At 64.5% G+C, this 52,762-nt stretch carries 53 protein-coding genes and 1 riboswitch (1 of these 54 running past the window's edge); of the genes, 35 read left to right on the top strand and 18 right to left on the bottom strand.

Going from position 1 to position 52,762, the window contains the following annotated elements; all coding sequences use genetic code 11:
* Window positions 1-605: 605 nt before the first annotated feature.
* Window positions 606-932: a rhodanese-like domain-containing protein gene (locus ACYVKQ_RS16050; protein ID WP_460676373.1), complete on the bottom strand. Its 327-nt coding sequence runs from the start codon at window positions 930-932 to the stop codon at window positions 606-608.
* 204 nt (window positions 933-1,136) lie between these two features.
* Between ACYVKQ_RS16050 and pnuC the strand changes: the two genes are divergently transcribed.
* The 4 genes from pnuC to ACYVKQ_RS16030 are packed head-to-tail and all read left to right on the top strand — an operon-like array spanning window position 1,137 to window position 3,722.
* The gene (gene pnuC / locus ACYVKQ_RS16045; RefSeq protein ID WP_460676372.1) at window positions 1,137-1,808 is read left to right on the top strand and encodes a nicotinamide riboside transporter PnuC; all 672 of its coding nucleotides are present in this window, start codon (window positions 1,137-1,139) and stop codon (window positions 1,806-1,808) included.
* 32 nt (window positions 1,809-1,840) lie between these two features.
* Complete coding sequence (locus ACYVKQ_RS16040; RefSeq protein ID WP_460676371.1) at window positions 1,841-2,419, top strand: AAA family ATPase; 579 nt, start codon at window positions 1,841-1,843, stop codon at window positions 2,417-2,419.
* Window positions 2,416-3,297, top strand: a complete 882-nt coding sequence (locus ACYVKQ_RS16035; protein WP_460676370.1) for an aldose 1-epimerase family protein — start codon at window positions 2,416-2,418, stop codon at window positions 3,295-3,297. The genes ACYVKQ_RS16040 and ACYVKQ_RS16035 overlap by 4 nt, the downstream gene beginning before the upstream one ends.
* Window positions 3,298-3,299: 2 nt before the next feature.
* Complete coding sequence (locus tag ACYVKQ_RS16030) at window positions 3,300-3,722, top strand: GNAT family N-acetyltransferase (RefSeq protein ID WP_460676369.1); 423 nt, start codon at window positions 3,300-3,302, stop codon at window positions 3,720-3,722.
* 4 nt (window positions 3,723-3,726) lie between these two features.
* Here the strand turns inward: ACYVKQ_RS16030 and ACYVKQ_RS16025 are convergent, their stop codons facing one another.
* Together ACYVKQ_RS16025 and ACYVKQ_RS16020 are read right to left on the bottom strand one after the other, a co-directional pair.
* The gene (locus tag ACYVKQ_RS16025; protein WP_460676368.1) at window positions 3,727-3,963 is read right to left on the bottom strand and encodes a hypothetical protein; all 237 of its coding nucleotides are present in this window, start codon (window positions 3,961-3,963) and stop codon (window positions 3,727-3,729) included.
* A 277-nt stretch (window positions 3,964-4,240) separates the two neighbouring features.
* Window positions 4,241-5,290 (bottom strand): hypothetical protein, encoded by a 1,050-nt coding sequence (locus ACYVKQ_RS16020; RefSeq protein ID WP_460676367.1) that lies wholly within the window; start codon window positions 5,288-5,290, stop codon window positions 4,241-4,243.
* Between the two features lie 150 nt (window positions 5,291-5,440).
* Window positions 5,441-5,544, top strand: a riboswitch (TPP riboswitch).
* A 58-nt stretch (window positions 5,545-5,602) separates the two neighbouring features.
* On the opposite strand from ACYVKQ_RS16020, the gene ACYVKQ_RS16015 reads away from it, so the two are divergent.
* The 8 genes from ACYVKQ_RS16015 to ACYVKQ_RS15980 all read left to right on the top strand — a co-directional run bounded on the left by ACYVKQ_RS16015 (window position 5,603) and on the right by ACYVKQ_RS15980 (window position 16,410).
* A complete protein-coding gene (locus ACYVKQ_RS16015; protein WP_460676366.1) occupies window positions 5,603-8,104 on the top strand; it encodes a TonB-dependent receptor in 2,502 nt (833 codons plus the stop codon).
* Window positions 8,105-8,272: 168 nt separating this feature from the next.
* On the top strand, window positions 8,273-8,641 hold the full coding sequence (locus ACYVKQ_RS16010) for a hypothetical protein (protein ID WP_460676365.1): 369 nt from the start codon (window positions 8,273-8,275) through the stop codon (window positions 8,639-8,641).
* 167 nt (window positions 8,642-8,808) lie between these two features.
* Window positions 8,809-11,811, top strand: a complete 3,003-nt coding sequence (gene secDF / locus ACYVKQ_RS16005; RefSeq protein ID WP_460676364.1) for a protein translocase subunit SecDF — start codon at window positions 8,809-8,811, stop codon at window positions 11,809-11,811.
* Between the two features lie 465 nt (window positions 11,812-12,276).
* Complete coding sequence (locus ACYVKQ_RS16000) at window positions 12,277-12,885, top strand: RNA polymerase sigma factor (protein ID WP_460676363.1); 609 nt, start codon at window positions 12,277-12,279, stop codon at window positions 12,883-12,885.
* Between the two features lie 928 nt (window positions 12,886-13,813).
* Complete coding sequence (locus tag ACYVKQ_RS15995) at window positions 13,814-14,437, top strand: hypothetical protein (RefSeq protein ID WP_460676362.1); 624 nt, start codon at window positions 13,814-13,816, stop codon at window positions 14,435-14,437.
* Window positions 14,438-14,487: 50 nt separating this feature from the next.
* On the top strand, window positions 14,488-14,889 hold the full coding sequence (locus tag ACYVKQ_RS15990) for a c-type cytochrome (protein ID WP_460676361.1): 402 nt from the start codon (window positions 14,488-14,490) through the stop codon (window positions 14,887-14,889).
* An 8-nt stretch (window positions 14,890-14,897) separates the two neighbouring features.
* Window positions 14,898-15,485: a YceI family protein gene (locus tag ACYVKQ_RS15985; RefSeq protein WP_460676360.1), complete on the top strand. Its 588-nt coding sequence runs from the start codon at window positions 14,898-14,900 to the stop codon at window positions 15,483-15,485.
* A gap of 19 nt (window positions 15,486-15,504) precedes the next feature.
* Window positions 15,505-16,410, top strand: coding sequence for a DUF5777 family beta-barrel protein (locus tag ACYVKQ_RS15980; protein WP_460676359.1), 906 nt, complete (start codon window positions 15,505-15,507; stop codon window positions 16,408-16,410).
* A 114-nt stretch (window positions 16,411-16,524) separates the two neighbouring features.
* On the opposite strand, the gene ACYVKQ_RS15975 is transcribed toward ACYVKQ_RS15980, so the two are convergent.
* Complete coding sequence (locus ACYVKQ_RS15975) at window positions 16,525-17,148, bottom strand: NifU family protein (protein WP_460676358.1); 624 nt, start codon at window positions 17,146-17,148, stop codon at window positions 16,525-16,527.
* A 203-nt stretch (window positions 17,149-17,351) separates the two neighbouring features.
* Here ACYVKQ_RS15975 and ACYVKQ_RS15970 point away from each other — a divergent pair, with 203 nt between their 5' ends.
* Complete coding sequence (locus ACYVKQ_RS15970) at window positions 17,352-18,716, top strand: HTTM domain-containing protein (RefSeq protein ID WP_460676357.1); 1,365 nt, start codon at window positions 17,352-17,354, stop codon at window positions 18,714-18,716.
* 15 nt (window positions 18,717-18,731) lie between these two features.
* Here the strand turns inward: ACYVKQ_RS15970 and aroC are convergent, their stop codons facing one another.
* A complete protein-coding gene (aroC, locus tag ACYVKQ_RS15965; RefSeq protein WP_460676356.1) occupies window positions 18,732-19,811 on the bottom strand; it encodes a chorismate synthase in 1,080 nt (359 codons plus the stop codon).
* A gap of 158 nt (window positions 19,812-19,969) precedes the next feature.
* Window positions 19,970-21,706 carry an APC family permease gene (locus ACYVKQ_RS15960; RefSeq protein ID WP_460676355.1) on the bottom strand — a complete coding sequence of 579 codons (1,737 nt, stop codon included), beginning with the start codon at window positions 21,704-21,706 and terminating at the stop codon, window positions 19,970-19,972.
* Window positions 21,707-22,088: 382 nt separating this feature from the next.
* Here ACYVKQ_RS15960 and ACYVKQ_RS15955 point away from each other — a divergent pair, with 382 nt between their 5' ends.
* On the top strand, window positions 22,089-23,321 hold the full coding sequence (locus ACYVKQ_RS15955) for an acyl-CoA dehydrogenase family protein (RefSeq protein WP_460676354.1): 1,233 nt from the start codon (window positions 22,089-22,091) through the stop codon (window positions 23,319-23,321).
* Between the two features lie 158 nt (window positions 23,322-23,479).
* Here ACYVKQ_RS15955 and ACYVKQ_RS15950 read toward each other — a convergent pair whose 3' ends face one another.
* Window positions 23,480-23,617 (bottom strand): hypothetical protein, encoded by a 138-nt coding sequence (locus tag ACYVKQ_RS15950; protein ID WP_460676353.1) that lies wholly within the window; start codon window positions 23,615-23,617, stop codon window positions 23,480-23,482.
* A 266-nt stretch (window positions 23,618-23,883) separates the two neighbouring features.
* Here ACYVKQ_RS15950 and ACYVKQ_RS15945 point away from each other — a divergent pair, with 266 nt between their 5' ends.
* Window positions 23,884-24,537: a hypothetical protein gene (locus ACYVKQ_RS15945; RefSeq protein ID WP_460676352.1), complete on the top strand. Its 654-nt coding sequence runs from the start codon at window positions 23,884-23,886 to the stop codon at window positions 24,535-24,537.
* An 18-nt stretch (window positions 24,538-24,555) separates the two neighbouring features.
* On the opposite strand, the gene ACYVKQ_RS15940 is transcribed toward ACYVKQ_RS15945, so the two are convergent.
* A complete protein-coding gene (locus tag ACYVKQ_RS15940) occupies window positions 24,556-25,017 on the bottom strand; it encodes a DUF4268 domain-containing protein (RefSeq protein WP_460676351.1) in 462 nt (153 codons plus the stop codon).
* A gap of 255 nt (window positions 25,018-25,272) precedes the next feature.
* Between ACYVKQ_RS15940 and ACYVKQ_RS15935 the strand changes: the two genes are divergently transcribed.
* The 8 genes from ACYVKQ_RS15935 to queG all read left to right on the top strand — a co-directional run bounded on the left by ACYVKQ_RS15935 (window position 25,273) and on the right by queG (window position 31,348).
* Window positions 25,273-25,614 carry an HIRAN domain-containing protein gene (locus ACYVKQ_RS15935; RefSeq protein ID WP_460676350.1) on the top strand — a complete coding sequence of 114 codons (342 nt, stop codon included), beginning with the start codon at window positions 25,273-25,275 and terminating at the stop codon, window positions 25,612-25,614.
* A gap of 116 nt (window positions 25,615-25,730) precedes the next feature.
* On the top strand, window positions 25,731-26,636 hold the full coding sequence (locus tag ACYVKQ_RS15930; RefSeq protein WP_460676349.1) for a helix-turn-helix domain-containing protein: 906 nt from the start codon (window positions 25,731-25,733) through the stop codon (window positions 26,634-26,636).
* 72 nt (window positions 26,637-26,708) lie between these two features.
* Window positions 26,709-27,491: a hypothetical protein gene (locus tag ACYVKQ_RS15925; protein WP_460676348.1), complete on the top strand. Its 783-nt coding sequence runs from the start codon at window positions 26,709-26,711 to the stop codon at window positions 27,489-27,491.
* 68 nt (window positions 27,492-27,559) lie between these two features.
* On the top strand, window positions 27,560-27,979 hold the full coding sequence (locus tag ACYVKQ_RS15920; RefSeq protein WP_460676347.1) for a hypothetical protein: 420 nt from the start codon (window positions 27,560-27,562) through the stop codon (window positions 27,977-27,979).
* A gap of 259 nt (window positions 27,980-28,238) precedes the next feature.
* The gene (gene ruvB / locus ACYVKQ_RS15915) at window positions 28,239-29,288 is read left to right on the top strand and encodes a Holliday junction branch migration DNA helicase RuvB (protein WP_460676376.1); all 1,050 of its coding nucleotides are present in this window, start codon (window positions 28,239-28,241) and stop codon (window positions 29,286-29,288) included.
* 250 nt (window positions 29,289-29,538) lie between these two features.
* Window positions 29,539-30,066: a DUF2975 domain-containing protein gene (locus tag ACYVKQ_RS15910; protein WP_460676346.1), complete on the top strand. Its 528-nt coding sequence runs from the start codon at window positions 29,539-29,541 to the stop codon at window positions 30,064-30,066.
* Between the two features lie 3 nt (window positions 30,067-30,069).
* Window positions 30,070-30,270: a helix-turn-helix domain-containing protein gene (locus ACYVKQ_RS15905; RefSeq protein WP_460676345.1), complete on the top strand. Its 201-nt coding sequence runs from the start codon at window positions 30,070-30,072 to the stop codon at window positions 30,268-30,270.
* 109 nt (window positions 30,271-30,379) lie between these two features.
* On the top strand, window positions 30,380-31,348 hold the full coding sequence (gene queG / locus ACYVKQ_RS15900; protein WP_460676344.1) for a tRNA epoxyqueuosine(34) reductase QueG: 969 nt from the start codon (window positions 30,380-30,382) through the stop codon (window positions 31,346-31,348).
* Here the strand turns inward: queG and ACYVKQ_RS15895 are convergent.
* The 5 genes from ACYVKQ_RS15895 to ACYVKQ_RS15875 form a co-directional block, all read right to left on the bottom strand.
* Window positions 31,345-31,539: a hypothetical protein gene (locus ACYVKQ_RS15895; RefSeq protein ID WP_460676343.1), complete on the bottom strand. Its 195-nt coding sequence runs from the start codon at window positions 31,537-31,539 to the stop codon at window positions 31,345-31,347. The genes queG and ACYVKQ_RS15895 overlap by 4 nt on opposite strands.
* A 218-nt stretch (window positions 31,540-31,757) precedes the next feature.
* Entirely contained in the window at window positions 31,758-32,636 is an 879-nt protein-coding gene (locus tag ACYVKQ_RS15890; protein WP_460676342.1) for a ferritin-like domain-containing protein, read from the bottom strand.
* Between the two features lie 18 nt (window positions 32,637-32,654).
* Entirely contained in the window at window positions 32,655-33,371 is a 717-nt protein-coding gene (locus tag ACYVKQ_RS15885) for a ferritin-like domain-containing protein (RefSeq protein ID WP_460676341.1), read from the bottom strand.
* Between the two features lie 208 nt (window positions 33,372-33,579).
* The gene (locus ACYVKQ_RS15880; RefSeq protein ID WP_460676340.1) at window positions 33,580-34,596 is read right to left on the bottom strand and encodes a ferritin-like domain-containing protein; all 1,017 of its coding nucleotides are present in this window, start codon (window positions 34,594-34,596) and stop codon (window positions 33,580-33,582) included.
* 42 nt (window positions 34,597-34,638) lie between these two features.
* On the bottom strand, window positions 34,639-35,379 hold the full coding sequence (locus tag ACYVKQ_RS15875; protein ID WP_460676339.1) for a ferritin-like domain-containing protein: 741 nt from the start codon (window positions 35,377-35,379) through the stop codon (window positions 34,639-34,641).
* Window positions 35,380-35,643: 264 nt separating this feature from the next.
* Between ACYVKQ_RS15875 and ACYVKQ_RS15870 the strand changes: the two genes are divergently transcribed.
* Window positions 35,644-37,221: a BatD family protein gene (locus ACYVKQ_RS15870; protein ID WP_460676338.1), complete on the top strand. Its 1,578-nt coding sequence runs from the start codon at window positions 35,644-35,646 to the stop codon at window positions 37,219-37,221.
* Between the two features lie 66 nt (window positions 37,222-37,287).
* Here the strand turns inward: ACYVKQ_RS15870 and ACYVKQ_RS15865 are convergent, their stop codons facing one another.
* The 3 genes from ACYVKQ_RS15865 to ACYVKQ_RS15855 all read right to left on the bottom strand — a co-directional run bounded on the left by ACYVKQ_RS15865 (window position 37,288) and on the right by ACYVKQ_RS15855 (window position 39,199).
* Window positions 37,288-37,917: a uridine kinase family protein gene (locus ACYVKQ_RS15865; RefSeq protein WP_460676337.1), complete on the bottom strand. Its 630-nt coding sequence runs from the start codon at window positions 37,915-37,917 to the stop codon at window positions 37,288-37,290.
* A gap of 110 nt (window positions 37,918-38,027) precedes the next feature.
* Window positions 38,028-38,618: an RdgB/HAM1 family non-canonical purine NTP pyrophosphatase gene (rdgB, locus tag ACYVKQ_RS15860; protein WP_460676336.1), complete on the bottom strand. Its 591-nt coding sequence runs from the start codon at window positions 38,616-38,618 to the stop codon at window positions 38,028-38,030.
* A gap of 161 nt (window positions 38,619-38,779) precedes the next feature.
* Window positions 38,780-39,199, bottom strand: coding sequence for a hypothetical protein (locus ACYVKQ_RS15855; protein ID WP_460676335.1), 420 nt, complete (start codon window positions 39,197-39,199; stop codon window positions 38,780-38,782).
* Window positions 39,200-39,407: 208 nt separating this feature from the next.
* Here ACYVKQ_RS15855 and ACYVKQ_RS15850 point away from each other — a divergent pair, with 208 nt between their 5' ends.
* From ACYVKQ_RS15850 to ACYVKQ_RS15825, 6 genes are all read left to right on the top strand, one after another.
* On the top strand, window positions 39,408-39,653 hold the full coding sequence (locus ACYVKQ_RS15850; RefSeq protein WP_227768232.1) for a type B 50S ribosomal protein L31: 246 nt from the start codon (window positions 39,408-39,410) through the stop codon (window positions 39,651-39,653).
* Window positions 39,654-39,853: 200 nt separating this feature from the next.
* A complete protein-coding gene (locus ACYVKQ_RS15845) occupies window positions 39,854-41,101 on the top strand; it encodes a GlmU family protein (RefSeq protein WP_460676334.1) in 1,248 nt (415 codons plus the stop codon).
* A gap of 12 nt (window positions 41,102-41,113) precedes the next feature.
* Window positions 41,114-41,389 carry a hypothetical protein gene (locus ACYVKQ_RS15840; RefSeq protein WP_460676333.1) on the top strand — a complete coding sequence of 92 codons (276 nt, stop codon included), beginning with the start codon at window positions 41,114-41,116 and terminating at the stop codon, window positions 41,387-41,389.
* Between the two features lie 23 nt (window positions 41,390-41,412).
* Window positions 41,413-42,558 (top strand): DNA polymerase III subunit, encoded by a 1,146-nt coding sequence (locus tag ACYVKQ_RS15835; protein WP_460676332.1) that lies wholly within the window; start codon window positions 41,413-41,415, stop codon window positions 42,556-42,558.
* Between the two features lie 113 nt (window positions 42,559-42,671).
* On the top strand, window positions 42,672-43,625 hold the full coding sequence (gene hemC, locus ACYVKQ_RS15830) for a hydroxymethylbilane synthase (protein WP_460676331.1): 954 nt from the start codon (window positions 42,672-42,674) through the stop codon (window positions 43,623-43,625).
* Window positions 43,626-43,861: 236 nt separating this feature from the next.
* Complete coding sequence (locus ACYVKQ_RS15825; protein ID WP_460676330.1) at window positions 43,862-44,605, top strand: L,D-transpeptidase family protein; 744 nt, start codon at window positions 43,862-43,864, stop codon at window positions 44,603-44,605.
* Between the two features lie 13 nt (window positions 44,606-44,618).
* Here ACYVKQ_RS15825 and ACYVKQ_RS15820 read toward each other — a convergent pair whose 3' ends face one another.
* Window positions 44,619-45,257 (bottom strand): DUF2238 domain-containing protein, encoded by a 639-nt coding sequence (locus tag ACYVKQ_RS15820; RefSeq protein ID WP_460676329.1) that lies wholly within the window; start codon window positions 45,255-45,257, stop codon window positions 44,619-44,621.
* 97 nt (window positions 45,258-45,354) lie between these two features.
* Here ACYVKQ_RS15820 and ACYVKQ_RS15815 point away from each other — a divergent pair, with 97 nt between their 5' ends.
* The 5 genes from ACYVKQ_RS15815 to ACYVKQ_RS15795 all read left to right on the top strand — a co-directional run bounded on the left by ACYVKQ_RS15815 (window position 45,355) and on the right by ACYVKQ_RS15795 (window position 51,920).
* Window positions 45,355-45,948, top strand: a complete 594-nt coding sequence (locus tag ACYVKQ_RS15815; RefSeq protein WP_460676328.1) for a GNAT family N-acetyltransferase — start codon at window positions 45,355-45,357, stop codon at window positions 45,946-45,948.
* 53 nt (window positions 45,949-46,001) lie between these two features.
* Window positions 46,002-46,685 carry a peptidylprolyl isomerase gene (locus ACYVKQ_RS15810; protein WP_460676327.1) on the top strand — a complete coding sequence of 228 codons (684 nt, stop codon included), beginning with the start codon at window positions 46,002-46,004 and terminating at the stop codon, window positions 46,683-46,685.
* A gap of 101 nt (window positions 46,686-46,786) precedes the next feature.
* On the top strand, window positions 46,787-47,686 hold the full coding sequence (locus ACYVKQ_RS15805; protein WP_460676326.1) for an SDR family oxidoreductase: 900 nt from the start codon (window positions 46,787-46,789) through the stop codon (window positions 47,684-47,686).
* Between the two features lie 193 nt (window positions 47,687-47,879).
* The gene (locus tag ACYVKQ_RS15800) at window positions 47,880-49,043 is read left to right on the top strand and encodes a zinc-dependent alcohol dehydrogenase (RefSeq protein WP_460676325.1); all 1,164 of its coding nucleotides are present in this window, start codon (window positions 47,880-47,882) and stop codon (window positions 49,041-49,043) included.
* Between the two features lie 339 nt (window positions 49,044-49,382).
* The gene (locus ACYVKQ_RS15795) at window positions 49,383-51,920 is read left to right on the top strand and encodes a S8 family peptidase (protein WP_460676324.1); all 2,538 of its coding nucleotides are present in this window, start codon (window positions 49,383-49,385) and stop codon (window positions 51,918-51,920) included.
* Between the two features lie 128 nt (window positions 51,921-52,048).
* Here the strand turns inward: ACYVKQ_RS15795 and ACYVKQ_RS15790 are convergent, their stop codons facing one another.
* On the bottom strand, window positions 52,049-52,762 hold the 3' portion of the coding sequence (locus ACYVKQ_RS15790; RefSeq protein WP_460676323.1) for a M57 family metalloprotease. 87 nt of this gene lie beyond the right edge of the window; only the last 714 of its 801 coding nucleotides appear in the window; its start codon lies beyond the right edge, outside the window; the stop codon is at window positions 52,049-52,051.

Below are 52,762 nucleotides of genomic sequence, written 5' to 3'. Positions count from 1 at the left end.
GTCCAGGGCCAGGGCCGTCACGGTGCTGTTGCCGTTGCCGGCGGGGGCGGCGCCCACCACCTGGGCGCGGTCGAACGCCGGGGCCTGGGCCTGGGCGGTTCCTGGGCTTAGCCCGAGCAGCAGGGCAGCGGCGAGTAAGCCCGCCACTTGCCCCAATCGACGAAAAAAGGAAGCCATAAACACGCGTTATACATGAGAGGCGGAATATAGCTTGTTTGCGTGGGCCGGGCAGTTTTCCTTTCCCGGTTCATATACCGAAGCATAAAATAAGCATACGCAAAGGCCGTCCTGCTGAGCGCAGTCGAAGCATCCCTGCCGCTTCGTCCGATGGTACGCAACGAAGCGGTAGAGATGCTTCGACTGCGCTCAGCAGGACGTGCCAAGCATTGAAGCTGTTTAGAAAGTTGTCGAAATTTGTGAGAACGTCATGCTGAGCTTGTCGAAGCATCTCTACCGCTTCGTTGAACGGCCCTGACGAAGCGGTAGAGATGCTTCGACAAGCTCAGCATGACGTTCAATGTACTTTCTAAACAGCCTCATTACAACGAGGTGATAGAGATGCTTCGCGGGGCTCGGCAGGCCGCGCCAAAGATTAAGCTCGCTGTTTAGTACACCGGCACCTGCGGGTCCACTCGCACCGACCAGGCGTGGATGCCGCCGCGCAGGTTCAGCAGGTTCGGCAGGCCGTGGCGGTGCTGCAGGTAGGCCAGGGCCTGCATGGAGCGCACGCCGTGGTGGCAGATGAGCACCACCGGCTGGTCGTCGCGGATTTCGTCGGCGCGGCGGGCCAGCTCGCCCAGCGGAATCAGCTGGCTGCCCTCGATGCGGCAGTAGGCAAATTCTTCGGGCTGGCGCACGTCCACCAGCTGCAGCGTTTCGCCGGCGGCCAGCCGGTCGCGGAGTTGTTCGGGGGTGAGTTCGGGCACAGACATGCGGCGGAATGGGGAGGCGGCGAGACGGGGAGTTTGACGGTGGGGAAGTCGGGGCCCCGCAGTGCCCGCGCGCAGAACGGACGCGTGCCGGTGCACCGCCTCCCCTTACACCCGCAAAAGTAGCCTGCGAGTCGCTAGCTTTGGCCGCGGCGTCGGTACCGGCCGGCCCGCCTGGCCATCGTACTTCCGGTTTCTTCGCGCTTCTTGGCAGCATTCTGGTCTGAACTCTGGGCGGCGGTGCTGGCCAGTTCCGCCCTCGAAATCTGGGGCTTCGTCACGGGGCTGGCCTGCGTGTGGCTGGTGGCCCGCTCGTCGGTGTGGAACTTTCCCGTGGCCATCGTGGCCTGCGCCCTGGCGGCCGTGGTGTACGTGCGGGCCCGCCTGTATTCCGATGCCGGCCTGCAGGGCGTGTTCATCGTGCTGGGCGCCTACGGCTGGTGGGTGTGGGTGCGCCGCCGCCCGGGCGAGGCAGTACCCGAGCTGCCCGTCACGCGCACCGGCCTGCGGCTCTGGCTGCTGATCGGAGCCTTTGTGGTGGCTTTTACCGCCGTTTTCGGCTACCTCTTCGAGCGGTATACCGACGCGGCCGCGCCCTACGTGGATAACTTTGCCACGGCCGTGAGCATTGCCGCGCAGTACCAGATTGCGCGCAAAAAGCTGGAAAACTGGCTGCTCTGGATTGGCGTCGACGTGCTGTACGTGGGGCTGTACTGGCACCGCGGCATCGTGCTCTTCAGCATTCAATACGTGATTTTTCTGGGCCTCGCCGTATACGGCTACTGGCAGTGGCGGCGGCTGGCGCGGCAGGCGGAGGCCACGGCCGGCGCGCCCGTCGTGCCGCCTGTCGCCACCGCCCTCGAAGATTCTGCCCGCTGACCGATGCTCTACCTTCCCTTCCGCGCCCGCTGATGCTGCGCGTCGCCCTCACCGGGCCCGAATCGACGGGCAAAACCACGCTGAGCCGGCAGCTGGCCGCCGCCTACGGCACGCTGTGGGTGCCTGAGTACGCCCGCCACTACCTCGACGAGCACCACCTCGGCCTCGAGTACACCCTGGCCGACGTGGAAGCCATGGCCCGCGGGCAGCTGGCCGCCGAGGACGCCACCGCGGCCCAGGCCGCCGCGGCCGGCCTGCCGGTGGTGTTCTGCGACACGGAGCTGCTGGTCATCAAGGTGTGGACCGAACACGCCTTCGGGCAGTGCCCCAACTGGATCCGGGCGGAAATGGCGCGCCGCCGCTACGACCTGATTCTGCTGCTGGGCACCGACATTCCGTGGGCGCCCGACCCGCAGCGCGAGCATCCGCACCTGCGCCAGCATTTTTACGAGCTGTACCGCCGCGAGCTGAACGAGCAGCTGTCGAACTTCGCTGAAATCAGCGGCGACGAGGCCCGCCGGCTGGAGCAGGCCCGTTTCCTGGTCGACGAGCTGCTGCAGCGTACGGCCGCCGCGCCGCCCACCCTTTACCGCCAACGCCCCACCCCATGAGTGCTTACTTCCTCGAAAACGACCTCTGCCGCGTGCGCATCAACGCCCACGGCGCCGAACTCAGCAGCCTCGTGCGCAAGGACTTGGGCGCGCTGGAGTACATCTGGCCCGCCGATGCGGCCGTGTGGGGCCGGCACGCGCCGGTGCTCTTCCCCATCGTGGGCCGCCTGCCCGACGACACCTACTACCACCAGGGCCAGGTCTACCGGCTGCCGCAGCACGGCTTCGCCCGCGACCGGGCTTTTGAGCTGGTGGAGGCCTCGGCCACCGACGTGCAGCTGCGCCTGCGCGACGACGCGCAGAGCCGCGCGGTGTTTCCTTTCGCCTTTGAGCTGACCATTGGCCACCGCCTGCAGGGCCATACCGTGCACGTGAGCTGGCAGGTGCACAACCCCGCCCCCGACGCGGAGCTGCTGTTCAGCATCGGCGCGCACCCCGCGTTTCGCTGCCCGCTGCTGCCCGACGAGCGGTTCGAGGATTACAGCTTCCGCTTCGACCACCCGGTGCAGCTGGAGCGGCACCTGCTGCGGGGCGGCCTGCTCACGGGCCAGACGGCAACCGTGCTGGCCAACGCCGCCGAGCTACCGCTGAGCTACGAGCTGTTCAGCCAGGATGCGCTGGTGTTCAAGCACTACGATTTCACGCGCGTAGCGCTGGCCAGCCGCCGTTCGGCCCGCGCCGTGCAGATGCAGTTCGACGGCTTTCCCTACCTCGGCCTCTGGACCAAAGGCCCCGAAGCGCCCTTCGTCTGCATCGAGCCCTGGCACGGCATTGCCAGCAGCGTGGGCGCACCGGGCGAGCTGGCCGACAAGGAGGGCATCATGACGCTGGCGCCCGGCGCCACGTTCAGCGCCCAATACACCATCACCGTCGAGTAGGCGTGGAGGCCCGCATCGAGCTGATTCCGGCCAGCCGCACGTATGCCCTGCGCCACCAGGTGCTCTGGCCCGAGCAGCCCGCCGCCTACGTGCAGCTGCCCGACGACGCGCAGGGCCTGCACTTCGGCGCGCTGGTAGGCGACGAGCTGCTGAGCGTCGTGTCGCTGTTCGTGGACGGGGAAGAGGCGCACTTTCGCAAGTTTGCCACCCGCCCCGACTGGCAGGGGCGGGGCCTGGGCTCGGCCTTGCTTGGGCACTTAATGCGCGAAGCCGCCCGGCGCGGTGCCCGGCGGCTTTGGTGCGATGCGCGGCAGGAGAAAGCCGGCTTTTATCAGAAGTTCGGATTTGCGGTGGAAGGGCAGCCCTTTCACAAGGGGCCGATACCCTACGTGCGCATGAGCTGCGGGCTGCCCGCTGGCGGCTGAGCCGCTAAAGCAAGGCGGGCTCCCGCGGCCGAACCGGCCGGCGGTTGTAGTCGGGCTCCCAGTCGTTGATGGGCCGTGAGATGCCCGGGGGCAGGTCTAGGTCCGGCAGGCCATCGTCGAGCGGTTCGCCACCGTCGTCGTCGCTGTCGGTAGCCGGCGGACGGGAAGATGCGGGGCGGGGCATCACCATGAAATAGGCCAGAATGGTGAGCACCACAAGGGAATAAACAAGGCTGATCATGGCGGTGGTCGGCTGGATGGGAGCCGGCACCGAAACGCCGGCTATGTTGCTGGTAACGGGACAAGGGCCGGCGTGGTTTTGGTGCGCCGCGCTTTTTTGGTGGAGTAGCGCATCAAGGATAATATACTAAACCGTAGTGGTTTATCCAAGGTTTTGGGCGGGTTTGCAGATCGGGCAGACGTGCGCTGGCCGCGGCGCCAGGCTTGGGCTGCAGGCCCAAAAAAAGCCCCGGGAAGTGGTTTCCCGGGGCGTGAGCAGGAGTCCGGCGGCGCGGGGCTTAAAGTTGCGCCAACTCCTGGTGCGCTAAGTAGCTTTCAGGCATCTGCTCCCGGTTGATCAGCGCCACGGCCCGGCCGGCGGCGTGTTCGGGAAACAGCCGTGCGAAAGTGGGGGCTGGTAGCGCATCCTGGAGCTCGGTGACCAGGTGCTGGAACGCCCCGTTTAACCGGGCGGCGTACTCGTCGTGGCTGATTTCCTCGCGCAGCAGCTGGGTATCGAGTTCCGTTTTTACGGCCCGGAATGCCGCGTCGCGCTCGGTGATGCCGCCCAGGCTCCGGCCCGGGGCCGCGTCGGTCAGAGCTGCCGGCCGGGCGTTGGCTTCGGTCAGGCCCTGGGCGAGGGAGGCCTGCAGGAGGTGCTCGATTTCCAGCTGCCGCTCGGGCTGCGACACGGGCTGCCGCAGCGACTCGCGTAGCAGGCGGGCGTTTTCGCGCAGGAAATCGGGGTCGGCCGCCGGGGCGGTGAAGGCCGCCCGGCCCAGGGTGCCTTGCTGGCTCGCTCGCTGCACGAGGCTGGAGGCCAGGATGTCGGCGGCCAGCTGCGTGGTGGCTCCCCAGTAGCCATACACCCAATAGGTGCCGGAGAAGCTCGGGGGCCAGTTGACGGGCGTAAACTCAAATTCCTGGGTGCTGGTCGACCAGAGCACCCGGTTGCAGGCCTGCTGACACACGCCCGACACGCCGTAGACGATGCCGGCCCAGCAGGCCGTGCCGCCGATCTGCGAGCCTTCGGGCCAATCGGCCACCTTCCAGTTGTACGCCGGGTTCAGGGAAAACTGGGCCATGCCCAGCGCCACGTACAGGTTGGCGCCGCGCGTCGAGCCCACGTTTTGCGAGCCGATGGCGTAGGGCGTCCACATGTCCACCGGGTACTTGATGTTGGCGTTGCCGCGGGCCCCGGGGCCGCTGGTGGCCGTGGCGAAGTCGCCGAAGCAGGGAAAAGCGTACGTATCGTCGCCGTGGGCAAGGATGGCGTACGTGTGGTCGATGCCTTCCACGCTGAAAGCATCATAATAACCAACCCGAATGGTACTGTCGAAATGCGACATATATGGATTAAAAAAGGTGAGGAAAGCCGCAACCTACCAATTATACTTGGATTAGTACATGGTCAGTAGCATTTTACCGCTTCCTATTTTGACACCAGCGGGATTCTCAAAACAGGAACTTGCAGCAGCCACCGCACCGCGCTACCTTTACGCCGCGTTTAGGGGTGCTCTGCGTTACGCAGCAGAGCTGAGATCATACCCATTGAACCTGATTCGGCTAGTACCGGCGAAGGGAATAAACGGTCCGCGAGCGAGCAAACCACCACTCCGACCCCTGGGGTGTGGCTTCGTTCCATCTTTTCCATTCACACGTTGTTTACGTTTCGAAAACTGCCCGGGGCAGCGCTGCTTGCGTGCCTGCCCTTCGGCGTGGCCTGGGCCCAGGGGCCCGTGGCCGGCACCCTCACCGACGGGCGCAGCCAGCAAGGCCTGCCCGGAGCCACCATTCTGCTCGACGGCACGCCCGTGGGCACCACCGATGCCAGCGGCAGCTTTCAGCTGCCGGCCGTAGCGGCCGGCCCGCACGAGCTGCGCATCACCTTTGTGGGCTACGAAGCCCTGTCGCGCCGGCTCACCGGCCAGCCCGAGGCCCAGCAGCTGAGCCTGCTGCTGCTGCCCGCGGCCGTGCTCACCGGCGAAGCCGTGGTAACGGCCCAGCGCGCCAACGACCGCACCGGCACGGCCTACACCAACGTGAGCCGGGAGCAGCTGCAGCAGCGCAACTTCGGCCAGGACCTGCCTTACCTGCTCGATCAGACGCCCTCGGTGGTGGTGACCTCCGACGCCGGCGCGGGCGTCGGCTACACCGACATCCGCATCCGCGGCACCAGCAACACGGGCATCAACATGACCATTAACGGGGTGCCGCTGAACGACGCGGAGTCGCACGGCTCTTTCCTGGTGAACCTGCCCGACCTGTCCTCGTCCATCAGCTCCCTGCAGATTCAGCGCGGGGTGGGCACCAGCCAGAACGGCAGCGCGGCCTTCGGGGCCAGCATCAACATCTCCACGCTCGACAACCGCCGCGAAGCCTACGCCGAGACCCAGAATACCTACGGCTCGTTCAACACCTGGAAAAACAACGTGTCGTTCGGTACCGGGCTGGTGGGCAAGTACTTCACCTTCGACGGGCGCCTCTCGCGCATTGCCACCGACGGCTACATGAATCGCGCCTCGTCGGACCTGAAGTCGTATTACTTCGCGGCCGGCTACCAGCAGAAAAACACCCTGCTCAAGTTCATCACCTTCTCGGGCCGCGAGAAAACCTACCAGGCTTGGAACGGCGTGCCGGAGTTTGCGCTGACGCGCAGCCCGGCCCTGAAGCAGCAGTTCGTCGACAACTTCGAGCTGTCGGAGGCCGAAGCCGAGCGGGCCCTGCGCGAGGGGCGCCGCTTCAGCTACTACACCTATGACAACCAGACCGACAACTACCAGCAGAACCACTACCAGTTGCACCTGGCCCAGGGCCTGGGCGAGAATTGGAACCTGGGCGCCACCGCGCACCTGACGCGCGGCTTCGGCTACTACGAGAGCTTTCGGGCCCGCCGCCGCCTCGCGGCCTACGGGCTCGACAACGTGGTCGTCGGCGGCCAGACCATCAGCCGCACCGACCTGGTGGACCGCAAGTGGCTCGACAACTACTTCTACGGCGGCACCTTCGCCCTGAACTACCAGCCCAAGGACGACGACCGGCTGCAGGCCACCGTGGGCGGCGCCTGGAACCGCTTCCGCAACGACCACTACGGCGAAATCATCTGGGCTCAGTACGCTTCCAACGGCAGCCTGCGCCACCGCTACTACTTCAACGACGCCGAGAAAACCGACTACAACGGCTACGCCCGCGCCACCTGGCAGGTGCTGCCCCGCCTGGGCCTGTACGGCGACGTGCAGCTGCGTCGCATCCAGTACGACATCGAGGGCGTGGAGCACGAGCCCGATTCGCCTCGGGCCCTGAAGGGCGTGGTGGACGTGACCACCCACGTCGACTACACCTTCTTCAACCCCAAGGCCGGCGCCACCTTCACCCTGGCCGAGGGTCAGCAGTTGTACGCCAGCTACGCCATCGGCCAGCGCGAGCCGGTGCGCGCCGACTTCACCGACCGCCCCGCTGGCGACGTCACCGCCAAGCCGGAAAAGCTCCAGGACTTTGAGGGCGGTTACCGCGTGAGCCTGCCCGAAACCTCGCTGCTCGGGCCGCGCACGGCCGTGCGCTTCGAGGCCAACTACTTCTACATGAACTACCGCAACCAGCTGGTAGCTACCGGCCAGCTGAACGACGTGGGCACGGCGCTGCGCACCAACGTGGCCCGCAGCTACCGCACCGGCGTGGAGCTGTCGGGGTTTGTTTCGGCGGCCGACCGCCTCAGCTTGAGCAGCACGCTCACGCTGAGCCGCAACCGCATCCTGAACTACCGCAACGACAGCCTGCCTGGCGACGTGGCCCGCACGACCACCATTTCCTACTCGCCGGCAGTGGTATCGGCCCACACGCTGGAAGGACAGCCGCTGAAGGGCCTGCGAGTGGCGCTGCTCTACAAAACCGTCAGCGAGCAGTTTCTCGACAACACGGCCAGCCAGGAGCGGCGCATTGCTCCCTACCAAGTGCTCGACCTGCGCCTGCGCTACAGCATCCGGCCGTCGTTCGTGAAGGAAATCGAGCTGGGCCTGCTGGTCAACAACCTGCTCAACCGCGAGTACGTGACCAACGGCTACACCTACGGCTACCCCGGCGCCGCCGGGCAGCCGCAAACCTTCAACTGGTACTTCCCGCAGGCCACGCGCAATTTCCTGGGCTCGGTGGGGGTGAAGTTTTAACCCCTCAAACTGAATTTTTGGCAAGCCCGGCGCGTCTGACAGACGCGCCGGGCTTTTGTGTATCGGGTCAATGGAGCCGGGAAAAGTCCAGTTTCGGCCCGGTTCGCCGGCCTAAGCCCTTTCCTGACGCAGCAGGAATAGCTATATTTGTAGCCCTTGCTTCGCATCGTGCTGTTTTTCACCGACATATTCCCCCGTCTGCGCTTCAGCCTGCTGGCCGCCACCTTGCTGTTGGTGGTCGGGCTGAACAACCAGGCCGTGGCCACCTTCCGCGTCAGCGCGGCCAAGGCGGGCACCCCGCGGGTGATGAGCGTGCCCAAGGGCACGGTGGTGAAGCAGAAGGTGACGCTGGAAGCCACCAGCCAGCTGGCGCCGTGGCTGCTGCCCGCGGCCGAAGCCTGGGAGCCCGCAGCCCCGGCGGCACTCCCCCGAATTGCCTGGCATCGGACCGAGGCTCCCGCCGTACGGCCCTCGGCCGTTCCCGACTGGTTCCGCACGCGCCTGCTGGAAGCGGCGCTGTCGCCGCACGCTCCCTAGCGGAGCCGGCCTGCCGGCCGCAGCCGCCCACCGCGCGGCAGGCCGGCTACCGGAAGCAGGGTTCTGCCTGCTTGCGTCAGCCGCACGGCGGCCCTGCGCTGCCCTTTACCGCCGACCCATAGGGCCGCGGTAAGCTCACACCCCGCAATTCATTTACCCCTTTTTCAATGCGTAATAAAGGTTTAGTCATTACGCTGACGCTTATCGTGTCGGCGTTGTGCGTCTACTTCCTCTACTTCACGTTCGTGTCGCGCCGCGTGCAGGCCGATGCCGTGACGTACGCCACCCGCAACGGGCAGGTGGACCAAAGCAAGCGTCAGCACTACCTCGACTCGGTGTGGCGTGCTCCCGTAACCAGCGTACTCGGTGCCGATTACACATACCGCGACGTGCGCGCCTCGGAGCTGGGCCTCGGCCTCGACCTGAAGGGCGGCATGCACGTGACGCTGGAAGTATCGCCGGTGGAGATTGTGCGCGCCATGGCCGGCAACTCTAAAGACCCGAAGTTCAACGAGGCCCTGCGCCGCGCCCAGGAGCTGCAGAAGCAGAACCCCGGCACGTCGTTCACGGCCCTGTTTGCCCAGTCGTTCCGCGAAGTAGCGCCCGGCGACCGTCTCGCCCGCATCTTCGCCAACACCACCAACCGCAGCCGCGGCATCGAGTCGACCTCGACGGATGAAAAAGTGCTGCGCGAAATCGACCAGGAAGTGGAGGAAGCCATTACGCGCGCCTTCACCATCCTGCGTACCCGCGTCGACAAGTTCGGCGTGAACCAGCCGAACATCCAGCGCGTGAAGGGCACCGGCCGCATCCAGGTAGAGCTGCCCGGCGTCGACAACCCCGACCGTATCCGCAAGCTGCTCCAGAGCCAGGCCAAACTGGAGTTCTGGGAAGTGTGGAACGTGGACGAAATCGCACCTTTCCTCGGCCAGGCCAACGAACTGATCATCGCGCAGGAGAAGCTGGGCAAGACGCCGGCCACGGCCGCTGCTACGCCGGCCGGCACCGACACCGCCGCTACGGCCGCCGCCGCTGCCGATACCACCTCGCTGGCCGCGCAGCTGGCTAACAAAAACAAAGCCGCTGCCGCCAAAGACACCAGCGCCGCGGCCCAGCAGGGCCAGGGCCTGTTCCGCTACCTGACGGCCATCGGCCCGGGCACCCTCGGCGCCCGCCTGCAGGACACCGCCCGCGTCAACGACCTGCTGGCCCAGCCGGAAGTGCGCGCCGTGCTGCCCCCGAACCTGACCTTCCTGTGGGGCTCCAAGCCCGACCTGATTGACAAGAAAGAGTTCCTGACCATCTACCCGATCCGCAAGTCGCGCGACGGGCAGGCCCCGATCGGCGGCGAAGTGGTATCCGATGCCCGCCAGGACTACGACCAGGGCGGTCAGCCGGAAGTATCGATGCAGATGAACCCCACGGGCGCCAAAAAGTGGCAGAAGCTGACGGCCGCCAACGTAAACCGTCAGGTCGCCATCGTGCTGGATGACCTGGTGCAGTCGGCCCCGCGCGTCAACGGCGAAATTGCCGGCGGCAACTCCAGCATCTCGGGCTCTTTCACCATCGACGAAGCCCAGGACCTGGCCACCAAGCTGAAGTCGGGTAAGCTGCCCGCCCCCACGCGCATCGTGGAAGAAGCCGTGGTAGGCCCGTCGCTGGGCCAGGAAGCCATCAACCAGGGCCTGTACTCCTCGCTGGCTGGTCTGGCGGTTATCATGGTCTTCATGGCCCTGTACTACGGCCGTGCCGGCCTCGTGGCCGATGCCGCCTTGCTCTTCAACATGTTCCTGATTCTGGGCGTGCTGGCCCAGTTCAGCACGGCCCTCACGCTGCCCGGCATTGCCGGTATGGTGCTGGTCATTGGTACCTCGGTGGATGCCAACGTACTGATCTTCGAGCGTATCCGCGAAGAACTTAACCACGGACTGCTGCTCAAGGACGCCATCAACAAGGGCTACTCGCGCGCTTTCTCGGCCATCTTCGACTCGAACGTGATGACGCTGATCATCGCCATCATCCTGGGCTTCTTCGGTACGGGTCCCGTGCAGAACTTCGCCATCACGCTGGGCATCGGGGTATTCACCTCCTTCCTCTCGGCCGTGTTCGTGTCGCGTCTCATCATCGAGTGGCTGACCAAGGGCAAGGAAAAAAGCGCCATTACCTTCTCGACGGTTATTTCGCGTAACCTGTTCCAGAACGTGAACTTCGACATCGTGGGCAAGCGCAAAATTGCCTACGCCCTCACGTCGTCCATCATCGTTATCGGCTTCGTGCTGATGTACATTCAGGGCGGCCCGAACCTGGGCGTAGACTTCCGCGGCGGCCGCGCCTACGTGGTGGACTTCTCGCAGACCATGGTGTCGTCCGACGTGCGGGAAGCCCTGCTCGACGACTTCCAGAACGCCGGCACCGAGGTGAAAACCTACGGCTCGGCTGACCGCCTGCGCATCACCACCGGCTACCTGGCCGATGACGAGAGCGTAGTGGCCGACAAGCAGGTGCGCGCCGCCCTTGACAAGGGCCTGGCGCAATTCGCCGACAAGAACCCGGTGGTGCAGAGCACCTCGAAAGTAGGCGCCACCATTGCTGACGACATCAAGAAAACCTCGGTGCTGAGCCTGGGCCTGACCCTGCTGGCCATCTTCGTGTACGTACTCTTCCGCTTCGATAAGTGGCAGTACTCCATGGCCGCCGTAGTCGCCCTGATCCACGACGCGCTGTTCGTAATTGCCTCGTACCCGATTGCGCACGCCTTCGGCCTGAACCTGGAAATGGATCAGGTGTTCGTGGCGGCCGTGCTGACGGTTATCGGCTACTCCATGAACGACACGGTGGTTATCTACGACCGTATCCGCGAATACCTGCACGAAAACCCCAACCTGACGTTTGCCCAGGTGGTGAACCCAGCCCTGAACAGCACCTTCTCCCGTACGATGATTACCGCTACCACCGTGCTGCTGGTGGTGGTGGTATTGTTCATCTTCGGCGGCGAGACGCTGCGCTCGTTCTCCTTCGCCATGATTGTGGGTATGATCATCGGTACTTACTCCTCGCTGTTCATCGCAGCCCCGCTGATTCTGGACACGACGGGCGGCAAGGAAAAAGGCCAGCCCGGCGCCCCGACGGACGCCGCTGCGCCCAAACTCAACACCGCTGCTACGGCCTAGTTCGGGCCACAGCGCACCTGCCTAAAAAGGCCGCTCAGCAATGAGCGGCCTTTTTTGTGGCCTGGTCAGCCAGCTTTTGTTTGGGAAGCCAAGCCGCTCGACCTGCGTGGGTCGGGCGGCTTTGGCTGTGTCCGGGCCCACCCGACGGAGCAGTTATGCCGAAAGACCACTTCCATTTGGCAGACGCGGAGCAGGCCGTGGCGCGGGCTAATTCGCACGAAGGCGCACTTCGGGAAGCAGGAAGGCATCTGCTTGAATGCAATCTTCCAGTGGGAATTCCTCCAGGAGGAACCGGGCAGCTTGCTGCGCTACGATGACCGGCAAGGGGGCTGGTAATCAGCGCAAAAACGGACGGTGGAAAGCTCGGTTCTTTCCGGTATTTTATGAGAAAGAAAATACGTTCGGGCACGGGCAACCTTTTGGCCGGGGGCCTGCGAGTAGCCAGATGTAACCACCTCCGACGCCGTGTCCTCCGCTCAGCCCGACCACGACCCCGATTTGCTGCTTGGCCTGCTCGGCGGCTGCCAGCGGGCGGACCGTGGCAGCCAGCGCCGGCTGTACATGCTGTACTACAGCTACGCCATGGGCATCTGCCTGCGCTACGCCCGTACCCGCGACGAAGCCATGGAAGCCGTCAACGACGGGTTCTTGAAGGTGTTTCGGGACGTGGCGCGCTTTGATACTGCGAAGTACGACCAGCTGGGCAGCACCTTCCGGGGGTGGTTGAAGCGCATCATGATTCACACCGCCATCGACCAGTACCGCGCCACCGAAAAGCATCGCCACCAACAGTCCCTCGACGACACGCCGGCCCTGCAGTACGCCGACGACCACTACACGGCCCTCGACGCGCTGAGCTACGACGAAATCATCGTGCTCGTGAGCCAGCTCACGCCCGGCTACCGGGCCGTGTTCAACCTATACGTCATCGACGGCTTCACCCACGAGGAAATAGCGGCGCAGCTGCACATTTCAGTAGGCGCGTCCAAGTCCAACCTCTCCAAGGCGCGGGCGCACCTCAAAACCCTCCTTGCTAAAAACCGCCACCATGCATACGCCGGAACTATCGGATGACGAACTCGACGCGCTGTTCCGGCAAGGCGCTGAGCACTACCCCGACGAGTTAAACCTGGGGGCGTGGGCGCGCATGGAACACAAGCTGGACGAGGCCCGGGTGCAGCAGCAGGTCAACCGGAAGGTAGCCCGGCTGTTCGCCGCGGAAGTCGGCATCGTGGCCGTGCTCCTGCTGCTCTGGGGCGGCTACCGCGAATACACCACCGAGCCGGTGTTGAAGCCTTTGGCAAAGCACGCTGCCAGGCCGGCCGCTGCCCGCGCTTCTCGGCCGGGCCAGCCGGTAGCCGGCCGGAACGGTTCCCGGGTCACAGCCCCGGAATCTGCGCTGCCGGGGGACGTGACACCGCCGATTGCCGGGGAGTCTGAAGCGCAAACTATGCAGGCAGGAGTGCCGGCGGCAGCGGAAGCTGGTGCGGACCGGCACCAGCAGCGGTTGGTGGGGCGTGGCCTGCTCGCCACAGCTGTAAGCCCGCCGCAACCGGCTGCACCGACAAACGAAACGGAGTCTCCGGGAGTAATCGGCAAACAGCCCCGGCGTGGAATGACGCTGCCGGGGCGTCCCATGCCGGCGGCGGCTGACCCAGCCGCCCGGCCTGCCGAATCGGCGGAGTCGCTAGGCGTCGCACCGACTGCCACGGCCAGCTCGATACCGGCCTGCGCGCCGCCTGCTGCTACTGCATCGGCTCACCTTGCTCGTTCACTTGATGGTGACATTTCTCAGCCGGAAGGCTCCTCGGGTAGCGCAGGCCGAGCAGCTGGCCCTGAGCAAGCCGTTATGGCGCGGTCGGCCGATACCTGGGTCAAAGATGCCGGCGCTGCTGAAAACAAGGTAGTTACCCCGGCAACTGCAGAGGCGGCCGTGGAGGAGTGGGCAAGCCTAAATCCGATAAGCTCGGTGCTGCTTGCTGCTGGCGCAGAGTTGCCCGCGATGCTCCCGGCAGTAACCCAGGAAGCCCTGCCGCAGCCAGCTCCGCCGAGCCGGTTCTTTGTCACGGCGCTGTACGCGCCCGAGCTGAGCACCGTGCGCAGAGCGGGTTACACGCGCCCCGGCCGCAACCTGGGCGTTCAGGCGGAGTACCGCCTGAACGCCCGCCTGCGCCTGAACGTGGGCCTGATCAGCTCGGTGAAGCATTATCAAGCCCGCGGCCGCGACTACCAGTGGGCCTACACGCCGCCCTACCCGGTGGAGCACGTGGAAGCGGTCTGCCGCATCACCGACGTGCCGGTGAACCTGCGGCTAGACGCCTGGCAGAGCCGGCGCGGGCAGCTGTTCGTGAGTGGCGGGCTGTCGAGCCTGCTGATGCGCGATGAGCAGTACGAGTACGATTATACGTACTACGGCACCTACTATTCGCAGACCTGGCGCGTGAAAAAGGGCGGCAACCACCTCTTCAGCGTGCTGAACCTCTCCGCCGGCTACGAGTGGCAACTGACTCCGCACTGGGGCGTGCAGGCCGAGCCTTACCTGAAGCTGCCGCTGGGCGGCGTGGGGGCGGGCAAGGTGCGGCTGAGCAGCAGCGGCATTTTTCTAGGCCTGAAATACGGCCTCTGATTTTTCTTCCCACCGTAGCGGGCCCCGGCCCGCCCCAACTCTTAAGACCAATGTCCTCACGGCGTGTGTTCCGCGTGGCCGGCCTGCTCGTGCCTGCGGCCCTGGCAGCCAGTGCCCTTTGGGGCGTCAGCGGCTGCGCTTACCAAAACGAGGAAGAGCTGTTCGGGCCGCAGCTCAGTGCCTGCGACACCGTCAGCGTAACGTACGCCGGCACCATTGCGCCGCTGCTGGCCCAGCACTGCCAGCGCTGCCACGGTCCCACCCGCAGCGAGAGCGGCGTGCGCGTCACCGGGCACCACGACGTGCTCACGCTGGGGCGCACCGGGCAGCTGCTGGGCGTCATCGAGCACCGGCCTGGCTACCCGGCCATGCCCGACGATGGGCCCCGGCTATCGGACTGTGACATCAACCAAGTGCGGATCTGGGTGCGCGCCGGCATGCCCGACAATTAAGCCTTGCCATGAAGAAGAGCATTATTTTGCTGCTGGCCATGTTGCTGCTCGGCGCGCCTCTTGTTGCTCAGCAGCGCTACAGCACCCGCTCGGCCACCATCGACTTCTTTTCCCACGCGCCGCTGGAGGACATCACCGCCCGCAACAGCCAGGTTGCCGCCAGCGTCGATCTGGCAAGCCGGCAGCTGGCCTTCGTGGCTGCCATGCAGGACTTCGTGTTTGCCAACGGCCTCATGCAGACCCACTTCAACACCAAGTACGTGGAGTCCGACAAGTATCCGCGGGCCACGTTCAGCGGACGCATCCAGCAGCTACCCGCCGAGGGGCTGCCGGCCAGCGGGGCGGTGAGCGTGGTGGTGGAAGGCGACCTGACCATTCACGGCGTGAAGCGACGCGTGCAGGTACCCGGCACGCTGGAAATGCTGGATCGGCAGCTGGTGGCCAAAGCCCGGTTCGAGGTGGCGCCGGCCGATTACCACATCGGCATACCGGCCCTGGTCCGCGAGCATATTGCCAAAACCGTGACGGTTGCCGTGTACGCCGTGTGCGCCCCGGGCGACGCACTGCCGGTAACCTCGAAAACGGCTCGGCCCTAAACCCTAACCGCTTGGCTGTATGCTTCCTCTCTACGCGTGGCCGCTGCGGCGGTGGTACTTCACGGCGGCACTGCTGGGCCTGGGCCAATCGGCCGCCGCTCAGGACGATCTGCTGCAGCAGCTGGAGCAGCAAGCTCCGGAAAAGCCGGCTTGGGCCACCGGCACGTTCGAGGGCACGCGCATCGTCAACGGGCACTCCGTGGAGACCCCGGCCGACGGCACCATGCAGTTTCTGATCGGGCACCGCTTCGGCACGCTCAACAGCGGGGCTTACCACTTTTTCGGGCTCGATCAGGCCACTATCCGGCTGGGGCTGGAGTACGGCCTCACCGACCGCCTCGCCGTGGGCATCGGGCGCAGCTCGCTGGACAAAACCTACGACGGCTTCGTGAAGTACCGCGCGCTGTGGCAGCACGCCGGGGCGCGGGCCATGCCCGTGTCCTTGACGCTGCTGGTCAGCAGCACCATCACCACGCTCAAGTTCCCGAGCGGAGCCGAGCGCAGCACCGCCGCGCGCATGGCGTATGCTTACCAGGCGCTGCTGGCCCGCAAGTTCAGCCCCGCCCTCTCGGTGCAGCTCATGCCCACGCTCGTGCACCGCAACCTGGTCGCGCACCCCACCGACGACAACGACGTGTACGCCCTGGGCGGGGCCGTGCGCCAAAAAATCACCAAGCGCATGGCCCTCACGGCGGAGTATTACTACGTGCTATCGGCCGAAACAGCCCGGCAGGCCCGCAACCCGCTGGCGCTGGGCTTCGACATCGAAACCGGCGGGCACGTGTTTCAGCTGCACCTCACCAACGCGCAGGGCATGGTGGAGCCGCTGTTCCTGCCGCGCACCACGGGCGACTTTTTCGACGGCGACATTTACTTTGGGTTCAACATCAGCCGCTCCTTCGGCCTGCAGCACCGGCAGGAGTAGCGGCAAGCCCGGCGGCGGGCAGTTCCTCTAAACGCACAACGCCCGACCTGAGTGGCCGGGCGTTGTGCGTTTGGCATGTGCCGACGAGGCGCAGCCAGTAGGAGGGGAGGCCCTTTAGAAGCTGGCGGTAACGCCTTCGGCTACCACTTCCTTTACTTCGGGCACCATGCGCTTGAGCAGGTTCTCGATGCCCGACTTGAGCGTAACGGTGGCCGAGGGGCAACCCGAGCAGGAGCCCTGCAGGTTTACCGTCACCACGCCTTCGTTGTAGCTCTTGAAGGTGATGTTGCCCCCGTCCTGCTCCACCGCTGGGCGCACGTAGTTGTCGAGCAGGTCGATGATTTTCTGGGCCGTGGCCTGGTCTTCCACCGAGCCTTCGGCGGCGCTGGCCTGCTGGGCAGCGCGCTGCTCCTGCGCCGGGTCGACGAGGAAAATGGGGCCGCCCGACTCCACGTAGGACTTCAGGAAAGTGCGCAGCTCCGGAATCAGGTGCGTCCAGGTCAGGTCCGAGCTTTTGGTCACCGTCACGAAGTTCTGGGCGACGAACACGCGGCTCACGTAGTCAAACTTGAACAGCTCCTGGGCCAGCGGCGAGTTGGCAGCGGCATCGGCGTCGGGGTAATCCACGCTCACCCCGTCGCTCACGAGCTGGGTGTTGAGCACGAATTTCATCGACTCGGGGTTTGGCGAAGCTTCGGCGTAGATGGAAATCGAGCCGGAAGGGGCGGTAGTATTCATGGTGATTATGTGCTGCTTAGGGCGTATGGGGAAGCCGCAAGAAAGCGGTATAGGTATATAACCGCAACGGGCGCCCCGTGGTTGCAAAGGTAGCAGAATGTGCCCGTCCGGCGGCGTGGCGGAGGTGGGCGCCAGGTAAGCGGGGCTGGCCCGCAGGAGGCCTGCGATGCACAGATTTCGGCCGGAGTCGTAGGTTAGGGCCGATGCCACTTTCCTCCCGTCTCGTCCGCGCCCTGTTCCGCCCCATCAACATAGCCTGGCTGGTGTACTTCCGGCTGGGCGCGGGCTTTTTGCTGGCGCTGGAGCACGGCGGCGCCGTGGTGCTCGGGCGTGTGCGCAACTACACCGAGCCGCAATTTCACCTGCGCTACGCCGGCTGGGAGTGGCTGCCCCACCCACCGGACGCGGTCATCTACGGCCTGTACGCGCTGATCGTGGCGGCTGGCGTGGCGGTGGCGGCCGGCTGGCGCTACCGGTGGGCGGCCGTGCTGCTCAGCCTGGGCTACGTGGCCCTGCTGTTGCTGGAGGAAACCGAGTACATCAACCACTTTTACCTCTACGCGCTGGTGGCGGCGGTGCTGGCCGTGCTGCCCGCCCACCGCGCCGCCTCCGCCGACGTGCGCGCCGGGCGGGTAAAGCCCACCGCCACGGTGCCCGCCTGGACGCGCGCCGTGCTGCTGTTTCAGATTGGGCTGGTGTACGTTTTTGCAGCCCTGGCCAAGCTGAACCCCGACTGGCTGGAGGCCCGGCCGCTTACCGTGTGGCTGGCCGCCAAGGCCGGCTATCCGCTGATCGGCCCGCTGCTGGCGCGGCCCGCGGTGGCGTGGCTGCTGAGCTACGGCGGCATTGCCTTCGATGCGCTGGTGGTGCCGCTGCTGCTGGTGCGCCGCACCCGGCCCTGGGCCTTTGGGGCGGCCTTGCTGTTTCACCTCTCCAACGTGGTCGTGTTTGGCCTCGGCACGTTTCCGTGGTTTTCGCTGCTGATTACCAGCCTGTTTTTTGCGCCCGACTTCCCGCGCCGCCTGCCCGGTGTGGTGGGCCGCTGGTTCCGCACGCGGGTGCCGCTGCCTGCTGCTCCGCTGAATGAAACGGCCGACCAGGGCGCGGCGCGGCCCCACCGGCGGTGGGTGCTGGTGGGGCTGGCGGCCTTCGCGCTGCTGCAGGTGCTGCTGCCGCTGCGCCACTGGCTGTACCCGGCCGATGTGCACTGGACCGAGGAGGGCCACCGCTTCAGCTGGCACCTGATGCTGCGGGCCAAATCCGGCTCGGCGCGCTTTCGCGTGCTTCTGCCCGACGGCCACGAAGACATCGTATGGCCGGCCAGCTACCTGACCCCGAACCAGGTCGGCAAACTCGTTGACCACCCCGACCTGCTGCTGGAGTTTGCCCACCTGCTGGCCCAGGACTATCGGCGGCGCGGCCTCGCACCCGTAGCCGTCTACTGCGACTCAGAGCTGAGCCTGAACGGCCACCCGCCTCGCCCGCTGGTCAGCCCCCGGCTGAACCTGCTCACGCAGCGCCGCCACTGGAGTCACTACGCCTGGATTCTGCCCGGCCCGGTGAAGTAAGCCCGGCAGCTCGCGCTACACCTTGCTGGTGCGCGCCCGCAGCAGCATATCGGCCAGCACCAGGGCCGTCATGGCATCCACGATGGGCACGGCGCGCGGCAGTACGCAGGGGTCGTGGCGGCCGCGGCCGGCCAGCTCGATGGCTTCGCCCTGGTCGTTGATGGTTTGCTGGGGTTGCAGAATGGTGGCCACCGGCTTGAAAGCCACGCGGAAGTAAATGTCCTGCCCGTTGCTGATGCCGCCCTGGATGCCGCCGGAGTGATTGGTGCGGGTGCGCACCTGCCCGGCCTCATCGGTGTAGAAGGCGTCGTTGTGCTCCGAGCCGAACAGCAGCGTGCCGGCGAAGCCCGAGCCGTACTCAAAGCCCTTTACGGCGTTGATGCTCAGCATGGCCTTGCCCAGTTCGGCGTGCAGCTTGTCGAACACCGGCTCGCCGAGGCCGGCCGGCACGCCGCGCACCACGCCGGTTACCAGCCCGCCCACGGTGTCGTGCCGGTCGCGGGTCTGGCGAATGAGCTCGGTCATGCGCTCGGCCGTCTCAGGGTGAGGGCAGCGCACCAGGTTGGAGTCGATCAGCGCGAGGTCGAGCTGCTCGTAGCCCACGGGCACGGCCACGGCGCCCACCTGCGACACGTAGCTCTGCACCGTGATGCCGTGCTGCTGCAGCAGGGCCATGGCCACGGCGCCGGCGGCTACGCGGGCAGCCGTTTCGCGGGCCGAGGAGCGGCCACCGCCCCGGTAGTCGCGGTGGCCGTACTTCTGGTCGTAGGTGAAGTCGGCGTGCGAGGGGCGGTAGGCGTGCTGAATGTGCGAGTAATCGTGGCTGCGCTGGTCCTGGTTGCGGATCAGCAGCGCGATGGGCGTACCCGTGCTTCGGCCCTCAAACAAGCCCGATAGCACTTCCACCTGGTCGGCCTCGCTGCGCGGGGTCGTCAGCTCCGACTGGCCGGGGCGGCGGCGGTCCAGCGCGGCCTGAATGGCGGCCACGTCGACCGGCAGGCCGGCGGGGCAGCCGTCGATAATCACGCCGATGCCCGGGCCGTGCGACTCGCCGAAGGTGCTGATGCGAAACAGGGTGCCGAAGGAATTGCTCATGCCGACAAAGGTAGACGGCGGCCGGCAACGGATAAGTCGCATGCCGAACCGGCCGGCGGTGTACCCGTCCGCATCATGAGGAGGCACAACGGGGCCACAGGTGGTCTACTGGCTGCGGTGCGCGGTGTTCTTGGCTGGCTACACCCGCCCGCGGAAGATCAGATAATCAGGCGCACGCCGCCCAGCTCGGAAATCTGGTAGGGAAAGGCGTTGCCGGGCGAGCCGATAAACATGAAGTTCTTGGGAATGCCCCACTTGGCCGACAGCTCGTCGATCAGTTCCGGCCCGAAGGTGCCCGGCATGGTAACGAACTCCACCTCAATCTGGTCGTAGGCCCGGTCGAGCACGCGCACGTCGTTGAGCAGGTCCGGCGACACCTGCTGGCCCTCGGGCAACAGGGTTACAATTTTAAGCCGGGTCGTGAATTCGTTTTCCACCACGTAGGCCATCACCTTGTTGAGGTTGGAAACGTTGTCGCCCTTGGTGAAAAACACGAATTCCTGCTCGTTCAGCTCGCGCAGCAGGCGGCGCACCGTCAGCCGGCCAAAGCGCGACCAGGTGCCGTAGCGCTCCGATACCGACTGAATGCCGTGCAGCACCAGCTTCAGAATGGCCACGCGCTCCAGCATGACGACTACGAGGATCATGGTAGGCACGAAGTACTGCAGGAAAACCACCAGGTAGTCGGGGTGCAGCTTGATGTTGCCAAACAACCCGATGCACACGCCCAGCAGCGCCAGCGTCACCGTGGGAATGGTGGCGTACACCGGGCGGGGCAGCCGCCGGCGCTTGCCCTTGAGCAGAAAGTTACCGATGGCGAAAAACGCCATTACCGAGAGGAAAGAAATCGTGTAGACGCCGGCCAGCGGCCCGAGCTGCCCGCGCGTAATGAGCAGGATGCTCACGCACAGCGCAAAAAAGCTAAGCAGGATGATGTAGTTGCTGCCGCGGCGGTTTTCCCTCAGAAAGGATTGTGGCCAGATGCGGTCCAGGGCCATGCGCTTCATCAGCCCGCTTACGCCCACGAAGGAGGTGAGCACGGCCCCGCTGAGCACGGCCACGGCATCGATGGAGATGAGCGCGGCCAGCCAGCGGCCCCCGGCCACTTCGCCCAGGTAAGAGAGGAGCGTTTCGGTGTGCTGCCCCACCGTGACGAGCGGCAGCACCCCCACGGCCAGCAGCGCCAGCATGGGGTTGAAAAAGCTCACCACCACCCACATGTTGCGCAGCGTTTTCTGGAATACGCCCGGGGCCTGCTCCTCCACGAAGTTGGCCGAGCTTTCGAAGCCCGAAATGCCGAGCATGGCCGCGCTGAAGCCGTAGAACAACGCCGTGCCGAGCCCGCCCTTCAGCGGAGCCTGGAAATTCAGCTGGAGCGTACCCAGTCCGTGCGTGGCCAGGTACCAGCCGGCCACGGCCACCAGCAGCGTGAGCGAGGCCAGGTGCACGAGGAAGATAACCACTGCCACCTTCGCCGACTCCGACATGCCCAGCAGCGTGAGCACCAGAAACAGCCCGAGCAGCCCCATGGTGGCCGGCAGCACCGGCAGACCCTCCCACAGCGCGTGCAGGTAGTGCATGGCTTCGCTGGCCGAAATCACGGCCGTGGCCATGTAGGAGAGGATGGTGAGGGCCGCGGCCAGGGAAGCGTTGCTTTTGCTGGTGGTGTTCAGCAGCACGTTGTAGGCCCCGCCGTTGAGCGGCAGCGCGCCCACCACTTCGCCGTAGATCTTGCGGAAGAGGAAAAGCACCGCCGCCACCAGCAGCAGGGCCAGCCAGGAATACTGCCCCGCGTAGGTAATGGCCAGAGCCGACACGTACAGACACGACGAGGAAATGTCGTTGCCGCAGATGGCCGTGGCCTCCAGCTCGCTTAACTTTTTGTGGGTGCTCATGGGGTAGGGACGGGGCTTAGTGCCGGGTTATACGCGGCGGCAGCGAGTGCAGGTAAATTGGCACCCGCAAAGACGAAAAAGCCCGTACGCAGTGAGCGTACGGGCGGCAAATAAGAAGGCGAAAAGCGCCGGCCGTTACCCCACCAATAACCGACATAGCTGTAAGCCCGGCCTGCTCATTGGGCTAGCAGGCCCGCCAGCAGCGCCATGAAAAAACGGAGCCAAGTAGAATGCATCATAGGCTTGAATGGTTAAGGATAGACGTGCAACGCCGCCCAACTTCAGGACCATAATTCGCCTCGGCCCCAAATATGCCCGGCGCCTGATACCTGCGCGGCGAAACGTTTATCTTTGAGCTTCCCATCCCAACCCATTCTCCCTTATGTCCTCCCAAGCCGACGTCCTCTCGCCCAAGGCCCAGGTGCAGCGCAACAAAGGCTCGCTCAACGCCGCTGGTTTCACCGACTACTACGACATCGACGACCTGCTCACCGAAGAGCACAAGCTCATCCGCCAGAGCATCCGCGACTTCGTCAAGAGAGAAATCAGCCCCAACATCGAAAAGTGGGCTCAGCAGGCGCATTTCCCGTCGGAAATCGTGCGCAAGTTCGGTGAGGTCGGCGCTTTCGGGCCCACCATTCCCACCGAGTACGGCGGCGGCGGGCTGGACTACATCAGCTACGGCCTGATCATGCAGGAAATTGAGCGCGGCGACTCCGGCATGCGCTCCACCGCCTCGGTGCAAGGCTCCCTGGTGATGTACCCCATCTACCAGTACGGCTCGGAGGAGCAGCGCCGCAAGTACCTGCCCAAGCTGGCCTCCGGCGAGTGGCTGGGCTGCTTCGGCCTGACCGAGCCCGACCACGGCTCGAACCCCGGCGGCATGATGACCACCATCAAGGACATGGGCGACTATTACCTGCTCAACGGCGCCAAGCTGTGGATCAGCAACTCGCCCCAGAGCCAGGTAGCCGTGGTATGGGCCAAGGACGACAACGGCCGCATCAAGGGCGTCATCGTGGAGAAAGGCATGGAAGGCTTCACCGCCCCCGAAATCCACAACAAGTGGAGCCTGCGCGCCAGCATCACCGGCGAGCTGGTGTTCGACAACGTAAAGGTGCCCAAGGAGAATCTGCTGCCCAACGTGGAAGGCCTCAAGGGCCCGCTCGGCTGCCTCGACTCGGCCCGCTACGGCATTGCCTGGGGCGCCATCGGCGTGGCCATCGACTGCTACGAGTCGGCCCTGAAATACGCGCTGGAGCGGGAGCAGTTCGGCAAGCCCATTGCCTCCTTCCAGCTGCAGCAGAAAAAGCTGGCCGAAATGATTACGGAAATCACCAAGGCCCAGCTGATGGTGTGGCGCCTGGGTACGCTCAAGAACCAGGGCAAAGCCACCTCGGCCCAGATTTCGATGGCCAAGCGCAACTCCGTGGACATGGCCTTGCACGTGGCCCGCGAAGCCCGCCAGATCCACGGCGGCATGGGCATCACCGGCGAGTACCCCATCATGCGCCACATGATGAACCTCGAGTCGGTCATTACCTACGAAGGCACCCACGACATCCACCTACTCATCACCGGGGCGGATATTACGGGCATTCAGGCGTTCAAGTAAGCCCATTAGCTCCGTATGAAAGCGGCCGCTTCCTGCCAGGAAGCGGCCGCTTTGCGTTTAGCACTTATGGTACCCGTCGATGCGAGAGGGGCCAACGGACAGCTGCTGCACGCTGTGGCCCGCTGCGTGGCTGATGTTGCCTTCTCACCCGGCTTCCACTACGTTTTCAGCAGGCGCTTAGTCAGGCGCCACGCCGTGGAGAGTTTGGCAGAAAGCGAAAACAGCCGCTGCGGGTGCACCAGGCTGCGTGGTACGCCCAGGTAGCGGCGGGGCGCAGCAGGACGTGCTGGAGGCACGCTCGGCGAAAACCCAACCTGCTCTTTGTGTAGGCGTAGCCAAGAAGCAGGTGCTGGCAAGCCGAAAGGTCTTTGGCACGTTGCGCTGAAGCTCGTTGGGGTATCCTGCAGTGCGCCGCTGATCGGGGCACAACTGAAAAGACCGGCCCCCGGTCTACGCCAATCCGTTCTTATGGCACCAGACCTGGTGGCGGAGCGTAAAGCCCCCGACGGCCGCGTCAAATCGGTTCGGCGCGAAATCGGTACTTTTTACGTTGGTTCGTGCCATGGAAAAAGCAGTTTCTCAGGTGGTAGGAGCAGGCGTGCTACTGGCAGTGCTGGCGGCGGCCTGCCAGCCAGAGCCTAAGCGTCAAGCCTACCAGGCCTTCGACGCCGGGGTGCAGCTTTCGCTGAAAGCCTCCGCGTTGGCGGATACGGCCGTGGCCCACGGCCTGGAGCGGCAGGCCATTGCCAAGTACCACGAAGCCCTACAACTTGACTCGATGCACCGGCTGGCCCGCGCCGCCCTGGGGCACAGCTACTACCTGCTCGACCGCTACCCGGAGGCCATCCGCTGGTTTGAAGCCAGCAACCGGCTTGATTCCACCTCCGCGCCCAATTACCGCGAGTTGGGACTGAGCCGCATCAGCCTGGGGCAGATAGCCCCGGGTTGGGCCGATCTGCAGCGGGCCTACCGCCTCGACAACTCCGCACAAATCAGAACCGTGACGGCCGACGACCTGTACCACCTCGGCGTGCGCGCTTTCAATTACGGGGAGGGCTACGAGGCCGGCGGTGAGCTGGCCAAGGGACTGGCTTATAAGAAATATGCCGTCAGCGTGCTGCAGATGGCCTACGTATCGGACCGCTCGCGCAAGGACGTGGGCCAGAAGCTGGCTGAGCTGGCCGCCAGGGTGAATACGCCCGCCAACCCGCGCTGAGGAGGGGTACGGCGGCGGTCAGCGCAGCTCGTCGAAGGCGTACTGCGCTGTGCTCCAAAACTCGTCTAGGGCCACGATGCGCGGCTTGAAAAAGGAAATCAGCCGGGGCCAGTCCTCTCGATTGAACATGTTCACCGGCGTCAGTTCCTGGTAGATGCGGCTGATGGGCTTGCCGTATTCGTCGGCTGAGTCGGCCTGCCAGGTCCAGGCTTCGCCGGTGGCTTCTTCCAGCATAACGCGCAGCTCCCGAAACTGCTCGAAGAACAGTTCGCGCAGGCCCGCGTCGGGATGGGTAATGTCGATGCTGACGGTGGCGCGGCGCGTATCGGCGTGCAGGCGGAAATACACGTGCTTGAGGCCGGTCTTGTAATTGACCCAGTTGGCGGGCAGGCCCTCGGCCGAGGGCACCGGCTGCATGTACTGGCCGAAGGCGGTCCAGAACGCCTGCCGCAGCTGCGCGGCTTCGGTTTTGCTGTACATCGGAGAAAAGAAAGAAGGGGCGCGAAGGTATAAGGTGCCTTACGAAGTACACCCGGCGCCGATGTGCCCGCCGCACTTTCCGCCCGCGTTTTTGCCACAGGTACGACGTGCTGCGCGCCGTCAGCGGCACCGTCGGCGGGAAGTCCGGTATCGGCGTGGCGCAGATTCATCCCGCGAGGCAGCAGCACCAATGACCAGGGTCTGGACTAACATCCCGGCGACGTGCTATTTTGCGGCCCCAACCTTCTCGCCCCCATGACCCCGACCCCTGCTTCCGCTGCCCCGCTGATCCTGCTCGAATGCCTAGTGGCCGGTACCTCGCACCGCGACAACCTCGCCGCCTACGAGCCCAAGCTGCGCCTGGACCAGCCCCTGGAGCTGCGCCGCGAGGCCGATAGCTCCTTCGACGACTGGGCCGTGCAGGTGCACACGCGGCCCGAAGACGGGGCCGTATGGCTGGGCTACCTGCCCGAGGGGCGTAATGAAACCGTGGCCCGCCTGCTCGATGCGGGCAAGCATCTTTCCGCCCGCCTCACCCACAAATCCTGGGAGGACGACTGGCTGTACCTCAACATCGAAGTGCTGCTGCACGAGTAAGCGGCCCCAAACTCCCGCCGTACTTGGCCAGCGCAAGCGGCCTGCTTGAGCAGGGAGGAGGATACACGGTTTGCCAGCGGGCAAAGTGCTACCTTAAAGGGTCTGTTCCCGCCGTCATGCTGCGCACTGCTTTCCCCGACCTCACCTGGCTGAAGCGCGAGGTGGCGCACCGTTTCGCCGACGGGCGTGGCTGGCCCAGCGTCATTATCCAAGCCCAGCCCGCGGGGCCGGTGCACCGCCCGGATATCGAAGGGCCGCTGTCGTTGTTCATGAACCTGCGCGGCAGCAGTGCTTGCGCCGTGGGCGGGCGCCGGGTGCGCATCGAAACCGATACGTACTTTCTCAGCAACCGCGCCGACCACTACACCCTCGACATCGAGGTGCCCGGCTCGACGGAAACGTTCAACATTCATTTTGGCGAGCAGCTGGCCGAAACGGTCTTGCGCGACGCCACCACGGCCGCCAGCACCCTGCTCGACGACCCCTTACGGCCAGTTGCCCCCGTCCACTTCTTTAGCCAGCTTTACCCCAAAAAGTCGGAGCTGAATGCCCTGGTGGGGCAGATCTGCCAGCAGGCGGCCGAGTTCAACGCCAACCACCTGCTGCGCGACCAGTTGCTGCTGGCGGTACTGGCCCACCTGCTGGGCGTGCACCACCGCACCCGCGAGCGGGCCAACCAGCTGCCGGCTCTTCGGCAGGCCACGCGCCAGGAACTGGTCCGAAGACTGGGTTGGTCCGTGGATTACCTACACAGCTACTACGCGCGCGACCTGAGCATCGACGAGCTGGCCCGGGTCGCCTGCCTTTCCAAGTTTCATTACCTGCGTCTGTTTCGCGCGCTGCACGGCCAGACGCCCTACGCCTACCTGCGCCAGTTGCGGCTGCGCAAGGGGCAGGCGCTGCTGCGGGGAGGCCTGCCCGTCGCCGCTGTGGCCGAAGCCGTCGGTTTCGAGAGCAGCAGCGCGTTCGGCCGGGCTTTGCGCCAGACCACCGGGCAATGGCCTACGGCTTTCGGGAAATAGCAATTTTGATCAACGCTGCTGCCTGGCTCTCCGGGTAGCTTTGGGTCATCAACCAACTGCTCTCTTACGGCTATGAAAACGAATCTGTATGGGCTGGCCGCCGTGCTGTTTGCGGCCCTGGTCGTTTGCGTGCTGGCCTTCGTGCTGCTGGGCCTGCGCCAGGCATTGCGCCGCTACGCGCCGCATCCGCGGGTGCTGCGTCTTGTAACGGCCGGGCTACTGGCTTGGCTGCTGCTGACGGCCGTGCTGGCGGCTTCCGGCGTCTTGCAGGACTTTGACGCCCGGCCGCCGCGGCTGTTCCTGCTGTTGGCCCCGCCGCTGGGGCTGGCCGTGTGGCTGGCCCGCTCGGCGGCTGTTGGGCGCCTGCTCGATGCTATGCCCCGTGCCGGCCTGCTGTACCTGCAGAGCATGCGCGTCGTGGTGGAGTTGGTGCTCTGGCTCCTTTTCCTGGCGGGCGCCGTGCCCCGGCAGATGACGTTCGAAAGCCTGAACTGGGACGTGCTCACGGGCCTCACGGCGCCGGTGGTAGCTTACTTCTGCTTCTCGCGGCGCCGCTGGCCCTGGCGGGTGGCGCTGGCCTGGAATTTCCTGGGCTTGGCCCTGCTCCTGAACATCGTCACCATTGCTATGCTATCGGCCCCGCTGCCGTTCCGGGTGTTTCTGAACGAGCCCGCCAACACCGTCATCACGCGCTTCCCCTTCGTCTGGCTGCCCACGGTTATCGTGCCCGTCGCCTATATACTGCACGTACTATCGATTCGGCAGTTGTGGCGGCAAGCGGCTACGAACCAGCCGACTCCAGGCGCTTTGGTAGCCGCTGGCGAACGGGTGGATAGCTGGACAGTAGGGCGTTAGGTAATGTAGCGTGGTCATCCAGGGCAGCAGATTTTCGTATAGCCGGGGACACCAATTCGCTTCTCATCATGGCTACCGACAACCAAAACCGCGACCAACGCGAGCAGGACAAGCAGAACTACCGCAATACGCCGGAGTCGCGCTACCAGCCCGACCGCAACAACCCCCAGCGCCACCACGACCGCGACCCGCAGGACGACGGCGACGCCACCCAGGATTTCAACACCATCGGCGACGATGGCACCTCCGACGGCGTGGCTAAAACCACCGCCGGATCCGGTGCCAACAACGGTGGCCCCGGTGGGCGCGTTGGCAGCAAAACCCAAAGCCCGGCCGCCGAAGGCACCAAAGGCGCCGGCACCGTGCACCAGGATCAGTTGCGGACGCCCTCAACCCAGGGCCCGCACCAAGGCCAGGGCGATATGCGTGACGACGCCGACCACGGCCAGAGCGGGCAAGCCGGTTCCCGGTCCGGCCGTCAGGTCTGACGCGTAACAACTGCTATGGCCCGGCCGCTGACTGACCCTTCAGAGGCCGGGCCGTAGCATTAGGGCTGCCACCCAAGGGGCTTGTTTTGCGCCTTTCGTCAATGTTCCAGAGCTACTTTCAAAGTGAATTTGCTAATATGATTGGCTTGTTAGGGTCGGATGGTGTTGGGTTGGCTAAAAATATTGTGCAGACGGAATGAGTTGCCGCCGGCTGGTGTTACTTTACCACTGAAATACAACCCCCGGCTTTCGTATGAGCATGCGCGAATCGTACCTGACCGGTGGCACGAGCCACATGGACGCTACCGACAAAGAAATTGACAAGGCCCTGCGGCCGCTTAGCTTCGCCGACTTCACGGGCCAGGCCAAAGTGGTCGACAACCTGCAGGTGTTCGTGGCCGCCGCCAAGCAGCGCGGCGACGCCCTCGACCACGTGCTGCTGCACGGCCCTCCCGGCCTGGGCAAAACCACCCTCTCGCACATCATTGCCAATGAGTTGGGGGCGGGCATCAAGATGACCTCTGGGCCGGTGCTTGATAAGCCTTCCGACCTGGCGGGCCTGCTCACCAACCTCGATCCGCACGACGTGCTCTTCATCGACGAGATTCACCGCCTGAACCCCGTGGTGGAGGAGTACCTGTACTCGGCCATGGAGGATTACCGCATCGACATCATGCTCGACTCGGGTCCCAACGCCCGTTCCGTGCAGATTTCGTTGTCGCCCTTCACGCTCATCGGCGCCACCACGCGCTCGGGCATGCTCACGGCACCCTTGCGCGCCCGTTTCGGTATCAGCTCGCGCCTAGAGTACTACGATGCAAAGCTGCTGACTGACATCGTGCAGCGCTCGGCCGAAATCCTGGGCACGCCCATCCACGAGGACGCGTCCTTCGAAATTGCCCGCCGCTCGCGCGGTACGCCCCGCATTGCCAACAACCTGCTGCGCCGCACCCGCGACTTCGCCCAGATCAAAGGCACTGGCACCATTACCCGCGACATCGCTCAGTTTGCCCTCAATGCCCTCGACGTCGATTCGGAAGGCCTCGACGACATGGACAAGCGCATCCTGTCGACCATCATCGACAAGTTCAAGGGTGGCCCCGTGGGCATTACTACCATTGCTACCGCCTGCGGTGAGGAAGCCGAAACCATTGAGGAAGTGTACGAGCCGTTCCTGATTCAGGAAGGCTACATCAAACGCACCTCGCGTGGCCGCGAAGCCACCGAGCAGGCCTACACCCACCTGGGCCGTCCGCTGCCGCAGCACATGCGCGGCAATGTAGCCGGCGACCTGTTCACGCAGGAATAAACTTTCCGGCAGTCCTTAAGCGGCAGACGGCGGCATTGTGCTTGCTGTCTGCCGTTTGTTGTTTGTTGGGTGTTGAATCGATGACCTTTAACAACGACCGGCCTTCACAGGCCGGACGGCTAAGGCAGGTACATTTTTACTATATATTTATTGAATATCGATAAAAATTTATTGATAATTGCTTCACGGAGAGTTGCTCATACCAATGAGTGACAACAACCTGTTACTTGACTTCTCAACGCAACGCTTTATGAAAACCAACTCTACGCTTGTTCTAAAGGTCCTACACACCGTGTTTTGGGTGTTGTTTATCGGGTTTTGCATCCAGGCTGGGTCCGTGCTCATTTCTTTTTTGGTGAGTGAATTTGGCAATCCGGCGGGTGCGCAGAACCTGTTTATGGGGCTGAATCTTTCGGCTCTGAAAAACTACAGCGAGGAGCATTACGCCGCGATAGTGTCACTGACGGTGTATTTCCTGGCGGTCAAGGCGTACATGGCTTACCTGGTCATTCAGATTTTTCGGAAGATCGACTTCACCGCACCGTTCAACGTTGAAATAGCTACGCTGATAAGCAGGATCAGCCATATCGCTCTGGGGGCCGGGGTAGTAGGGCTGCTCGCGAACCGTTACACCAAGTGGCTGCTCAAAAGCGCCGTCGTTGAGCCGATGAGCTGGCCGGGCGGTGAATTCCTGTTGCTGGCCGGCATCATCTTCCTTATTGCGCAGGTGTTTCAACGGGGCACCGACCTGCAGGCCGAAAACGACCTGACCGTATAAATCATGCCCATAGTTGTGAATCTGGATGTGGTAATGGCCCAGCGAAAAATGACCCTGAGCGAGCTGTCGGAGAAGGTGGATCTGACGCTGGCTAACCTTTCCATCCTGAAGACTGGCAAGGCCAAGGCGGTGCGGTTCAGCACGCTCGAAGCCCTGTGCAAGGCCCTGGAGTGCCAGCCCGGCGACATTCTGGAGTACCGCTGATGCAGCCAGCCGAAACTGCCAGCAGCTGCCGGGTGTTGTCCGGCCCGAGGCCCGCCGTCGCCGCGGCCCAATAGCGCACCACGGCGGTGTGCTGCCGACCTTTGCCCTTATGCTTGCTTCCGACCTCACCTGCGCCGAATGGACCGGCTTTATTAAGCGCCGCGCGGCGGAGCTGGGCTTTATGGCCTGCGGCATCTCCAAGGCCGATTTCCTAGCGGAGGAAGCCCCGCGCCTGGAGCAGTGGCTCAGTAAGGGTATGCAGGGTGAGATGCGCTGGATGGAAAACCATTTTGATAAGCGCCTGGACCCGCGCCGGCTGGTCGACGGGGCCAAGTCGGTGATTTCACTGCTGTTAAACTACTACCCCGCCAAGGAGGAACAGCAGCCCGACGACACGCTCAAAGTCAGCAAGTACGCCTACGGCCGCGACTACCACCACGTCATCAAGGACAAGCTCAAGCACCTGATGTGGGATATGCAGGCGTACATCGGGGAGGTCGGTGGCCGGGCTTTCGTCGATTCGGCGCCGGTACTGGATAAGGCTTGGGCGAAGAAAAGCGGCCTGGGTTGGGTGGGCAAAAATTCGAACCTGATTACGCCCGGCGCTGGCTCGTTTTACTTCATTGCCGAGCTCATCGTGGACGTAGAGCTGGCCTACGACGGCCCCATCCGCGACTACTGCGGCTCCTGCACCCGCTGCCTCGACGCCTGCCCCACGCAGGCCATTACCGAGCCGTACGTCGTGGACGGGAGCAAATGCATCAGCTATTTTACCATCGAGCTAAAAGAACAATTGCCCGCCGACGTGCAGGGTCAGCTGGGCAACTGGATTTTTGGGTGTGATATCTGCCAGGACGTATGTCCCTGGAACCGCTTTGCCAGCCCGACGCAGGAAGAGCAGTTTCGGGCCCATCCACAGCTGCGAGAAATGCGGGAGGCAGACTGGCTGGAAATTACGAACGAGGTCTTTCAGACCCTATTTCGGCACTCAGCCGTTAAGCGGACCGGCTACGCGGGCTTGCAGCGCAACATTGCCTTTGTAACCGGGGAGCCAAGCTCCCCGGCGACCGAGGGCTAAGCGAGCCGCACTTGCCGGAATACCCGGTTCAGCACGCGGCGGTAAAGTTTGGAGAATTGCTGGTAACACCAGGCCTTGAGCTGGCCCGCCTCGCCAGGCACCAACGTACGCAGGGCCTTCCGAAGCTCTTTCTCAAACAGCATTTTGTCGAAGCTGACTTTGAGCAGGATGGTTTTTACGTATTCCAGCATCGTGGTAAGTGGTAAAATGGGAGTTGGGGGAATGGAATGCTAGAGGGGCGGCTCCCTATACGAGCAGCGGCCAAAAAAGCTAACGAACATTAGCTGGTTCTGCGTCGGTACGAGGAAAGATACAATGCATAGGTGACATAATGCAAGAGGGGCGAGCAAAAAAATCCCCGGCTGCTATATAGCAACCGGGGATAGGCAGAAGGGTTTAGGCCGCGGACTTAGTACGTGAACACGTCTATGATAAGGCCGATAGCACGGGCCGAAAGCGGTTCGTCAAACGCCTCGGTGGCCGCAGCTTGCTTTTCGGCATCGCTCAGCCCCAGGGTCGTTGGGAGCAAGGTCGTAACGTCGCGTTCGGTAAAAGCTGAAACCTGCTGGAGTACGCGGTCTTCGCCGGCGTAGATGTTGGCCGCAGCAGTCGGTACCGCAGCCCCGTCGGTACCGCTGATCCAGTTTTTGACGGTGGCGCCGCGCTGACGCCGCAGCTGACGCAAGTGCGCCGCGTGGCGGCCTTCCACAGCCAGGGCGCGCACCGCTACGTCGAGCAGGTCATTGTTGACCAGCAGCAAGGCCGCTTGCCCGGTGTACGTGCGCACCCCAAGGTCTTCCAAGGCCTGGGCCACGGCCAGCATGGTGTCGGTATTGGAAAAGACGTTGGCAAACAAGGGCGCTTGCGTTCCGTTGCGGCTGCCCGTGAAATCGTAATTCGGCCGGGTTGGCAGCGAGCTGCCGGAGGTGCGAATTATGTTTTCGAGCAGCTGGATGTGCTGCCGCTGCTGACTGCGAATCAGGGTGAGGTCGGGCAGCAGGGCAGCGGGCACCAAACTAGCCGCGACCGGCGGCGAAACGGCAATGGTGCCCAGAACCCGGCCGTAGAACTCATCCTGCAGCCACTCCACGCCCAGGGCTACCTGCAGCGCGTCGAGGGGGGTTCCGGTAGTGGCTTGAGCCGCGGCGGGCGCGGCCCAGCCGCCCAGTACGGCGGGCAATGCGGCGGCGGCCGTGCGCGCAAGCTGCGTCATGGCACCGCGGCGGGCGGTGGGCTGCGCCGCAGTACCGGCCGTGGCCAACTGCTCGATAAAAGAAAGCAAACTCATGAGGGGAAAGCGGCAGCGTTAATTCTTGGGGAGGTTGTCGCCCACCAAGCGGATTTGCGGATTGTTGGCGGTATAGGTGCTGAGCACAGCCAGCACTTCGATGGGCGTAAGCGCTTGGTTCAGGCCGGCAGTGGCACCTGCTTGAGGCACTACATCCGAACCGGCGAAGCTGCCGGCCTGGCGCAGGTCGCGCACGGTGGCGGCGTGGCGGGCTTTCACGGCGGTCATTTTCAGCAATAACCGCAGCGTCACAACGCTGTCCAGCAGCTTGGCCGCGCCGCACGAGGCCGCCAGGATCAGGTCCTGCACCGTCTGCGCAGCGGCCAGCACGCCTTGGCGCGTGGTGAGCGTGAAAGCCGTAAACGCAAACTGAATTTCGTTGACGCCGGCACTCACAGCGGAGGAGTTGGCGCTCAATACCTGAGCCAACACCTCCCGATGGGCTAACTGGTGGCGGTTTATGTCGCGCAGCACCGCCAGATCGGCGGCTGTTAGGTCGGAGGCGGGTGTTGCCAGCACCCGGGTGTAAAACTCGACCGAGAACCGTTCCAGCAGGGAAAGATAATTCAGCACGCCCGCGTCATCGTTGCCAAAGGTCAGCGTGGGCGTCACCACCTCTTCCGTCGGGTCGGGGCACGCGGTCAGGAGTAGGAGGGAGGCCCCGGCGGCACCAGCGCGCGTGAGAAAGGAACGTCGGTCCAGTAGCGACGCGAAAGAAGAAGATGCCTCGGGCATATGCGAAAACAAAAGAGCTTACCAGCAGGGGCTTGTCGAGAGCCTGAACGGCAAAGGTACTGGGTACACACCGAAAGCCCCAAGGCCGAGCGAAAGAGCCACTTAGGCCAGGAAAAGTTGCACGGCCCGGTTTCACAGCCGGACAAGGCAAAACGAAGAAAGGACGGCCGACGGCCGTCCTTTCCACCTGATACCCATGCAACGTCGCTTAGAACAGCGTGCTGCTGGCCGTAGTGAACAGCCGGGCTATATTCGACACGGAAGCTACGTCCAGCGGCTCGTCGAAAGCCTCCGAGAAAGCTGCTGCCGGGAAGTTCAGCGAGGCCAAAGCCGTTTGCAGATTGACGCCGTTGGTGGCGTTGGTAGCGCCTTGCGTCACATTTTCCTCTCCCGGGAACGTGATGCCGGTGCTCGTGGGCAGGTAAGCAGGCTGCATGCCCGGCCCGTAGATGGCAGATGTGTTGGCGGGCGAAGGACCGCCGCCGTCGTTGCCCGAAATCCAGCTCTTGGGCGAAGAAGTGAACGTGCCGTTCGAGGCTACCGCCGAAGCTTGGTTGTTGCCGGGGCCGGCGCGGCGCATGGTGCGCAGGCGGGAGGCATGGCGAGCTTCCACGGAGTGGATATTCAGGGCTGCCTCCAGCACCGTGTCGTTTGCCATCAGCAGCGGGGCGCCGCCTTTGTAGGCACGTACACCCGTGTCCTCGAAAGCTTGGGCTACGGCCAGGAAGGTAGCCGGGTTGGTAAATACGTCGGCGAAGCGTGGCACGCCACCGTTACGCGAGGCACCGGTAAAGTCGAACTGGGCCGGAGTAGGGTCGGCAATGGCAGCCGTGCCGAGGGCGCCGCGCAGGAAGGTGACGTGGTTGGCCTCGTCGGTGCGGATCTTGTCTAGGGCCGTGAGGTTGGTGGCGCTGAACTGCGCACGCAGGGCCGTTTGCGCGGGCGTAGCATTGGCGCCGCGGGCACCCAGCCCGGCGTTGTAGAAGTACGATTCGAGGTACTCCAGCTTCAAAGCGAAGTTGAGCACGTCGTTGACGCTGGGTGCGGCGCTGGTCTGGGCGTAGGCCTTGGTAAAGATGGCGCTCAGCGCCCCGGGCACGGCGGCAGCGGCCAGGGTTTTGCCCAGGATGCCCATGTGCTGAAACACGCGGCGGCGCGAATCCAGACGGTCGTAAACCTCGGGGTCTACTTTTTCAATTTCGGAGAGCAGCTTAAATACGTTCATGGCTAAAGCAGATTGGGGGTGGCAGTGAGGGCAGAAGCAGGCTTAGCGAATACCGGAAACGTCCAGCTTCGAACCATCACGCAGGAAATTGTTGGCAGCGGCCACCACGACGGACGGCTCCTTGGAAATTTCCAGGCCATTCTCATTGATGCGCACCACGTCAGCGTCTACGAACGAGGCTTCAGCCACCAAGTCACGGATCAAGGCCGCGTGGCGGGCTTCCACCGACACGATCTTGCCGGCGACTACCAGATAGGCCGGGGTTTGCAGATACTTGCCGGCGCCGTTGTAAGCGGCTACGCCTAGGTCCTCAAAGGTCTTGGCGGTGCCCAACACGCTGCCCCGGTTGTTGAAGTCCACCGTCGAAAAATTGGGCTCCAGGTTTTTGATTGGCGTGGCACCGGCGGCAGTCAGGGCTGCCTTGAAAAACTCCCGGTGAATGACTTCATGGTAGTACAAGTCGTCCAGAATCTGCTTTTCGGCGCTGTTTGCTGCCAAGCCGGTGTAGTAGGAACCCGTGCGCAGCTGCGTGTAAAAAGCGGCTTCCAACTGCTCCAAGGCGTAGGCGTAGTTCAGCACCCCTACGTCGCCCGTGCCGACGTTCACCATGTTGTTGTTGTTGCCGCCGCCGTTCTCATCGTCGTCGCAGCCGGCCAGCAGCAGGCCGGTCGTGGCCACCGTCAGGCCGGAGTAGCGCAAAAACAACCGGCGGTCAATGGCCTGCGTCAGCCGCTTGCCGATGCCTGAGCCCTCGGACGCAGGGTTAAGGTGTTGGTTGGTCATGGGTAATGGGGTAATGAGTGGTTGAAGGAAATGGAAGCAAAGGGGTATCCTGCCCGGCGCCTTATAGGGTTCCGACGAGAAAACATTGAACCTGGGAGGGGAGAAGAATCTGAGCAACCTACGCGTCAGTAGAAGGCGTGGTTTGTGGGAGTAAGAAAAAATTGCTTATATGGATAATTTTTAATATAGAAAGCTCTGCCATGAGTTGCCGCTTTAATACCCTCGGTAAGGGTTGCAAGCCGCTTTTTCCGTAGTTTTGACTACATGCCGTGGCGCCATTTTTTTTTCGTCTGTACGCTGCTGCTCAGCTTCGGCCCGATCGGCTCCACGCCCGGATCTGCGCAGAACGCAGCCCCACCCGCTGCTGCGCCGGGCACCACCGCTTCGCCCGCCGGGCAGCAAGCTGCGCTGGAAATAGGGCGCACCTCGTTTCCCGTCAACGAGTACTTCACCATTGCCCTGCGCCTGCGCGGGGCGCCGCTGGAGCGGTACTCGGCTTTCCCCGACATCGAGGGCTTCAAGAAGAGCGGCAAAACCTCGACCACCACCACCCGCACCGTGCAGGGGCGCAGCAGCGTGGAGCTGGTGCTGACGCAGCGCTACGCGGCCTTTGCCGAGGGGGAATTTGTGCTCAAGCCGTTCAGCCTGACGGTCAACGGGCAAGTGTTGCGCTCGGCCGGAGCCACGCTGCGCGTGCTGCCGCAGCCCACCACGCCCCCGGCGGCCCCCGGCACGGCGCCCGCTGCCGGCGCACCGCCCACAGCCAAGCCGCAGCCCCTGCAGGGCATCGGGCTGCTGGATCAGCTGCTGGGCAAGCCCAAGCCCCAGGAATACGTGGAGCCCCGCGACAACGCCTTTCTGAGCGTGGAGCCCGACAGGACCGAGGCCTGGGTGGGCGAGCCGGTGCACGTGGGCCTATACTTTTATCTGGCCCCCTCCGACCAGGGCCTGCTCGACTTTTACCGCTTTGCCGAACAATTGCCGCCCCTGCTGCGGCAGCTCCGGCAGCCCACGGCCTGGGAAGAAGCCTTTGATGAAACCGATATTCAGCCCGATTCGGTGCGCGTAGGCGGCAAGCCCTATCTGCGCTATCAGCTCTACGAAGCCGTGTACTACCCGCTCAGCGACAAGCCGCTGAGCTTTCCGGCGGTGTCGCTGCAGATGAAGAAATACCGCCTGGCCAAGCGACCGGAAGCCGGGCTCGACAACCGCCTCGAGGGCTACAAAACCTACTTCAGCCAGCCGCGCACCGTGCGCGTGCGCCCCCTGCCGCCGCTGGCCGACAGCAGCCGAACATTGCCGGCCGTGGGGCGCTACCGCCTGCGCGAAGGCGTGGGCGGCACGGCCTTTCGCACCGGGCACACCATCACTTACACGCTGGTGGTGGAGGGCGAAGGCAACTTAGCCGCCCTGCCGCCGCCCGTGCCCCGAACCACGCCCGGCCTGGAAGTGTACGGTCCCGAGGTGCGCCAGGAGCTGACCCGCGCCGACGGCCGCGTCAGCGGGCGCAAGGTGCTGCGCTACCGCCTGGTGCCGCGGCAGCCGGGACTGCTGCGCCTGCGCGACGTGCTGGCCGTGCCCGTATTCAACCCCGACGCCGGGCGCTACGACACGTTGCGCCCTGAGCTGGAGCTGACCGTGACCGGCCCGGCCGTGGCGCCGCCGCAGGAGGTTTCCGCCTTTGTGCGCACCGACCCCTTCTACGCCCAGCAGCTAGCCGCTGTTACCCCGACCCCGATGAGCATGGATACGCCCCGACAGACCAAGCGCTACGCCAACGCGGTGCTGGCGCTGTTGCTGCTGCTGGCCGGGTTCGGCTGGTGGACGGCCCGCCGCAGCTGAGCACCGTGCCAACCACAAAAAAAGGCCGCTGAGCTGACTCATCGGCCTTTTTTAAATACCCTTGGGCTACGCTTTCGAGGTGGCTACGCGGCTTTGCAGGTAGGCCACCAACACGTCCAGTCCCTTGTCGAAGTGGCGGTTGTTGGGAATGATAATGTCCGCGTCGTGCTTGAAGGGCTTGATGTACTTCTCGTAGGTGGGTGCCACGTGGTGGGTGTAGCGGTAGAGCACGTCCTCCAGGTCGTAGCCGCGCTCATCCCGGTCGCGCACGATGCGGCGCAGCACTTTCACGTGTTCCCGCGCGTCGATGTACACCTTCAGGTCGAGCAGCTTGGCTACTTCCTCGAAGTAGAACACGAAGATGCCCTCCACCACCACAATGGGCGCGGGCTTGAACACCAGCTCCTGGACGGGGGCGTTCGGGTTGTTGAACGTGTACTCTGCGCGGCGCACTTCCCGTCCCTGGCTGATGCTGAGCACGTCGGCCGCGTACGCAGCCGAGTCGATGCTGGCGGGCAGGTCGAAATTTGTGACGCCCTGCGAGTCCACCTGCTGCACCTCGCGGGGGTGGTAGTAATTGTCCTGGGAAATCAGGCAAATGTCTTCCTTCGGAAAGGAAGCCAGAAGACGACGCAGGAAAGTCGTTTTGCCGGAAGCGCTGCCGCCGGTGATACCAACGATGAAAGGCTGTTGCATGGATGCTGACTGCGGCCCGACCAGCAGGGCCAACCTTGCAAAAGTAAGGGTTTCGCACGTTAGGAAGCTAGCCGCGCCCGGCCGGAGAGCCTAGCAGTTGGGCCCGCGGGCTATTCCACGGAGTATTGTTCCTTCAGAAAAGTAGTTAGCTGGGCTACGGCCCGGGCCCGGTGGCTCAGCGCATTTTTTTCCTCCGTTGTCATTTCGGCGAAAGTCTGGCCGAGGCTCTCGGGCTCGAACACGGGGTCGTAGCCGAAGCCGCCTGCCCCGCGCGGGGCCTCGGTGATGTGGCCCTGCACCTCGCCGGCAAACGTCCATTGGTCGGTGGCACCCGACACCAGCGCAATGACCGTGCGGAACCGAGCGGCGCGGTCGGGCTGCCCGTTTAGCTCCCGCAGCAGCTTCTCCACGTTGTCGGCCGCGGAGCGCTGCGGGCCGGCGTAGCGGGCCGAGTACACACCCGGCGCGTTGTCGAGGGCGGGCACTTCCAGGCCGGTATCGTCGGCGAAGCACGACACGCCGTAGTGGTCCCACACGTAGCGGGCTTTCTGCAGGGCGTTGCCTTCCAGGGTGTCCTGCGTTTCGGGCAGCTCTTCCGCGCAGCCGATGTCGGCCAGGCTTAGCAGCTCGATGTGCGCGGGCAGCAGCGGCCGGATTTCATCCAGCTTGTGAGCGTTGTTGGAGGCAAAGCAGAGGCGCATCGGCGGTGAAGTGGTGGGGCGTGAAATGGTGAGTGGCGTACGGACGGCCCGAAACGGCTTGGTCTGAAGCGCGGGCAAAGGTAAGGGCACAAAAAAACCGGTTACTACCGGCTTCGTTTCGCCATTCGGATGACCAGAACAGTAACTCTTCATCTCACCGCCTACCGAAACATCGACTTGATGCTGCCCCAGGAGCGCTGCACGGCGCTGGGCGTCTGGTTCAGAACCACGGTGTAGCTCTGTTCGCCGGTGCTGGACTTTACGGTAAGGCGGTACGAGTAAGGCCCGGTGTTGGTGCTGGCGGTGCTGGTGGTGCCGCGGTACAGGTTGGTGTCGCTGTATTGGTAACGGCGCTGGCCGGTGGGGGCCACGGTGGTCAGCCGGCTGAACACCGCGTCGCTGGCGCCCTTGCGGTACAGCTCAAAGCCCAATAGGCCCGTTTCGTTGGCTACTTCCCAGTCCAGGCGCACGGCTGCCGCCCCTTCCAGCGTTGCCTGGAACATGGTGACCGTGACGGCCCAGGCCGTGGAGGCGGCCAGCAGCAGCGCGAACAGCAACGGGAGAAGATGCCTGCGGGTCATGCGGCGGCACGGGTAAAGAAGGGTGGGGGAAGGGGAAAAGTGGGCAGGACCGGGACCAAAAATAACTTTTTCGGCCAATTGCGGAAGGTAAAGTTTCTATTAAGCCGGAAAAAAGCCCGCAAGCTTTTCTTTTTACCCTCAAGGTCTTACCTTTGCCGTCCCTTCCGCAAAATCGGCGGGGCCTACCAGGACTTCACGCATCAGCGCCATGAAAAAGGACATCCACCCCGAGTACCGCGAGGTTGTGTTTCAGGACACCACGAGCGACTTCAAATTCATCACCCGCTCGACCATGACGTCGAACGAAACCATCACGATGGAGGACGGCAAGACGTACCCCGTTATCAAGGTGGAAGTTAGCAGCCAGTCGCACCCCTTCTACACCGGCAAGAACGTGCTGCTCGACACCGCTGGCCGCGTAGAGAAGTTCATGAACCGCTACAAGAAGAAGTAAGCTTCTTTGACGTTACCCGGTGCGGGTTGTCAGTTGTCAGTGGCAGCTGCATGCCTGCTCCCAAGCTCCCGCCGGCCCTGCGCCAGCGGGAGCTTTTGTTTTGCCCGGGGGTTGGGTGCTGATGCCCGACGTCCGACCTTTGCACCCGTGTTCTGGCCGGCCGCTGCCAACGAGCCCCTGACAACCAACAACCCGCTACCATGACCGTTCTGCTTTTCGACGACCCGGCCATCCGGCCGAACCTGCTGCCCTTCACCTTCACCCGCCCGGTGGCGGCGCTGCGCTGCGGCATCCTCACCGTGGCCGAAAAGTGGCAGCGCCGCCTGGGCGAAGAGGCCGTGTACTACCTCACCGAGCCCTACCTGCAGGCGAAGTTTCCGGCCGCCCCGGCCGAAGGGCCGGCCCTGGTCATCAACGGCGCCGTGTGCCCCGACGAGCTGCTCGCCCGGCAGGTGCAGGCCCTGCAGCCCGGCGAGGCGCTGTTCGACGGGGAACTGCTGGTGGCCGCCCACCTGGCCGACGCGGGCAAGGTGGCCGAGCTGATCCAGGACGGTTTCCGGGCTATGCGGCAGGTGGCCGAGCCGGTCACCAGCATTCAGCACCCCTGGCAGCTGTTTCTGCACAACGGCGCCGAAATCCGCCGTGACTTCGCCCTGCTCACGGCCGGCCGCGAGTCGCAGCCCGTGGGCGACGCGCACACCATCGTGTACGCGCCGGAGAATATCTTCATCGAGGAAGGCGTCAAGATCCGGGCGGCCATTCTGAACGCGGAGGACGGGCCGATTTACCTCGGCAAAAACTCGCAGGTGCACGAAGGCGCCATCATCAAGGGCCCACTGGCGCTTTGCGAGGGCAGCCACATCAACGCCGGCGCCAAGATGCGCGGCGACAACACCGTGGGCCCGTTCTGCAAGGTGGGCGGCGAGGTAGGCAACTCCATCCTGCTGGGCTACTCCAACAAGGGCCACGACGGCTACCTGGGCAACTCCGTCATCGGCGAGTGGTGCAACCTGGGGGCCGACACCAACACCTCGAACCTGAAGAACAACTACGCCCCGGTGAAAATCTGGAGCCACGCCGCCGGCCGCTTCGTGAACACCGGGCAGCAGTTCTGCGGGCTGATGATGGGCGACCACAGCAAGTGCGGCATCAACACCATGTTCAACACCGGCACGGTGGTGGGCGTGGCGGCCAACATCTTCGGGGCGGGCTTCCCGCGGCAGTTCATTCCCTCGTTCAGCTGGGGCGGGGCCGCCGGCTTCGAAACCTTCCGCCTGAACAAGGTGGCCGAGGTGAATGAGCGCGTCATGGCCCGCCGCGGCCTCGCTTACGACGAGGTGGAGCGCGGCATCATGCAGAAAGTGTACGAGCTGACGGCCAAGGACCGCGCCTGGGAGCGAACCAGTACCCTGGCTTCGCCCGAGCACAACACCACCATCGAACTGTAAACCCCGCGCCGCGTGAAGCCAACCGACGAACCCACTTCCGGCCTGAAAGGCGCCGACTTCGCCATCGGTATGTTCGCCACCATGTTCATGGGCACCAGCGCCGTGATGGACAGCATCAAGTCGGTGAAGCTGGGCGTGGTGTCGCTGCTGGTGACGGCCCTGGGCCTTTGGCTGCTGTTTCGCTGGCTGAAGTCGGGCCGGCCGCAGGGGCAGCGCCTCGCGGGGGCGGTGGTCATCGTGGCCCTCACGCTGGGCGTGCGCGTGGTGCTGGGCAAGCTCATCCTCTAACCCGGCCCGGTAACCGTTTCTTTATGCGTTTCGCTGAAATTCCCGGCCTGCAGGCGGTCAAGCAAGTGCTCCGGCAATCGGTGCAGCGGCAGCACGTGGCCCACGCCCAGCTGTTTCGCGGGGCCGAGGGCTCGGGGGCGCTGGCCCTGGCGCTGGCCTACGCGGCCTACCTGAACTGCGAAAACCGCCAGCCCGAGGATTCCTGCGGGGAGTGCCCCAACTGCCGCAAAATCGACCGGCTGGTGCACCCCGACCTGAACTTCATCCTGCCCGTCACGACCACCAAGGCCGTGAGCAAGGACGCGCTCAGCCACAAGTTCACGGCCGAGTGGCGCAGCTTCGTGCTGGCCGACGGGGGCATGTACCAGGGCCTGAACGACTGGATGCAGCACATCGGGGCCGACAACAAGCAGGGCAGCATCTCCAAGGACGAGGCCGTGCAGCTGCTCAAGCTCGTGTCGCTGAAAGCCTTCGAGGCCCCGTTCAAGGTGGTGCTGATCTGGCTGCCCGAGCTGATGCACCCAGCCGCCGCCAACGCCGTGCTCAAGCTGCTGGAGGAGCCGCCGCCCGCCACGGTGTTTCTGCTCGTCAGCCAGCAACCCGAGCGCCTGCTGCCCACCATCGTGAGCCGGGTGCAGGTGGTGCCGGTGCCGCGCTTCCGCGAGCCGGACCTGACGGCTTACCTCGTGGAGCGCTACCAAGTGCCCGAAGCCAAGGCCCGGCAGCTGGCGCTGGTGAGCGAAGGCAGCCTCGGCGCCGCCCTGGCCGCCCGCGACGCCCCCGACAACGACCACTTCAGCCTGTTCAGCGAGTGGATGCGGGCCTGCTTCCGTGTGAGCCAAGGCAACCTGGACGACATGGTGACGCTGGCCGATAAGTTTCAGAAGCTGGGCCGCGAAAACCAGAAGGAGTTTCTGCAGTACGCCCTGGGGCTGGTGCGCAAGGTGCTGCTCTACGGCCTCGATGCCCAGCTGGTGCCCCATTTGCCGGCCGCCGAGCAAACGTTCATCGGCAAGTTCAGCCCTTTCGTACACCGGCACAACGCAGCCGACATTGCGCAGGTACTCAACGACGCGCACTTTCACGTGGAGCGCAACGCCAACCCGCGCATGGTGTTCGTCGATTCGTCCCTGCAAGTAGCCGACCTGCTGCGCGTGCCGGTAAATTAGGTGAAACAGGGAGGGATGAACTGGCGAGTTTGACGTTCGGGCAATCCAAACGGCACTGGCTAGAGCCCCGCTCTTTCACCACTGACCACCTCACTATTCCCCCACCTCCCCATATGACCCGTCCCATCCGCATCGGTACCCGTGGCAGCAAGCTGGCCCTGTGGCAGGCCCACCACGTGGCCGATACCCTGCAGGCCGCCGGCCTGGCCACCGAAATCGTCATCATCACCACCAAGGGCGACGTGGTGCTGGACCGTTCCCTGGACAAGATTGGGTCCAAGGGCGTGTTTACGGAGGAGCTGGAGGAGAGCCTGCGCACCGGCCACATCGACATTGCCGTGCACAGCGCCAAGGACGTGCAGAGCCACATTCCGGACGATTTGGAGCTGCTGGCCTTCATGACCCGCGAGAAAGTCAACGACGTCATCCTGAGCTTCGACCCGGGCTTCTCGCTCGACAATCCCGACATCGTGCTGGGCACCAGCAGCACCCGCCGCCGGGCCCTGCTGAAACGCCACTACCCGCACGCCATTACGGCCGAAGCCCGCGGCAACCTGCAGACGCGCCTGCGCAAGCTGGAGGAAGGCCAGTACGACGCGCTGGTGCTGGCCTTTGCCGGCGTGCACCGCATGGAGTACGACAACCTCATCGTGCGCGTGCTGCCCGAAACGCAGTTTATCCCCGCCGCCGGGCAGGGCTCGGTGGCCATTGAGTGCGCCAAGAGCCTGGACATGCCGCGCAAGCTGGCCCTGCGCAACCTGCTCGACGACCCGGATACGCATACCTGCCTGCGCGCCGAGCGCGCGTTTCTGCGCACCATGGAGGGCGGCTGCAGCATTCCATCGTTTGCACTGGCCACCTTCACCGACGAAGGCGCCCTGCAGCTGCACGGCGGCCTCATCAGCCTCGACGGGCAGCAGTACGTGGAGGAAAAGCAGGAAACCCACGACCCGGAAGCCGCCGAGGCGCTGGGCGTGGCCGTGGCCGAAGCCGTGCTCAGCCGCGGCGGCGTGGAAATCCTGCGCGAAATCCGCCAGCACCGCGAGTCGGAATCGACGACGTTCTAGCGGCCGAGTCACAAGCCTACGTTAGGGAATAAGCCGCAGCGCCGAAGCACTCTTTCCGCAATGTTTCGGCGCTGCGGCGTGCAGAACATATTGGTCAGAAGGAACGGATGGATTCGGTAGCTGCGGTGCGCATAGGTTAGGGGCCGCCGATTATATAAGCGAAGCATTATATTAAAAGCTCCTTGGGCGGGCCGCCATTGATGGTCTGCCCAGCATACCCCACTCAGACCTGCTTTATGCCCCGTCCGTATCCGCTGCTTGGTCTATTGCTCGTGCTCGGCGGCTGCGCCACCCGCGCTGCCACGGGCAAAATCAGCTTGGCCGACGCCTACGGCACCCGGCAGCTACTGGTGGTGCGCACAGCCGACTGGAGCGCGACGGAAGGAACCCTGGCTTACTATCAGTGGGAGGCTGGCCGCTGGCGCCCGGTATTGCAGGCCGTGCCGGTGATGGTGGGGCGCAAGGGGCTGGCCTGGGGGCCGGGCCTGCACGCGGCCACTTTGCAGGAAGGCACGCTCAAAACCGAGGGCGACGGGAAGGCACCGGCGGGCATTTTTTCCATCAGCGGCGCCTACGGCTACCACGACGTGACTACGCGGCTGCCCTACCTGCGGGTCGATTCCACCGTCTGGTGCGTCGATGACGCGGCCTCGCCTTACTACAACCGCCTCGTCGATACCGATACCCTGGCGCGGACCTGGTCGTCGGCCGAACGGATGCGCCGCAAGGATGATCTGTACAAGTACGGCCTGCTGGTGGCCTACAACACCGAGCGCATCACCAAGGGCGCGGGCTCGTGCATCTTTTTTCACGTGTGGCGCGGAGCGGGACGCCCCACCGCCGGCTGCACCGCCATGCAGGAGCAGGTATTAACTCAATTGCTGAGCGCGCTCGACGCCCGGCAAAAACCCGTGCTGGTGCAGGCGCCTGCGCCAGCCTACGCGCGGCTCCGGGCCGCCTACGTATTGCCGGAGGAGTAAGCCGCTGAGCGACTCAGTCTCTGGGCTGGCTGGCGCGGCCCGTCAGGGCGTACAGCAGTAGCGCCGCTACGGCTCCACTGGTATCGGCCAGCATGTCCTTCTGCGCGTCCCAGATGTCGCCCTGGCTGCCCAGAAAGGCGGCGCCCGCCTCGCCGCCGGCCGTAGCGGCGTACACCCACTCGATGATTTCGTAGCTCATGGCCACCGTGCCGATGACGCACAACGGCAGCAAATAGGAGAGGAAGCGGCTGCGGATGAGCTGCCGCGCATCGGTGTACTCGATAAGGGCGTAGGCGTAGAAGCCCACCGAGAAGTGCGCCACCCGGTCGTACATGTTGCGCTCGAAGCCGAACAGGTCGTTGAACCACGCGAACGGTACCCGCTCGAAGGTATAGAACCCGCCCACAGTGTGCAGGTACAGCAGCACGCTCATCAGGGCGTAGGCGGTGTTGGAAAAGCGTACGCCGCGCAGGTACAACCACACCAGCGCGGCCACGATCAGCACGATGGGCAGGTTTTCGACTACCCAGGTGCCCCGGTCGTACGGCCGGATGGCCAGGGCGGCAAACAGCACGAAGTAGCCGGCAAGCAGCAGCTTCGGAAACCAGGCGGCCGAGGCGGCAGGAGCGGCCGCGCGAGCAGCGGTGAGCATAAGAGGAGAGGGAAAAGGTGGACTTGGGGCCGCTTACGTAAACTTGTGCATCGTCGCCTAACCGCGCGGCCTGTACCGCGCTCCAACCCCGGCTGCCATGCGCCCGCACCCCCTGCCGTCTGCCCCCGAGCTGCGTACCGCCCGCCTGCTGCTGCGCCCCTGGCGGCCCGCCGACGCCCCCGCCGTGTTTCACCTCATCGAGGCGGACCGCGCCCGGCTCACTCGCGACTTTCCCAAAACGCTACGAGCCGTGCGCGACGAGGTCAGCGCGCACGTGTTCATCGAGCTATGGGAGGCCGACTGGCAGATCGGCAAAGGCATTCAGTTCGGCATCTTCGGGGCCGACGAAGGCGGGCCGCTGGGCTTCGTGAGCGTGCGCAACATTGAGTGGGAAGTGCCCAAAGCCGAGCTGGCCTACCTGCTGGGCAGCCGTGCCGAGGGCCAGGGCCTGATGCACGAAGCGGCCACGGCCGTGCTCGATTGGGCGTTTTCGGCGCTGAGCCTGGAGCGCGTGTACTGCCACATCGACCCCGACAACGCGCGCAGTGCCCGGCTGGCCGAGCGCTGCGGCCTGCAGCGCGAGGGGCTGCTGCGGCGCAACTTCCGCGGCGGCGACAACCAGCTGCACGATACGTACTGCTTCGGGCTGACGCGCCCCGACTGGCTGGCGCGTTCCGCCGATTCGGCTTAGCTTCGCTGCCTGAAACTTCGTACGGCCCTTAGAATCGACTTACCTCCGTGCCCATGACCCGTATTGTTCGCCTGACCGGCCTGCTGGCTGCCCTGTGCTGGCTGGCGGCCCCCGCTGCCTCGCACGCGCAGAAGGCTCCGGAAGCCAAGGTAAAAACCAAAGCCGCCAAGCCCAGCAAGAAGGACGAGCTGGTGACCCTGCACGTCACGCAGGGGGGCACCACGCTGGGCGACATCCGGCTGGTGACGTTTGAGCAGACGCCGCTGCACCGCGCCAACTTTCTGCAGAAGGCGCGCAACGGCTACTACACCGGCACCACCTTTCACCGCGTGATTCCCGGCTTCATGGTGCAGGGCGGCGACGCCAATTCCAAGAACAGCGACCCGAACGATGACGGCATGGGCCAGCCCAGCGACCCGACCATTCCGTCGGAGCTGCGGCCCGAGCTGACGCACAAGGCCGGGGCCCTGGCGGCGGCCCGCATGGGCGGCCCTCCCGGCACGCCGAGTTCCTCCTCGCAATTCTACATCGTGCAGAACCCGGGCGGCGTGCCCCACCTGAACGGGGCCTACACCGTGTTCGGGCAGGTCATTCAGGGCCAGGACGTGGTCGATAAGATTGCCCAGGCCCCGCGCAACGAACGGGACCGTCCCGACGAAGCCATCAAGATGGACGTGAAGGTGGAAAAGCTCAGCAAGAAGAAAATCACCAAGCTCTACGGCTACCAGTATCAATAAGGGCTAGATGGCTGGATGGCTAAAAGGTTGATTGTTGTCGCGCCGCCAGCATGACCAGCCATTTAACCATTTAGCCATTCAACCGTTTAACCATTGCACCCATGCGCCTTCTCATCACCGGGGCCAACGGCCTGCTGGGCCAAAAGCTGATCGGGTTACTGCACCAGGAACCGGGCGTGGCGCTGATTGCCACCTCGCGCGGCACCAACCGCCTGGCCGACCTCTACCCAAGCGTGCCCTTCGCCGCCCTCGACGTGACCGACGCGGCCCAGGTAGAGCGCGTGCTCGGCGAGCAGCGGCCCACCCACGTCATCCACACCGCGGCCATGACCAACGTGGACGAGTGCGAGCTAAACCAAGACGCCTGCTGGCTGCAAAACGTGACGGCCACCGAGAACCTGGCCCGCGCCTGCGCCGCGCACGGCGTGCACCTGACGCACCTGAGCACCGACTTCATCTTCGACGGCACGCACGGCCCGCTCACCGAGGACGCTACGCCCAACCCCATCAGCCACTACGGGCGCAGCAAGCTGGCCGCCGAAGAGGCCGTGATGAACGCACCCGGCCTGCGCTGGGCCATTGCGCGCACCGTGCTGGTGTACGGCGTGCTGCACGGCGGCGGGCGAACCAACATCGTGCTCTGGGTGCGCGACTCGCTGCGCGCCGGCAAGCAGATCAAGGTCGTGAACGACCAGTGGCGTACGCCCACGCTGGCCGAGGACCTGGCTCAAGGGTGCTGGCTGATTGCCCGGCAAAGCGCTCAGGGCATTTACAACATTTCGGGCCGCGAGCTGCTCACGCCCTACGACATTGCCCTGCGCGTGGCTGACCACTTCAGCCTCGACAAATCGTTTATCACCGAGGCCGACGGCAGCACCTTCACCCAGCCCGCCAAGCGCCCCCCGCGCACCGGCTTCGTTATCGACAAGGCCGAGCGGGAGTTGGGCTACCGCCCGCACTCCTTTACCGAGGGCATCGACATCGTTTCGGCCCAGGCCTGATCTGCAGGCCGCTGACCTTGACCAATCTACCCCCGCCACCCCGGTGCGCGGGGGTATTTTTTTGTCGAAAAAGAGAGGGGGATGGCGCCGCTGAAGCTTGGGCCCGGCTGGGCCCGACAACCTCGGCCCCAGCCGGTTCGTTAGGTTTTGCTACAGTGCCGATAGCCCATTCCACACCCAAAACCCATTCACGATGAAAGCATTAGTATTCCACGGTGTCAAGGACGTGCGCGTCGATACGGTCGACGACCCGAAAATGGAGGACGCGCGCGACGCCATCATCCGCGTGACGAGCACGGCCATCTGCGGCTCCGATCTGCACATCTACAACGGTGGCATTCCGCAGCCGCGCCCCATGGTGCTCGGCCACGAGTTCATGGGCATCGTGGAGGAAGTGGGCAAGGGCGTGGGCGGCAAGCTCAAGGTGGGCGACCGGGTGGTAGTGCCCTTCCCTGTGGCCTGCGGCACCTGCTTTTTCTGCAACCACCACCTGCCCGGCCACTGCGAAAACTCCAACCCCGACCACTACGGCCCCGAGGGCGGCGTGCTGACGGAAAAGGGCGGCGCCCTCTTCGGCTACACCGACCTCTACGGCGGCTATAACGGCGGACAGGCCGAGTACGTGCGCGTGCCCTACGCCGACTTCGGCCCGCGCGTGATTCCCGACTCGCTCACCGACGAGCAGGCGCTGTTTCTGACCGACATTTTCCCCACTGGCTACTCCGGCATCGACTGGGGCGAGGTAAAGGGCGGCGAGTTCGTGGCCATTTTCGGCTCGGGCCCGGTGGGCATCATGGCCGCCAAGTCGGCCTGGCTGCGCGGGGCGGCCCGCGTGGTCATCGTCGATACCCAGCAGTACCGCCTCGACAAAGCCCGGGCCACCGCCAACTGCGAAACCATCCTGTGGCAGGACCGCAAGCAGGTCATCGAGGAAATCCGGAGCATGAGCAGCGGCCGCGGCGCCGACGTGTGCGTGGAGGCCGTGGGCTTCGAGCCCGACCGCGACCTGCTGGACCGCGCCAAGGCCGTCATCAACCTGGAAAAAGGCTCGCCCAAGGTGTTGGAAGCCTGCATGAGCGCAGTGCGCCGCGGCGGCATCGTGTCGGTGCTGGGTGTGTACGGCGCCTACTTCGACAACTTCCCGCTGGGCCAGTTCTTCGACAAGGGCATCACGCTGCGCGGCGGCCAGGCCCCGGCCCACAAGCACATCGACAAGCTGCTGCAGTACGTAGTCGACGGCAAAGTGAAGCTCGACGACGTCATCTCGCACCGGCTGCCGCTGGCCGAAGCGGCCCACGGCTACGACATCTTCCGCAACAAGAAGGACAACTGCACCAAGGTCGTGCTCAAGCCCTGAAGACGACCGGAGCCCGCACCGCCCGCAGAAGAACCGGCTTTCCATGCCGGTTCTTTTTGTATTTGGGCGGCTCGCGGCTCCGGCAGGCAGTGGCTGATTCGCGGGTTTCCCTATCTTTAATCAACGTTCCAAGCCCAAGAAGTAAGCCCAAGCTAATATTCAACAATTGGCTTATTTCCTGACTCCACCAACCGAAGCTCCGCTCTGAAAACTACCCTCACCCGCAGTGCCCTCCTGGGGCTTCTCGCGGCCGCGCTGCTGCCTGCGGCGCAGGCCCAAACACCAGCCGCCCACCGAGTCCCGCTGGCGGCCAAGCTGGCTCCGCCGCTGCTGCAGCGCGTGGCCGCCCGCCCCGCTCCGGCCACGTACCGGGTGCAGGTGGTGGAGGTTGCTGCCTTTCGCCAGTGGCTGCAGCAGCGCCTGCCCGGCGCCGTGCTGCAAGCCAGTTCAAACGACGGCCGGCTGTTTACCGTGCGCGGCGTGCCCGACGCGGCGGCGCTGGCGGCTTGTCCGCAGGTGCAGTTTGTGGACGTGGCAGACCGCCGCGCCCAGCCCGAAAAAGAAATCGACGGCGTGGACCTGGGAGCCAACCGCCTTTGGCCGGTGCACAGCCTGTACCCCCAATTGACGGGGCAGGGACTGACGGCTTCGGTTAAGGAAGAAGCCTTTGACCCCAACGACCTGGATTTTCGCGGACGCGTGGTGAGCAGCCCGCTGTTTGGGAGCCCCGGCAGCGACCACGCCACCACCATGGCCACGCTTATCGGCGGTGCCGGCAACTCGGCGCCCACGGGTCGTGGAGCAGCCCGGCAGGTACGCCTGGCCACGTCCAGCTACGCCAACCTGCTGCCTGACGACGGCGCCCAACTGGCCGCCGCGAACGTGTCGGTCCAAAACCACTCGTACGGGGTGGCCGCCGTCGAAAGCTACTACGGCCTGGAGGCCCGCGCCTACGACCAGCAGACGCGTCAGTACCCCAGCCTGCTGCACGTGTTTTCGTCGGGCAACCAGGGCAACCGCACCGGCCCCACCGGCAGTCCGTACGCCGCCGTGGCGGGCGTGGCCAACCTCACCGGGCAGTTTAAACAATCCAAAAACACCCTCAGCGTGGGGGCCACCGATGCGCTGGGCCGCGTGGCCGCGCTCAGCTCGCGCGGCCCCGCCCACGACGGCCGCATCAAGCCCGAACTGGTGGCCATCGGCGAAGCCGGCACCTCCGATGCCGCCGCCGTGGTATCGGGCGCCGCCGTGCTGGTTCAACACGCTTACCGCGACGGGCACAGCGGGGCCCTGCCGCCCGCTGCGCTGGTCAAAGCCGCCCTGCTGAACAGCGCCGACGATGCCGGCCGCCCCGGCCCCGATTTTGAAGCCGGCTTCGGGCAGACGGATGCCCTCGGCGCAGTCCAGACGGTGCTCGACAATCGTTTCGTGCTCGGGGCAGCCACGGCCGGCAGTACGCGCAGCTTCCCGTTGACTGTGCCCGCCGGAGTGCGGCAGCTCAAGCTGACCTTGGTGTGGGCCGACGCAGAAGCCGCCGCGGGCGTCGGTCAGGCCCTCGTCAACGACCTCGACGTGGAGCTAGTCGGTCCGGGCGGGCAGCGCTGGCGCCCGTGGGTGCTGAGCGCTGCCCCGCACGCCGATTCGCTGGTGTTGCCGGCCCGCCGCGGTGTTGACCGCCTCAACAACGTGGAGCAGGTCACGCTGGCAGCTCCGGCTGCCGGCAGTTATCAGATTCAGGTGCGCACTCACCGCTTAGCCGTCGGAGCGGATCAGCCGTTTGCCGTAGCGTATGAGCTGGAAGCGCCGGGCTTCACCTGGTCCAATCCTGCCGGTGCCAACACCGTCCTGCGCGCCGATCAGGCCCAGCGCCTGCGGTGGCAGTGGCTGGGCCCGGCGGTCAGCGGCCAATTGGAATACTGCTCAGCGCCCGCTGCTGCCTGGCGCATCGTCAACCCTCGTGTGGACCTGGCGGCCGGCATCTACGCCTGGACCCCGCCCGCGGATGAAGCCACGGCGCAAGCGCAGGTACGGCTGGTCGTAGGCACTACCACGTATGCCAGCAGCACCTTTGCCTTAAATCGGCCGCCGGTGCTGCGCGTCGGGTACAACTGTCCCGCGGCGGGTAATGCCGCCGGGGAGGCCCTGCTTACCTGGTCCGCCATTTCCGGTGCGACGCAGTACCAAGTGTGGCAATTAGGCGCGCAGCAACTGGAACCCCTCGCCACCATCACCGACACCATCTTGCTGCTCAGCGGCTCCCAGTTGGCCAGCCGCTATTACGCCGTGCAGCCCGTGCTGCCCGGCGGTGGGGGCGTGCGCGGCCGCACCATCGATTACACCAGCGCGGGCACGGCCTGCTACGTGCAGTCGTTTTTGCCGCGGCAATTTGTGACCAGCGAAGTCCTGTTCGATTTGGTGCTGGGTACCACCTACCAGCTTCGGCGCGTGGACCTGGAGCGCGAAACCGCTACCGGCTTTCAAACGGTACAAACCTTGACGGCCGGGCTGGGAACCCAGCTGTTGCTGTCCGATCAGCTGCCCACGGCCGGACTCTACCGCTACCGCGCCCGTCTCGAAACGGCTACCGGGCGCAGCATCTACACCCAGCTCGAAGCCATACAGTATGCCCAGCCGGGCGACGTGCTGGTATTTCCTAATCCCGTGCCGGCCGGCCAGACGGCTACCGTGCTGGATGCTGCCCAACGCCCGCTGCGTTGGCAGCTCTACGACCAGCTGGGCCGCCTGGTAGGGGAAGCTAGCCCCGACCCCTCCGCCCTCAATGAGCTAGATACCCGCAGCTTGCGCGCCGGCACCTACATCCTGCGCATTCAGCCGGAGGGGAGCAGCACGGTCATCCGGCGAATTGTGGTGCAGTAAGGCGATTAAAAGCAGCATAAGCCACCGGCTCAAAAACGGTGACTAACTCCGTAACGGCACAAACGCAACGAGGCCCGGTTCCGCGCGGAACCGGGCCTCGTTGCGTAAACGGTGGCTCTGTCAGAAGCTTAGTACAGGTAGCTGAGTGCAGTTTTGTCGTAGGCATCAAACGGGCGGCTCTGGCCCGATCCGATGCACGCGAGCATCCACGAGTTCGGCTCCGCGGTGGTCGGCGTGCCCGGAATGTGGATGGCCCCCACCGTGCTGGCGCCCTCGTTGGCCGTGGCCCCGCCGCAGCTGTAGGAGCGGTCCATGAAGTCGGTGTGGCGGAAGCCGATGCAGTGGCCTATTTCGTGCGCCAGGATAGTGGCCAGGTAATTTGTGGCCGGGTTCGAGCCGATGGCCTGCGAGTTGATTTTCACCTGGCTGTATGGGGCGCCCGTCGACGTCGGAAAGCCGGCCGAGGCGAGGTAGCTGCCATTGCCTTTCACCAGATCAATATCGGCTCCGCTCGATACGCGCTGGAACGTGATGAGCAGGTTTTCCGCGTTGTAACGCCGAATGGCTTCGTCCAGTCCGGCCACGTACGACGTAGGCAGGCGGCTGGAAATGCTGATTTTGATGACGCGGCCCGTACCGGCGTTGACAAGGTTGTTGGTGCGGTATTGCTCGACGTTGCCTACGCGCAGCACTTTGTGGTCGGGCGTGGCCTTCAGGTCGGCTTCGGAAAGGAGAATGTCGCCTTCTACCAGGTAGCCTTCTGACGTTTTTTGCGCGTTGTGCGTGCTGAAGCCCAGCTGGCGAATCTGCGTCAAGGCTTCTTCCGAAGGCTGATCGGCGGC

It is taken from the genome of Hymenobacter coalescens, from assembly GCF_054783195.1.
The sequence above is the reverse complement of the archived record's forward strand: the minus strand, read 5'-3'. Positions and strand labels throughout refer to the sequence as shown.

Coding starts and splice junctions, on each gene's coding strand:
- ACYVKQ_RS15890 (WP_460676342.1), bottom strand. CDS start 32,636: ATGAGTTTGCTTTCTTTTATCGAGCAGTTGGCCACGGCCGGTACTGCG.
- ACYVKQ_RS16050 (WP_460676373.1), bottom strand. CDS start 932: ATGTCTGTGCCCGAACTCACCCCCGAACAACTCCGCGACCGGCTGGCC.
- rdgB (WP_460676336.1), bottom strand. CDS start 38,618: ATGCGCCTCTGCTTTGCCTCCAACAACGCTCACAAGCTGGATGAAATC.
- ACYVKQ_RS15815 (WP_460676328.1), top strand. CDS start 45,355: ATGCGCCCGCACCCCCTGCCGTCTGCCCCCGAGCTGCGTACCGCCCGC.
- ACYVKQ_RS15835 (WP_460676332.1), top strand. CDS start 41,413: ATGCGTTTCGCTGAAATTCCCGGCCTGCAGGCGGTCAAGCAAGTGCTC.
- ACYVKQ_RS15935 (WP_460676350.1), top strand. CDS start 25,273: ATGACCCCGACCCCTGCTTCCGCTGCCCCGCTGATCCTGCTCGAATGC.
- ACYVKQ_RS15985 (WP_460676360.1), top strand. CDS start 14,898: ATGAAGAAGAGCATTATTTTGCTGCTGGCCATGTTGCTGCTCGGCGCG.
- ACYVKQ_RS15880 (WP_460676340.1), bottom strand. CDS start 34,596: ATGAACGTATTTAAGCTGCTCTCCGAAATTGAAAAAGTAGACCCCGAG.
- ACYVKQ_RS15855 (WP_460676335.1), bottom strand. CDS start 39,199: ATGACCCGCAGGCATCTTCTCCCGTTGCTGTTCGCGCTGCTGCTGGCC.
- ACYVKQ_RS15845 (WP_460676334.1), top strand. CDS start 39,854: ATGACCGTTCTGCTTTTCGACGACCCGGCCATCCGGCCGAACCTGCTG.
- ACYVKQ_RS15975 (WP_460676358.1), bottom strand. CDS start 17,148: ATGAATACTACCGCCCCTTCCGGCTCGATTTCCATCTACGCCGAAGCT.
- ACYVKQ_RS15990 (WP_460676361.1), top strand. CDS start 14,488: ATGTCCTCACGGCGTGTGTTCCGCGTGGCCGGCCTGCTCGTGCCTGCG.
- ACYVKQ_RS15960 (WP_460676355.1), bottom strand. CDS start 21,706: ATGAGCACCCACAAAAAGTTAAGCGAGCTGGAGGCCACGGCCATCTGC.
- ACYVKQ_RS15905 (WP_460676345.1), top strand. CDS start 30,070: ATGCCCATAGTTGTGAATCTGGATGTGGTAATGGCCCAGCGAAAAATG.
- ACYVKQ_RS15920 (WP_460676347.1), top strand. CDS start 27,560: ATGGCTACCGACAACCAAAACCGCGACCAACGCGAGCAGGACAAGCAG.
- ACYVKQ_RS16020 (WP_460676367.1), bottom strand. CDS start 5,290: ATGTCGCATTTCGACAGTACCATTCGGGTTGGTTATTATGATGCTTTC.
- ACYVKQ_RS15825 (WP_460676330.1), top strand. CDS start 43,862: ATGCCCCGTCCGTATCCGCTGCTTGGTCTATTGCTCGTGCTCGGCGGC.
- ACYVKQ_RS16035 (WP_460676370.1), top strand. CDS start 2,416: ATGAGTGCTTACTTCCTCGAAAACGACCTCTGCCGCGTGCGCATCAAC.
- ACYVKQ_RS15910 (WP_460676346.1), top strand. CDS start 29,539: ATGAAAACCAACTCTACGCTTGTTCTAAAGGTCCTACACACCGTGTTT.
- ACYVKQ_RS15940 (WP_460676351.1), bottom strand. CDS start 25,017: ATGTACAGCAAAACCGAAGCCGCGCAGCTGCGGCAGGCGTTCTGGACC.
- ACYVKQ_RS15995 (WP_460676362.1), top strand. CDS start 13,814: ATGCTCCCGGCAGTAACCCAGGAAGCCCTGCCGCAGCCAGCTCCGCCG.
- ruvB (WP_460676376.1), top strand. CDS start 28,239: ATGCGCGAATCGTACCTGACCGGTGGCACGAGCCACATGGACGCTACC.
- ACYVKQ_RS15875 (WP_460676339.1), bottom strand. CDS start 35,379: ATGACCAACCAACACCTTAACCCTGCGTCCGAGGGCTCAGGCATCGGC.
- ACYVKQ_RS15865 (WP_460676337.1), bottom strand. CDS start 37,917: ATGCAACAGCCTTTCATCGTTGGTATCACCGGCGGCAGCGCTTCCGGC.
- hemC (WP_460676331.1), top strand. CDS start 42,672: ATGACCCGTCCCATCCGCATCGGTACCCGTGGCAGCAAGCTGGCCCTG.
- ACYVKQ_RS15800 (WP_460676325.1), top strand. CDS start 47,880: ATGAAAGCATTAGTATTCCACGGTGTCAAGGACGTGCGCGTCGATACG.
- ACYVKQ_RS15820 (WP_460676329.1), bottom strand. CDS start 45,257: ATGCTCACCGCTGCTCGCGCGGCCGCTCCTGCCGCCTCGGCCGCCTGG.
- ACYVKQ_RS15810 (WP_460676327.1), top strand. CDS start 46,002: ATGACCCGTATTGTTCGCCTGACCGGCCTGCTGGCTGCCCTGTGCTGG.
- ACYVKQ_RS16040 (WP_460676371.1), top strand. CDS start 1,841: ATGCTGCGCGTCGCCCTCACCGGGCCCGAATCGACGGGCAAAACCACG.
- ACYVKQ_RS15980 (WP_460676359.1), top strand. CDS start 15,505: ATGCTTCCTCTCTACGCGTGGCCGCTGCGGCGGTGGTACTTCACGGCG.
- ACYVKQ_RS15945 (WP_460676352.1), top strand. CDS start 23,884: ATGGAAAAAGCAGTTTCTCAGGTGGTAGGAGCAGGCGTGCTACTGGCA.
- secDF (WP_460676364.1), top strand. CDS start 8,809: ATGCGTAATAAAGGTTTAGTCATTACGCTGACGCTTATCGTGTCGGCG.
- ACYVKQ_RS16025 (WP_460676368.1), bottom strand. CDS start 3,963: ATGATCAGCCTTGTTTATTCCCTTGTGGTGCTCACCATTCTGGCCTAT.
- ACYVKQ_RS15850 (WP_227768232.1), top strand. CDS start 39,408: ATGAAAAAGGACATCCACCCCGAGTACCGCGAGGTTGTGTTTCAGGAC.
- ACYVKQ_RS15930 (WP_460676349.1), top strand. CDS start 25,731: ATGCTGCGCACTGCTTTCCCCGACCTCACCTGGCTGAAGCGCGAGGTG.
- ACYVKQ_RS15805 (WP_460676326.1), top strand. CDS start 46,787: ATGCGCCTTCTCATCACCGGGGCCAACGGCCTGCTGGGCCAAAAGCTG.
- ACYVKQ_RS15870 (WP_460676338.1), top strand. CDS start 35,644: ATGCCGTGGCGCCATTTTTTTTTCGTCTGTACGCTGCTGCTCAGCTTC.
- queG (WP_460676344.1), top strand. CDS start 30,380: ATGCTTGCTTCCGACCTCACCTGCGCCGAATGGACCGGCTTTATTAAG.
- ACYVKQ_RS15885 (WP_460676341.1), bottom strand. CDS start 33,371: ATGCCCGAGGCATCTTCTTCTTTCGCGTCGCTACTGGACCGACGTTCC.
- aroC (WP_460676356.1), bottom strand. CDS start 19,811: ATGAGCAATTCCTTCGGCACCCTGTTTCGCATCAGCACCTTCGGCGAG.
- ACYVKQ_RS15970 (WP_460676357.1), top strand. CDS start 17,352: ATGCCACTTTCCTCCCGTCTCGTCCGCGCCCTGTTCCGCCCCATCAAC.
- ACYVKQ_RS15955 (WP_460676354.1), top strand. CDS start 22,089: ATGTCCTCCCAAGCCGACGTCCTCTCGCCCAAGGCCCAGGTGCAGCGC.
- ACYVKQ_RS15895 (WP_460676343.1), bottom strand. CDS start 31,539: ATGCTGGAATACGTAAAAACCATCCTGCTCAAAGTCAGCTTCGACAAA.
- ACYVKQ_RS15925 (WP_460676348.1), top strand. CDS start 26,709: ATGAAAACGAATCTGTATGGGCTGGCCGCCGTGCTGTTTGCGGCCCTG.